The organism is Actinotignum sp. UMB0459 (assembly GCF_051905915.1).
Classification (GTDB): Bacteria; Actinomycetota; Actinomycetes; order Actinomycetales; family Actinomycetaceae; genus Actinotignum; species Actinotignum sanguinis.
Genome location: NZ_JBQAIK010000017.1, coordinates 17,101 through 73,978, shown reverse-complemented (window position 1 = coordinate 73,978; position 56,878 = coordinate 17,101). Strand labels below are relative to the sequence as shown.

53 protein-coding genes, 1 tRNA gene, 1 pseudogene and 1 riboswitch are annotated in these 56,878 nt (G+C 59.4%); of the genes and pseudogenes, 43 read left to right on the top strand and 12 right to left on the bottom strand.

All coding sequences use genetic code 11. The features are described from left to right. The first annotated feature begins 2 nt into the window (after nucleotides 1–2). Genes ACTFPK_RS06525 through ACTFPK_RS06480 form a run of 10 tightly spaced genes read left to right on the top strand, consistent with a single transcriptional unit; the run spans nucleotide 3 to nucleotide 6,113 of the window. Nucleotides 3–1,307, top strand: a complete 1,305-nt coding sequence (locus tag ACTFPK_RS06525) for a phage portal protein (RefSeq protein ID WP_439911341.1) — start codon at nucleotides 3–5, stop codon at nucleotides 1,305–1,307. Then, entirely contained in the window at nucleotides 1,304–2,173 is an 870-nt protein-coding gene (locus ACTFPK_RS06520; RefSeq protein ID WP_285470753.1) for a head maturation protease, ClpP-related, read from the top strand. Before ACTFPK_RS06525 ends, ACTFPK_RS06520 begins: the two co-directional genes overlap by 4 nt. A 14-nt stretch (nucleotides 2,174–2,187) precedes the next feature. Beyond that, nucleotides 2,188–3,414: a phage major capsid protein gene (locus ACTFPK_RS06515; protein WP_439911339.1), complete on the top strand. Its 1,227-nt coding sequence runs from the start codon at nucleotides 2,188–2,190 to the stop codon at nucleotides 3,412–3,414. Between the two features lie 35 nt (nucleotides 3,415–3,449). Further along, nucleotides 3,450–3,767: a head-tail connector protein gene (locus ACTFPK_RS06510; protein ID WP_278620412.1), complete on the top strand. Its 318-nt coding sequence runs from the start codon at nucleotides 3,450–3,452 to the stop codon at nucleotides 3,765–3,767. A 3-nt stretch (nucleotides 3,768–3,770) separates the two neighbouring features. Then, complete coding sequence (locus tag ACTFPK_RS06505) at nucleotides 3,771–4,109, top strand: head-tail adaptor protein (RefSeq protein WP_439911337.1); 339 nt, start codon at nucleotides 3,771–3,773, stop codon at nucleotides 4,107–4,109. Then, nucleotides 4,102–4,539 (top strand): HK97-gp10 family putative phage morphogenesis protein, encoded by a 438-nt coding sequence (locus ACTFPK_RS06500; RefSeq protein ID WP_004012028.1) that lies wholly within the window; start codon nucleotides 4,102–4,104, stop codon nucleotides 4,537–4,539. The genes ACTFPK_RS06505 and ACTFPK_RS06500 overlap by 8 nt, the downstream gene beginning before the upstream one ends. Further along, on the top strand, nucleotides 4,536–4,880 hold the full coding sequence (locus tag ACTFPK_RS06495) for a hypothetical protein (protein WP_004012027.1): 345 nt from the start codon (nucleotides 4,536–4,538) through the stop codon (nucleotides 4,878–4,880). Before ACTFPK_RS06500 ends, ACTFPK_RS06495 begins: the two co-directional genes overlap by 4 nt. A gap of 13 nt (nucleotides 4,881–4,893) precedes the next feature. Further along, nucleotides 4,894–5,490 (top strand): major tail protein, encoded by a 597-nt coding sequence (locus ACTFPK_RS06490; RefSeq protein WP_251769604.1) that lies wholly within the window; start codon nucleotides 4,894–4,896, stop codon nucleotides 5,488–5,490. Nucleotides 5,491–5,502: 12 nt separating this feature from the next. Next, nucleotides 5,503–5,919 (top strand): hypothetical protein, encoded by a 417-nt coding sequence (locus ACTFPK_RS06485; protein WP_251769603.1) that lies wholly within the window; start codon nucleotides 5,503–5,505, stop codon nucleotides 5,917–5,919. A gap of 44 nt (nucleotides 5,920–5,963) precedes the next feature. Further along, entirely contained in the window at nucleotides 5,964–6,113 is a 150-nt protein-coding gene (locus ACTFPK_RS06480; RefSeq protein ID WP_004008482.1) for a hypothetical protein, read from the top strand. Here the strand turns inward: ACTFPK_RS06480 and ACTFPK_RS06475 are convergent. Further along, complete coding sequence (locus ACTFPK_RS06475; protein WP_236585807.1) at nucleotides 6,110–6,568, bottom strand: hypothetical protein; 459 nt, start codon at nucleotides 6,566–6,568, stop codon at nucleotides 6,110–6,112. The genes ACTFPK_RS06480 and ACTFPK_RS06475 overlap by 4 nt on opposite strands. 70 nt (nucleotides 6,569–6,638) lie before the next feature. Between ACTFPK_RS06475 and ACTFPK_RS06470 the strand changes: the two genes are divergently transcribed. The 12 genes from ACTFPK_RS06470 (at nucleotide 6,639) to ACTFPK_RS06415 (ending at nucleotide 21,663) form a co-directional block, all read left to right on the top strand. Then, nucleotides 6,639–9,314, top strand: a complete 2,676-nt coding sequence (locus tag ACTFPK_RS06470) for a tape measure protein (RefSeq protein WP_004012025.1) — start codon at nucleotides 6,639–6,641, stop codon at nucleotides 9,312–9,314. Nucleotides 9,315–9,316: 2 nt separating this feature from the next. Next, nucleotides 9,317–10,009, top strand: coding sequence for a hypothetical protein (locus ACTFPK_RS06465; RefSeq protein WP_004007603.1), 693 nt, complete (start codon nucleotides 9,317–9,319; stop codon nucleotides 10,007–10,009). Between the two features lie 72 nt (nucleotides 10,010–10,081). After that, nucleotides 10,082–12,913 (top strand): phage tail spike protein, encoded by a 2,832-nt coding sequence (locus tag ACTFPK_RS06460; protein ID WP_004012024.1) that lies wholly within the window; start codon nucleotides 10,082–10,084, stop codon nucleotides 12,911–12,913. 16 nt (nucleotides 12,914–12,929) lie between these two features. Then, nucleotides 12,930–13,352 (top strand): DUF1617 family protein, encoded by a 423-nt coding sequence (locus ACTFPK_RS06455; RefSeq protein ID WP_004007601.1) that lies wholly within the window; start codon nucleotides 12,930–12,932, stop codon nucleotides 13,350–13,352. Further along, entirely contained in the window at nucleotides 13,349–13,570 is a 222-nt protein-coding gene (locus ACTFPK_RS06450) for a hypothetical protein (RefSeq protein ID WP_004007600.1), read from the top strand. Before ACTFPK_RS06455 ends, ACTFPK_RS06450 begins: the two co-directional genes overlap by 4 nt. Nucleotides 13,571–13,652: 82 nt before the next feature. Then, on the top strand, nucleotides 13,653–14,114 hold the full coding sequence (locus ACTFPK_RS06445) for a phage holin family protein (RefSeq protein ID WP_036324911.1): 462 nt from the start codon (nucleotides 13,653–13,655) through the stop codon (nucleotides 14,112–14,114). After that, nucleotides 14,111–14,923: an N-acetylmuramoyl-L-alanine amidase gene (locus tag ACTFPK_RS06440; RefSeq protein WP_004007598.1), complete on the top strand. Its 813-nt coding sequence runs from the start codon at nucleotides 14,111–14,113 to the stop codon at nucleotides 14,921–14,923. The genes ACTFPK_RS06445 and ACTFPK_RS06440 overlap by 4 nt, the downstream gene beginning before the upstream one ends. A gap of 83 nt (nucleotides 14,924–15,006) precedes the next feature. After that, nucleotides 15,007–15,381 carry a TnpV protein gene (locus ACTFPK_RS06435; protein ID WP_001129922.1) on the top strand — a complete coding sequence of 125 codons (375 nt, stop codon included), beginning with the start codon at nucleotides 15,007–15,009 and terminating at the stop codon, nucleotides 15,379–15,381. Between the two features lie 351 nt (nucleotides 15,382–15,732). Next, the gene (gene tet(O), locus ACTFPK_RS06430; RefSeq protein ID WP_004007597.1) at nucleotides 15,733–17,652 is read left to right on the top strand and encodes a tetracycline resistance ribosomal protection protein Tet(O); all 1,920 of its coding nucleotides are present in this window, start codon (nucleotides 15,733–15,735) and stop codon (nucleotides 17,650–17,652) included. A gap of 51 nt (nucleotides 17,653–17,703) precedes the next feature. After that, on the top strand, nucleotides 17,704–17,877 hold the full coding sequence (locus ACTFPK_RS06425) for a cysteine-rich KTR domain-containing protein (protein ID WP_002779755.1): 174 nt from the start codon (nucleotides 17,704–17,706) through the stop codon (nucleotides 17,875–17,877). Between the two features lie 967 nt (nucleotides 17,878–18,844). Further along, complete coding sequence (locus ACTFPK_RS06420; protein ID WP_004007594.1) at nucleotides 18,845–20,095, top strand: recombinase family protein; 1,251 nt, start codon at nucleotides 18,845–18,847, stop codon at nucleotides 20,093–20,095. Then, nucleotides 20,092–21,663 carry a recombinase family protein gene (locus ACTFPK_RS06415; RefSeq protein ID WP_004007593.1) on the top strand — a complete coding sequence of 524 codons (1,572 nt, stop codon included), beginning with the start codon at nucleotides 20,092–20,094 and terminating at the stop codon, nucleotides 21,661–21,663. The genes ACTFPK_RS06420 and ACTFPK_RS06415 overlap by 4 nt, the downstream gene beginning before the upstream one ends. A gap of 216 nt (nucleotides 21,664–21,879) precedes the next feature. Here the strand turns inward: ACTFPK_RS06415 and ACTFPK_RS06410 are convergent. Further along, a tRNA-Gly gene (locus ACTFPK_RS06410) sits at nucleotides 21,880–21,953 on the bottom strand. A gap of 251 nt (nucleotides 21,954–22,204) precedes the next feature. On the opposite strand from ACTFPK_RS06410, the gene dcd reads away from it, so the two are divergent. The 11 genes from dcd (at nucleotide 22,205) to ACTFPK_RS06355 (ending at nucleotide 33,898) form a co-directional block, all read left to right on the top strand. Next, nucleotides 22,205–22,804 (top strand): dCTP deaminase, encoded by a 600-nt coding sequence (gene dcd / locus ACTFPK_RS06405; RefSeq protein ID WP_126135814.1) that lies wholly within the window; start codon nucleotides 22,205–22,207, stop codon nucleotides 22,802–22,804. 265 nt (nucleotides 22,805–23,069) lie between these two features. Then, nucleotides 23,070–26,165 carry a Na+/H+ antiporter subunit A gene (locus tag ACTFPK_RS06400; RefSeq protein WP_439911327.1) on the top strand — a complete coding sequence of 1,032 codons (3,096 nt, stop codon included), beginning with the start codon at nucleotides 23,070–23,072 and terminating at the stop codon, nucleotides 26,163–26,165. Continuing rightward, nucleotides 26,162–26,773 carry a Na(+)/H(+) antiporter subunit C gene (locus ACTFPK_RS06395; protein WP_126135813.1) on the top strand — a complete coding sequence of 204 codons (612 nt, stop codon included), beginning with the start codon at nucleotides 26,162–26,164 and terminating at the stop codon, nucleotides 26,771–26,773. The genes ACTFPK_RS06400 and ACTFPK_RS06395 overlap by 4 nt, the downstream gene beginning before the upstream one ends. Continuing rightward, a complete protein-coding gene (locus ACTFPK_RS06390; protein WP_274734283.1) occupies nucleotides 26,770–28,524 on the top strand; it encodes a Na+/H+ antiporter subunit D in 1,755 nt (584 codons plus the stop codon). Before ACTFPK_RS06395 ends, ACTFPK_RS06390 begins: the two co-directional genes overlap by 4 nt. Further along, nucleotides 28,521–29,156 (top strand): Na+/H+ antiporter subunit E, encoded by a 636-nt coding sequence (locus ACTFPK_RS06385; protein ID WP_126135811.1) that lies wholly within the window; start codon nucleotides 28,521–28,523, stop codon nucleotides 29,154–29,156. Before ACTFPK_RS06390 ends, ACTFPK_RS06385 begins: the two co-directional genes overlap by 4 nt. Continuing rightward, entirely contained in the window at nucleotides 29,153–29,536 is a 384-nt protein-coding gene (locus ACTFPK_RS06380; protein ID WP_016441872.1) for a monovalent cation/H+ antiporter complex subunit F, read from the top strand. The genes ACTFPK_RS06385 and ACTFPK_RS06380 overlap by 4 nt, the downstream gene beginning before the upstream one ends. After that, nucleotides 29,533–29,937 carry a monovalent cation/H(+) antiporter subunit G gene (mnhG, locus tag ACTFPK_RS06375; RefSeq protein WP_284898918.1) on the top strand — a complete coding sequence of 135 codons (405 nt, stop codon included), beginning with the start codon at nucleotides 29,533–29,535 and terminating at the stop codon, nucleotides 29,935–29,937. Before ACTFPK_RS06380 ends, mnhG begins: the two co-directional genes overlap by 4 nt. A 70-nt stretch (nucleotides 29,938–30,007) precedes the next feature. Further along, nucleotides 30,008–30,277, top strand: a complete 270-nt coding sequence (locus ACTFPK_RS06370) for a DUF4235 domain-containing protein (RefSeq protein ID WP_284890085.1) — start codon at nucleotides 30,008–30,010, stop codon at nucleotides 30,275–30,277. A gap of 118 nt (nucleotides 30,278–30,395) precedes the next feature. Then, a riboswitch (TPP riboswitch) is annotated at nucleotides 30,396–30,506 on the top strand. A 38-nt stretch (nucleotides 30,507–30,544) separates the two neighbouring features. Next, the gene (locus tag ACTFPK_RS06365; RefSeq protein ID WP_284898917.1) at nucleotides 30,545–31,591 is read left to right on the top strand and encodes a thiamine ABC transporter substrate-binding protein; all 1,047 of its coding nucleotides are present in this window, start codon (nucleotides 30,545–30,547) and stop codon (nucleotides 31,589–31,591) included. Next, nucleotides 31,588–33,273, top strand: a complete 1,686-nt coding sequence (locus tag ACTFPK_RS06360; protein WP_284898916.1) for an ABC transporter permease — start codon at nucleotides 31,588–31,590, stop codon at nucleotides 33,271–33,273. Before ACTFPK_RS06365 ends, ACTFPK_RS06360 begins: the two co-directional genes overlap by 4 nt. Further along, a complete protein-coding gene (locus tag ACTFPK_RS06355) occupies nucleotides 33,257–33,898 on the top strand; it encodes an ABC transporter ATP-binding protein (protein ID WP_284898914.1) in 642 nt (213 codons plus the stop codon). Before ACTFPK_RS06360 ends, ACTFPK_RS06355 begins: the two co-directional genes overlap by 17 nt. 22 nt (nucleotides 33,899–33,920) lie before the next feature. On the opposite strand, the gene ACTFPK_RS06350 is transcribed toward ACTFPK_RS06355, so the two are convergent. The 4 genes from ACTFPK_RS06350 to ACTFPK_RS06335 form a co-directional block, all read right to left on the bottom strand. Next, the gene (locus ACTFPK_RS06350; RefSeq protein ID WP_284898912.1) at nucleotides 33,921–34,802 is read right to left on the bottom strand and encodes a patatin-like phospholipase family protein; all 882 of its coding nucleotides are present in this window, start codon (nucleotides 34,800–34,802) and stop codon (nucleotides 33,921–33,923) included. 73 nt (nucleotides 34,803–34,875) lie between these two features. Continuing rightward, nucleotides 34,876–36,228 carry a DUF4921 family protein gene (locus tag ACTFPK_RS06345; RefSeq protein ID WP_284898911.1) on the bottom strand — a complete coding sequence of 451 codons (1,353 nt, stop codon included), beginning with the start codon at nucleotides 36,226–36,228 and terminating at the stop codon, nucleotides 34,876–34,878. Nucleotides 36,229–36,308: 80 nt separating this feature from the next. Continuing rightward, complete coding sequence (locus tag ACTFPK_RS06340; protein ID WP_087069990.1) at nucleotides 36,309–36,818, bottom strand: general stress protein; 510 nt, start codon at nucleotides 36,816–36,818, stop codon at nucleotides 36,309–36,311. Nucleotides 36,819–37,001: 183 nt separating this feature from the next. Continuing rightward, nucleotides 37,002–37,934 (bottom strand): ROK family glucokinase, encoded by a 933-nt coding sequence (locus ACTFPK_RS06335; RefSeq protein WP_439911326.1) that lies wholly within the window; start codon nucleotides 37,932–37,934, stop codon nucleotides 37,002–37,004. A gap of 277 nt (nucleotides 37,935–38,211) precedes the next feature. Between ACTFPK_RS06335 and dnaK the strand changes: the two genes are divergently transcribed. The 7 genes and pseudogenes from dnaK to ACTFPK_RS06300 all read left to right on the top strand — a co-directional run bounded on the left by dnaK (nucleotide 38,212) and on the right by ACTFPK_RS06300 (nucleotide 46,130). Next, the gene (gene dnaK / locus ACTFPK_RS06330) at nucleotides 38,212–40,089 is read left to right on the top strand and encodes a molecular chaperone DnaK (RefSeq protein ID WP_284898905.1); all 1,878 of its coding nucleotides are present in this window, start codon (nucleotides 38,212–38,214) and stop codon (nucleotides 40,087–40,089) included. Further along, nucleotides 40,089–40,757, top strand: coding sequence for a nucleotide exchange factor GrpE (locus ACTFPK_RS06325; RefSeq protein ID WP_284898903.1), 669 nt, complete (start codon nucleotides 40,089–40,091; stop codon nucleotides 40,755–40,757). The genes dnaK and ACTFPK_RS06325 overlap by 1 nt, the downstream gene beginning before the upstream one ends. 146 nt (nucleotides 40,758–40,903) lie before the next feature. Further along, on the top strand, nucleotides 40,904–41,920 hold the full coding sequence (locus ACTFPK_RS06320) for a DnaJ C-terminal domain-containing protein (RefSeq protein ID WP_016441860.1): 1,017 nt from the start codon (nucleotides 40,904–40,906) through the stop codon (nucleotides 41,918–41,920). A 143-nt stretch (nucleotides 41,921–42,063) separates the two neighbouring features. Then, nucleotides 42,064–42,762, top strand: a complete 699-nt coding sequence (locus ACTFPK_RS06315; RefSeq protein WP_348967316.1) for a heat shock protein transcriptional repressor HspR — start codon at nucleotides 42,064–42,066, stop codon at nucleotides 42,760–42,762. 78 nt (nucleotides 42,763–42,840) lie between these two features. Next, nucleotides 42,841–44,730, top strand: a complete 1,890-nt coding sequence (locus ACTFPK_RS06310; RefSeq protein ID WP_284898900.1) for an ABC transporter ATP-binding protein — start codon at nucleotides 42,841–42,843, stop codon at nucleotides 44,728–44,730. A gap of 198 nt (nucleotides 44,731–44,928) precedes the next feature. Next, nucleotides 44,929–45,287 (top strand): annotated as a pseudogene (locus ACTFPK_RS06305) (AAA family ATPase); the annotation flags it as partial. Nucleotides 45,288–45,311: 24 nt separating this feature from the next. After that, nucleotides 45,312–46,130 (top strand): ATP-binding protein, encoded by an 819-nt coding sequence (locus tag ACTFPK_RS06300; RefSeq protein ID WP_439911361.1) that lies wholly within the window; start codon nucleotides 45,312–45,314, stop codon nucleotides 46,128–46,130. Nucleotides 46,131–46,238: 108 nt separating this feature from the next. On the opposite strand, the gene ACTFPK_RS06295 is transcribed toward ACTFPK_RS06300, so the two are convergent. From ACTFPK_RS06295 to ACTFPK_RS06270, 6 genes are all read right to left on the bottom strand, one after another. Further along, the gene (locus tag ACTFPK_RS06295) at nucleotides 46,239–46,847 is read right to left on the bottom strand and encodes a MerR family transcriptional regulator (RefSeq protein ID WP_284898928.1); all 609 of its coding nucleotides are present in this window, start codon (nucleotides 46,845–46,847) and stop codon (nucleotides 46,239–46,241) included. 124 nt (nucleotides 46,848–46,971) lie between these two features. Continuing rightward, the gene (locus ACTFPK_RS06290) at nucleotides 46,972–47,313 is read right to left on the bottom strand and encodes a type II toxin-antitoxin system RelB/DinJ family antitoxin (RefSeq protein WP_284898897.1); all 342 of its coding nucleotides are present in this window, start codon (nucleotides 47,311–47,313) and stop codon (nucleotides 46,972–46,974) included. Between the two features lie 126 nt (nucleotides 47,314–47,439). Then, a complete protein-coding gene (locus ACTFPK_RS06285) occupies nucleotides 47,440–48,513 on the bottom strand; it encodes a methyltransferase domain-containing protein (protein WP_284898895.1) in 1,074 nt (357 codons plus the stop codon). Between the two features lie 57 nt (nucleotides 48,514–48,570). Then, the gene (locus tag ACTFPK_RS06280) at nucleotides 48,571–49,368 is read right to left on the bottom strand and encodes a YaaA family protein (protein ID WP_284898893.1); all 798 of its coding nucleotides are present in this window, start codon (nucleotides 49,366–49,368) and stop codon (nucleotides 48,571–48,573) included. Between the two features lie 3 nt (nucleotides 49,369–49,371). Beyond that, on the bottom strand, nucleotides 49,372–50,685 hold the full coding sequence (locus ACTFPK_RS06275) for an alpha-amylase family glycosyl hydrolase (protein WP_284898891.1): 1,314 nt from the start codon (nucleotides 50,683–50,685) through the stop codon (nucleotides 49,372–49,374). A gap of 159 nt (nucleotides 50,686–50,844) precedes the next feature. Further along, nucleotides 50,845–51,513, bottom strand: coding sequence for a DUF4352 domain-containing protein (locus tag ACTFPK_RS06270; protein ID WP_284898889.1), 669 nt, complete (start codon nucleotides 51,511–51,513; stop codon nucleotides 50,845–50,847). A gap of 210 nt (nucleotides 51,514–51,723) precedes the next feature. Here ACTFPK_RS06270 and ACTFPK_RS06265 point away from each other — a divergent pair, with 210 nt between their 5' ends. The 3 genes from ACTFPK_RS06265 to ACTFPK_RS06255 all read left to right on the top strand — a co-directional run. Next, the gene (locus ACTFPK_RS06265) at nucleotides 51,724–53,082 is read left to right on the top strand and encodes a sensor histidine kinase (protein ID WP_394532486.1); all 1,359 of its coding nucleotides are present in this window, start codon (nucleotides 51,724–51,726) and stop codon (nucleotides 53,080–53,082) included. Between the two features lie 4 nt (nucleotides 53,083–53,086). Continuing rightward, nucleotides 53,087–53,776, top strand: a complete 690-nt coding sequence (locus ACTFPK_RS06260) for a response regulator (protein ID WP_284898886.1) — start codon at nucleotides 53,087–53,089, stop codon at nucleotides 53,774–53,776. Nucleotides 53,777–53,954: 178 nt separating this feature from the next. Continuing rightward, the coding region (locus tag ACTFPK_RS06255) for an ExeM/NucH family extracellular endonuclease (RefSeq protein WP_435730948.1) at nucleotides 53,955–56,878 on the top strand (2,924 nt) is incomplete at its 3' end.

The following is a 56,878-nucleotide window of genomic DNA, read 5'->3' as shown; positions in this document are numbered from 1 at the left end:
ATATGAAAGGACACCGCATGGGTTTATTTAATTGGCTGCGCGGCGACACCGTCCACCCTGCTACTGATCACGCCGTCGGCTCTGGTTATAGCTTCTTTTTCGGGGCGACGTCGTCTGGGCGTCCGGTGACAGAACGCTCGGCGATGCAGATGACTGCCGTTTACAGTTGCGTGCGGATCTTGGCCGAGGCGATCGCCGGACTGCCGTTGCATGTTTACCGGCAGGGCGCGGACGGGTCGAAGGTGAAGGCGCTCGACCATCCGTTGTATCGCCTGTTGCATGATGAGCCGAACCCGGAGATGACATCCTTCGTATTCCGAGAAACCCTCATGACCCACCTTCTCCTGTGGGGTAATGCGTTTGCTCAGGTGGTCCGTAACGGCCGCGACGAGGTTATCGGGTTGTATCCGTTGATGCCGAACCGGATGACGGTCGGCCGCGACGAAGCCGGGCGTTTGTATTACGAGTATCAGCGCACGTGGGACGAACCAGCAGGAAGATACGAGACCGTCACGTTGGCCGCGCGCGATGTGCTCCATATTCCAGGGCTCGGCTTTGACGGCTTGGTTGGTTATAGCCCGATTGCGATGGCGAAGAACGCCATCGGCTTGGCGCAGGCTACCGAAGACTACGGCGCATCGTTTTTTGCTAACGGCGCGGCTCCTGGTGGTGTGTTGGAACATCCGGGAACGATCAAAGACCCCGCCAGAGTCAGGGATTCCTGGCAGGCTACGTTCGGTGGCGCGCGGAACTCCAACAAGATCGCGGTGTTGGAGGAGGGCATGAAGTACACGCCGATCAGTGTGTCGCCTGATCAGGCGCAGTTTTTGGAGACGCGGAAGTTTCAGATCAACGAGATCGCCCGGATCTTCCGTATCCCGCCGCACATGATCGGCGACTTGGAAAAGTCCTCGTTTTCAAATATTGAGCAGCAGTCGTTGGAGTTTGTGAAGTACACGTTGGACCCGTGGGTGATCCGCTTCGAACAAGCCATCACCAAAACCCTCCTCAGCTCGCGTGAGAAGCCGCAGATCTATGTGAAGTTCAACCTCGAAGGACTCTTGCGTGGTGATTACAAGTCGCGGATGGATGGGTATGCGGTGGCACGGCAGAACGGGTGGATGAGTGCCAACGATATCCGCGAGCTAGAAAACCTCGACAAGATCCCTGCCGAGGCTGGCGGGGATCTCTACCTCGTCAATGGGAATATGCTCCCGCTCGGCCTCGCAGGGGCATACGCGCAGACAACCGAGTCTGAATCGGCTGTGGAATCTACAAGTGAATCTTCTGTAAGGAGGAGGATATGAGACGTTTTTGGAACTGGCTCACACCCGAGCCACACAACACTGGCCCGGACGCAGATGCAGTCCGGGTTTTGCGTATCAGCGGCACGATCGCTGAAGAATCCTGGTTCGATGACGACATCACACCCAGTATCTTCGCAGCCGAACTCAACGCGGGTAGCGGGCCGGTGACGATCTGGCTCAATTCGCCTGGTGGTGATGTTGTGGCTGCGGCGCAGATCTACAACATGCTCATCGACTACCCAGGCACAGTCACGGTCAATATCGACGGCATCGCAGCATCGGCCGCATCTGTGATCGCGATGGCCGCCACGAAGGTCGCCATGAGCCCGGTATCGATGTTGATGATTCATAACCCGGCCACGATGGCGGTCGGTGACAAGGACGAACTCGCACGTGCGATGAGCATGCTTGATTCGGTTAAAGAATCGATCCTGAATGCATATCAGGATAAGACGGGCATGAGTCGGGCGAAGCTGTCCAAGCTCATGGACGCTGAGACCTGGATGGATGCGAGGGCTGCGATCGACATGGGTTTCGCCGACGAACTCCTCACCGGCCAACGTGACCCAATGTTTGCGATTAAGCCGGACGAAGAACCTGACGGTGACGAACCCGATGAAGTTGAGTCGCCAGATGGTTCCGATGAGGACGATGAGTCGAAGTTCCCGCCATTCCCACCCAGAAAGAACGCACACCTTGGTGTGGTGTTTTCCCGCCGTGCAGCCGAGCAAAAGCTTGTCGCACACCTGACCGCCACATCACCTCCGAAGCCGGTGCGTCCACCACGCCCCACCATTCAACCCGCCGTGCCTGTTGGTCGGCGGGTTTGTGATTTGTACGCCGAACTAGCTAACCAACCCCACTGAAAGGACCAACACCCATGACAACCTCTATGACTGTTTCTGACCTTCGTACCAAGCGCGCAGATGTGTGGGAGAAGGCGAAGGCCTTTCTCGATGAGCGCCGTGATGCTACATCTGGCTGCTTGTCGGCTGAAGATGATCAGGCTTACGCGAAGATGGAAGCCGAAATCGATCGTCTCACCAATGAGATCGCCCGTTCCGAACGAGCCCTGCGCCGCGACGCCGACCTCGCCAAGGCAACCAACATGCCGCTGACCTCAATGCCTGGCATGAATCCTGATGATGAAGCCAAGCCGACTGCACCTCGAGCAACCGTCTCGTACAAACGGGCGTTTTGGGATGCGATGCGGCTCAATGTTTCACCGATGGAAGTGCGCAACGCCCTGTCCGAGGGCGTGGACACCGAGGGCGGCTACTTGGTGCCTGACGAGTTCGAACGTACCCTGATCTCCTCACTGGAAGATCAGAACATCATGCGCTCCTTGGCGAAGGTCATCCAAACCACTTCAGGGGATCGCAAGATCCCGGTCGTCTCTACCCACGGCACCGCAGGCTGGCTCGATGAAGGCAAGCCGTACACCGAGTCGGACGAAGCCTTCACCCAGGTCACGCTGTCGGCATTTAAGCTCGGCACCTTCCTCAAAATTTCTGAGGAACTTTTGAACGATAGCGCGTTTAATGTCGAGCAGTACTTGGCGGTGGAGTTTGCTCGCCGTATTGGAGCTGCTGAAGAAGAAGCCTTCCTCACCGGAGACGGAAAGGGCAAACCCACCGGCATCTTCGCAGCCTCTGGCGGTGGCGAGAAGGCGGTGACCACGGGCAAGGCCACCGACATTACCGCTGATGAGCTCATCGACCTGCACTACGCCCTGCGCGGCCCGTACCGCAAGAACGCAGTGTGGCTCATGAACGACTCCACCGTGAAAACCATCCGCAAGCTCAAGGACGGCAACGGTCAATATCTGTGGCAACCTGCCCTGACCGCAGGAACACCAGACCTGGTTCTCGGCCGCCCCGTCCACACGAGCACGTTCGTTCCGGAGATCAAGGCAGGTGCATCAACGGTGGCCTTCGGTGATGTGTCGTACTACTGGATCGCCGACCGGCAGGGCCGCTCCTTTAAGCGGCTCAACGAACTGTTCGCCACCACCGGACAGGTCGGATTCCTCGCATCCCAGCGACTGGACGGCAAGCTCGTCCTGCCTGAAGCAGTCAAGCTGCTCACCCAAAAGGCATCCGCATAACCAGCGGTTCTACACACGAATAGGAGGTGGCCGCAATGACCACGGTTGATTTGGTTGCGCAGGTGAAGGCGAACCTGCTCATCACCTTCGATGATGACGATCAATTGATCGGTGCGCTGATCAACTCGGCCACCTCCTACGCCTGCTCCTACCAACACCTTGATGAGGGCTACTACGAGACCCACGACATGTCTGGGGCAACCAGGCAGGGCATTGTCATGCTCGCCTCCCATTTTTATGAGTCTCGTGATGGTTCCACGGCAGGCTTCTGGGCAGATAAGCCGGATGCGGCTCGGGCGGTATGGAACGCCGTCAACAACCTGCTGCGTCTGGACCGCGAATGGAAGGTGTAGGCGATGGCATCTCTTGGATCCATGCGCACCACCATCGATCTCCTCACCCCAGTTACGGTGCGTGATAAGGCGGGGTTCACCACCACGCGCGATGAAGTGAAGGCGACGGTGCGGGCGCAGATCGAGGTGCGGCACGCATCGAGCGCGTGGGTGAACCGGGCAGCGTACTCAAAGGCCGACGTCCTCTTCCGCATCAGATCTTTTCCCGGACTGTCCGTGACCACTGATATGGAGATCAGTGGCCCGGATGGGCGGTATGTGATTGACGCAGTTGAGGTGATCGGCAGGTATGTTGAGATTCTTGCCCACCAGACCACGCCCGAAGGAGACGCCCATGGCTAGAGTTCAGATTCGTCTGCCGAACGCGTTTATTGATTCTCTTGATGCTGCCAGCCGTGTGCTAGAAACATCGGCGGATGAGGTGCTTGAGGCGGGAGCCGCGGTGGTTGAGCCGCGTATGCGAGCCAACCTCACGGGCGTGATCGGACGTGCCACCAATCAGCCCTCGCGGTCAACAGGGCAACTACTCAGCGCGCTTGGTACGACCTCGGTGAAAGTCAATAGCCGAGGCGATCACAACATTAAGGTCGGCTTCGCTGAGAACCGCCGCGACGGCAGAGCGAATGCGTTGATCGCCAACGTCCTCGAACATGGCCGGTCCAACCAGCCCGCACGCCCGTTCCTTGCACCCACACGGTCGCAAACACGGCGTGGTGCAATCGAGGCCATGAAGGCGGCGCTGACGGCGCGGATTGAGCAGGTGGGGCCATGACACCGCTACTCGAACAACTCATGGAGATTGCTGACAAGCTCGGATTGCCGTTCGAGGTCGGTCTCTACACGGCTACGCCTGCGCCGCAGACGTATCTGGTGGCAACCCCGCTGACGGACGTGTTGGACGTGTTCGCCGATAACCAACCCAGCGTTGAGGTTGAGGAAGTCCGCCTCGCACTCTTCACTCGCGGAAACTATCTCGACCTGCGTAGCCGCATTACCCGCGCCCTGCTCGACACTGGACTGACGATCACTGCCCGTACCTATGTCGGCTTCGAAGCGGATACCGGATTTCATCATTACGCGATAGATGTCGCAACCCACCACACCTACACATGAAGGAGCATTACTCATGGCGACTATTGGTTTAGACAAGCTCTACTACGCCACCATCACTGAAAACCCCGACACGGGTGAGGAAACCTACGCCAAACCCAAACCCCTCGCCAAAGCCATCTCCGCAGAACTCAGTGTTGAGGTCGCTGAAGCGATTCTGTATGCCGATGACGGGCCGAGTGAGATCGTCAAGGAATTCAAATCCGGCACCCTGACTTTGGGTATCGACGACCTGGGTGGTGAAGCAACCGCAGCCTTGACGGGTGCGACCGTGGATTCCAACGGGGTGCTCATTTCAGCTTCCGAGGACGGCGGGGCTCCGGTGGCGATCGGTTTCCGAGCCGCACGCTCTACGGGGAAGTATCAGTATTTCTGGCTGTACCGGGTCAAGTTCGCCCTGCCCACCGAAACCCTGGCAACTAAAGCCGACTCCATCACGTTCTCCACCCCTTCAATTGAGGGCACGATTTTGCGGCGTAACAAACCCGATAGTAAGGGGCGGCATCCGTGGAAGGCCGAAGTCACCGAAGGCACAACCGGCGTCAAGCCCGAGACGATCACGAACTGGTATGCCCAAGTCTACGAACCCGCCAGCACCACATCTGAAGCCTAAGGAGCATGAGCCATGACAACCAAGAAGAAGACTGAATCAGTTGTTGACCCAGGGCGCTCCGCCACTGTCAGCATCGGCGGTACCGACTGCGAGCTTGTCTTGACGACGAAAGCCACGCGTCTGATAGCTGAGCGTTACGGCGGGCTCGAACATCTGGGTAACGCCCTGGAAATCTCCGACGATCTGGGCAAGACGCTCGGTGAGGTGATTTGGCTAATCACGCTGCTGGTCAACCAGTCCATCCAGATCCACAACCTGCGCCACCCAGACGACAAGCGCCCAGAGTTGACCGAGGACGAGGTTGAACTACTCACTGTGCCTGCTGATCTGGCGGATTATCGCGGCGCGATCGCCGAAGCCCTCCAGCGCGGAACACGACGAGACATCCTTACCGAGCCAGCCCCAAAAGCACCACCGACGGACGAATAGTCGAGACCGATCAGGCTGTGTTCACGCGGCTGACCTACATTGGAATGGCCCACCTTCACCTATCACGCGTGGAGGTGGGTCTGACTGTCTTCGGAGAACTCCTCGACCTCGTGGACTGCTGGCGCATCGAAACCGGACGAGCTGAGCCGCTGCGTCAATGGTTCATCGACGACGTCATCCCGCCAGGGATTTAGTAATTTCGATGAGTCATGGGTGATTCGTTCACGAGACGATGGAATTCCTTACGTGCTGCATCTTCGATTTCGTCCCAAGTAAACAAATCCTTGAGGTACGTGCAGCGAGAAGTATTCGTCTCCATCTCAAGCATGGTTTTCAATACTTCCTTGTCGTTTTTTAGGAGTCCCAACGCTTCGAGGATCCATAGGCGAAGCTCAGGTCGACGAGTGAACGAATGGCTTTCCCAAACCTTTCGAGCCAAGAGTTCCTTATAGCTTCGCTTTACTTTGTTTCTCCTTGCAGTTTCAAAATCAAAGTATTCCTTCGATAGAAAAACTGACGTAGCGTGAGTCCGGATCGAGAACCACCAGCGGTTGTCGTCTTGTTGAGGGAAACACGTCTCGAAAGCATCAGCAAGCGGCGTAGGTCCATTTAGCTCAGCAAGCACAGCTCCGAAATCTTCTGCACTCATTCCCATAGGTTTCCCCTTCGTTTAGCAATTTGATCCCTTTTCATTATCCCTTCGAGGAGGTGACTTTGCCATGGCCGACTCCAGTTTTGGTTTGAAGATTGGGCTTGAGGGCGAGCGGGAGTTTAAGCGCGCGATTACGGATATTAACCGTGAGATGCGTGTGCTTGGCAGTGAGATGAAGCTCGTGGCGTCCTCGTTTGATAAGAACGACAAGTCTGCCGAAGCCTTCACGGCCCGTAACCAAGTGCTGGGCAAAGAGATTGAGGTGCAGAAAGCCAAGATCGAGACCCTACGCGCCGCACTCGAAAACTCCGCTACGAGCTTTGGTGAGAACGATAGTCGGACGAAGAACTGGCAGATCCAGCTCAACAACGCAGGCGCGGAGCTCAACCGGCTCGAAGGCGAACTCAAAGCCAACAACGACGCCCTCTCTGATTTCGGGAACGAGGCAGACGGTGCGGGCGACGATGCTAAAGACGCCGCCAAGGACGCAGGACGTCTTGAGGGCGCGGTGGATGATCTCGGTGACGAGATGGACACCACCAGTTCCAAGACCCGCATTTTCGGCGACGTGTTGAAAGCCAACCTCGCCTCCGAAGCCATCATCGCCGGAGTCAAAGGCATCGGGCATGCGATCGCCAGTATTGGTCGCGGCATGGTAGGCGCGTTGAAAGAGGGCGTGGAGTACAACGCTCGCATGGAGCAATACTCCACAAGCTTCACGACGATGCTCAGCGACCAAGCAAAAGCCCAACAGCTCGTCAACGATCTGAAAGTTCAAGCGGCGAAGACTCCGTTTGGTATGGAAGAACTCGCGGGCAACATGCAAACCCTCCTGAGCTTTGGCATGAGCCTTGAGGATGCGAAAAAGCACCTGAACGAAATCGGCGACATCTCCCAAGGTGATGCGGTGAAGATGGAATCGCTCACGCTCGCCTTCGCCCAAATGTCTTCGACCGGCAAGCTCACGGGTCAGGACTTGCTGCAGATGATCAACGCCGGATTCAACCCGCTCGAAGAGATCAGCCGCAAGACCGGCAAAAGCATTGGTGAGCTCAAGGAGGATATGGCCAAGGGTGCTATTTCGGCTGACATGGTCGCTGACGCATTCGCCAGTGCTACTGCTGAAGGCGGGCGTTTCTACGGGGCCATGGACGCCCAATCCCAAACCTTTTCGGGCCAGTTGGCGACGATGCAGGATGGGGTTGAAAATCTCAAGGGGTTGTTGGCTGGTGGTCTGTCGGAGGCGTTGGCGGGTTCGGTGTTGCCGATGCTGAACGGGTGGATCGACGAACTCACGGCAGCGTTCGAAGAAGGCGGAACACCCGCCCTCATCGACACCCTCGGCACCGTCTTACAGGAAGCTCTCGCATTTATTGCCGAGCAGCTACCGATGGTGGTCGAGACCGGCATGAGCATTTTGACCGCGCTCCTTGAAGGCATTATCAAGGTGTTGCCACAAGTAGCAGAAACAGCCGTGACGTTGATTATCGCTCTGGTCGAGACAATCATCGAAGCGTTGCCGTCCCTGTTGGAGGCGGCGATACAGATCATCGCCACACTGGTCTCTGGTATCGGCGAAGCACTACCGGAACTGGTTCCTGCGGCGGTGGAGATGCTCATGGCTTTGGTACAGGGTCTGGTCGACAACCTCCCGTTGCTTCTTGATGCGGCGTTGCAGCTCATCACCGGACTTACCGAAGGCTTGATCGCTGCCATTCCCGTGATCATCGAAGCCCTCCCACAGATCATCACCGGGATTGTCACGTTCCTTGTGGGGGCGATCCCGCAGATCATCGAAGCAGGAATCCAACTACTCACCGCCTTGATCGGGGCGCTGCCTCAGATCATCACAGCGATTGTCGCAGCACTCCCGCAGATTATTACTGCAATCGTGGACGGCGTGGTTGGTGCTATCCCACAACTGATCCAAGCAGGCATTCAGTTGTTGACGGCTTTGATTGGGGCGTTGCCGCAAATCATTACAACTATCGTGGCCGCGCTCCCGCAGATTATCGGAGCTATTGTGTCGGCGATTGGTGGGGCGATCCCGCAACTCGTCCAAGCAGGCATCCAACTCTTGACCGCGTTGGTACGAAACCTGCCGCAGATTATTTCCACAATCGTCGCAGCAATCCCATCGATTATTTCTGGGATTGTGTCTGCTGTTGGTCAGGGCGTCTCAGCGATGGCCCAGGCGGGCAAAAACCTCGTCTACGGCCTGTGGAACGGTATCCAATCCTTAGCGGGGTGGCTGTGGAATTCGGTCTCGAACTGGGCATCAGGTATTTGGGACTCCATCACTGGCTTCTTCGGCATCCACTCACCGTCACGCAAGATGGCCTGGGCAGGACGGATGCTTGTCGAAGGCCTCGCAGGCTCCATCCGCACGGACGGCAACAAGGCTGTCACCGCAGCTTCAGGGCTCGCGCGCAACACGATAGACGCCTTCGCCGACCTTGAGGACGGGCTGGCCGTGCCGATCGAGGCGGTGGCAGACCTGCAAGTGCCGAGCGTTGACCTCACCCCACAACCCGTGACTGTATCTCAGCGAAGTACTGATGAAGCGGCAGAGCGTGTGGATGTCGCTGGGATCGTGGATGCGACTGCAAAGCGTATCCTCGGGTCTTTGGATATTTCGGTGACGTTGTCGGATGGGACGCTGGTGGGCAAACTCGCACCCGCCCTCGATAAACAACTTGCCCGCCTTGATCGGCGGCAGACCGTGATGGCAGGAGGATACTAACCATGTTCGGCTTCACCCTCAATAACCAGGTGTCTTCTGCTTCGCTGGGTCTGCGACTCACGGCACCCGTTGCGATCCCAGCGTCGGTGCGCAGGGCTGATGATATTGAGGTCAAAGGACGCGCCGGAACCCTCACGCGCTTCACGGGCTGGGAGGACACCGAGATCGATCTCGACCTCGCGGTGCCTGTTCGTGACGGGCTCGACCAGTATCGGCAGGCTGCTCACGAGCTGACGGGCTCTTCGACGATTGCGTTGACTGCCGAGCCTGGTGTTTACCGCAAGGTTAAGCACTGCGAAGTGAGCGAACTGCGCCGGGAGCTGTCGGGGTGGGGGTTCTTCACCGCGCGCCTGACCTGCCAGCCCTTCACGTACCTGACCGAGGGATTGAATCCGGTAACGCTCACTGCATCTGGGACGATCACGAACCCCGGCCTACTGGAAGCTGATCCGATCATCACAGTCACCGGCACCGGGGCGCTCTCGCTGACGATCAATACGAGCATTTATCACGTGAATTCGCCAGCAGGTTCCGTCACGCTCGACAGCGAACGTCTCGTCGCTCACGCCCACGGGAAAGTCCAGACCGATGCGCTCACCGACGCCTTCCCGACCTTCAAGCCTGGGATCAATCGCCTCACGCTCGGCGCGGGTATTTCGAAGATCGTGATCACGCCGAACTGGCGCAACCCCTAACACCCAACTCACTACATTCTCTGACGGCCATCCCTTCGTGGGGTGGCCACTGTTGTCTTTGGAAGGCTCCTCATGATTACGGTTCACGACCGCACCGCCACGACATTCACCACCACCGGGCTAGGAGTCTTGGATCGGGAGATCATCAATCCGATCGTGGTCGAGGAACTAGGTGGCGAATTCTCACTAACCTTCACCTACCCGGCAGACGGTCCAGCAGCCACGCACCTGACGCTTGAGAACATTGTGGCAGCGCCCGTGCCAGGGCTGGAGCAACGTCAGGGGTTCCGCATCAGCGAGGTTGTCACCACGCTTGACGGCATGCTCGAAGTGACGGCGTTTCACGTGTTCTATGATCTGGCGGGGAATCTCATCGCCGACACCTACGTGGTCAACAAAACCGCGAAAGGCGCACTGACCCAGATCCTTGGGGCGGCGAACACGAGCCACGGGTTTACTGCTACCTCGTCGGATACGGTGACGCGCTCGTCGGCGCGGATGGTGCGCATGCCCATCACCGCTGCGCTCATGGACGCGGGCGAGGACAACACGCTCATCTCGCGTTGGGGCGGCGAACTGGCCCGCGATAATTTCCATATCCATCACGCGCCCATGCGCGGAGCCAACCATGGGGTGGTCATTCGTGATCGGAAGAACCTCACTGGCTTCGAATCATCCATTGATTTTTCGACGGTGGTGACGCGGATTCTGCCAGTCGGATACGACGGCCTACTCCTGCCTGAACTGTATGTCGATAGTCCGAAGTTGGGTGATTATGTGGTGCCGCGTATCCGCGTCATCCGCTACGGACAAGTCAAAGCCATCACCGACAAAGACAACCCGCGTGAGGGTGAACTCCCACTCGACCAAGCCCACTCTGAGCTGCGCCGACTAGCTGCAGCAGAATTCAGCGCAAGACATGTCGATGAGCCGTCGGGCTCGTATAAGGTGCGGTTCGTCGATCTCGCCACCACCCGTGAATACGCTGATCTTGCACGCCTGGAAACCGTCGAAATTGGCGACACCGTGACCGTCCGTCACGCTGATCTTGGGATTGCGCTCACGGCACGGGTGGTCGCTTACGAATACAACCCGCTCACGCTCCAGTACATCTCCGTTGAGCTGGGTTCTACTGCTCGGAAGTTCACGTCTGTCACCCGGCAGGTCAAAACCGCCGTCAATACGGCGGTGGCTGCGTCGGATGCGGCAGGATTCGCACTCGCTTCAGCGGATGGGAAGAACACCAACCACTACGGCAGCATCCAGCCCGCCAAGGCCAAGCTGGGTGACACGTGGTTCCGGCAAAATGGCGAACAGGTCGAGATCTGGATCTACCAGCTCACTGATACCGGGCAGCCCGGCTGGGTGGCACTCGCTACTGATCTGAATCATGCCCAGCTCGGTGCGGAACTCGATGCCGTCCGCACACAAGTCGGCCACGCCCTGCTTGCGGCCCAGGATGCACAAACCGCCGCCGATGCTGTCGCCACTCAGATGGCGTCGGCGCAGGTGGAGATTGACCAGGCCAAGACCGCAGCCGCTGGTGCTACCCAGTTGGCGCAGGATGCCCACGACATCGCGGTAACCTCGGATGGGCGGCTCACGGTTGCCGTTGTTGATCCTAGCGTAGCGGATGCGGCTGGCCGACCGGAGGGTGCGCTGTGGCAAGTGCGCGTAGACGGAGTGATCGCCCGCCAATATCTCCTCACCAACAACCAATGGGAACAAACACCGGTCGGTGCCGCGATGATCGGGCCGAAAGCGATCAGCCAAGCACACATCGCAGATGCCGCCATCGGCACCGCACACATCGCTGATGCCGCTATCACCGACGCGAAAATCAGTTCACTGTCGGCAGCCAAAATCACGGCTGGGTTCTTGGCGGCTGACCGTATCGCCACGGGAAGTATTACCTCCGACAAGCTGACCATCGCGAGTGGGTTCATCACCACCGCAATGATTGCCAACGCCGCGATCACGGACGCAAAGGTTGGCAGTCTATCGGCGTCGAAGATTACGACCGGTACCTTGTCGGCGGCACGGATCGCTGCCGGTTCGATTACCTCGGACAAGTTGACGATCGCTAACGGTTTTATCCAGTCCACGATGATCAAGGACGCTGCGGTCACATCGGCCAAGATTGCTTCGCTGGATGCTGGGAAGATCACCACCGGGTATCTGAACGCCGCTCGGATTGGGGCGCGGTCGATTACGGCCGACAAGCTCGCGACCAACGCCATCCAAGTAGGCCTGGCAGACTGGACGCAATCGATCCGCATTACGCCCACGCAGATCGCCTGGTATGACGGGACCACCCTGGAAGGCAAGATCACGAGCGCTGGGATGCAGTTTTGGTACGGAACCCGCTATATCGGTGAGTTTGCTCGGCGGGCTCATAAGGACAAGCCGAATGTGCAAGGCATCGTCAACCAACTTGCTTACAAAGGCGACTACGTCGCCTGGACCTACCAGAAGGCAGACGGCGGCACCTACTACACCTGTCTCACCCTTGACCCGAAAGGCCTGTTTTACGGGCAGGCAGGTATCCACCTCGGCTCCGATCTGCGAACAGGTGGCTACAAGTTCTACACGACGGGCTCACGATATGTGACCTTGCAGGACTGCACGCTGACGGGCAAGGGAACCTATTCGGGCTGGGTGGGGCAAAGCGGGCTGTCGAAGATCGTGTTTCACACCTACGACCTGATGGTGGTCACCAATGGGTCGTATTACAACATGACCCGCCTATTCGACCGCACCAAGGATTTGATGTCGCGAATGAACGCAATCCTGAGCTTACTCAATCAAGGCTGGATCACATCCATCTCCGGAACCGGGTCGAACATCACCTGGCGGTACTTCTCCAACACTGGCCTGTCGGCCATGTCCACCAACCTCGCATAAGTAAAAGGAAACACTGATGAAGATCATGCTCGCAAACCAGTATTTGCAACCCATCGCAGACCTACTCACCAATATGCCGCTCAAGGCGGCGCAGTCCCGTGCCCGCTCGAAACTCCTCACGCTAGTGAAGGAAGCGATTGCGCGATTCGGGGAAGATGAATACGACCTCGTCGCCCAATTCGCAACACTTGACGATCAGGGTCGCCCAGTGTTCGCCGACGATGGCACGTTCGTCCTCGCCGACCCTGACAAGGCCAGTGAATTCCTCGAAGCCCGTCAAGCCCTGCTCGCGTCGATCGCTGAAGTATCGGGGCCAACCTACGACGGCCACGACAAGGACGTGAAAGCATTTCTTGATGGCTATGAGGGTGAGCTTTCTGGCGAAGCGGCCGAGGCCTATGACGTCCTTTACGACGCGATCACCAAGGGTGGCCAATGACCACCGAGGAAGAAACGAACACGGAGCTGATTGAGCCCAACGGCAATGAGTCAACGCCTAGCGAAGAAGTGCAGCTACCCATCGTCCCGGTCGAATCCGATGCCACGCCCTCACCACCAGCAGAGACCATCGAAGCCCAAGAACTCCCAGCGCCCAAGGCGGCGTCCTTCGACTTGAGCCTGCCAATTCTCGAGGTCCTCACCGACCCGACCATGTAGCCCAGTACTACACCAATTTTTAGATGCCTTCACCCCAGATGGGTGTGGGCAATTTTTTATGCCCACGAAAGGAATCATTCCCATGTCTCTTCACGCCATCTGGCACGCCATCCAAACCGGGATCGCTGGTATTGGTGCCTGGCTCGCCGCTTATCTTGGAGGCCTCGACGGCCTCGTCTATGCGCTGATCGTCTTCGCTATCGCCGACTACATCACCGGGGTGCTGGCCGCCATCAACGAGCGCCGCCTCAGCTCATCCGTCGGTTTTAGGGGTATCAGCCGAAAGATCCTCATCTTCACTCTCGTCGGCCTGGCCCACCTCATCGACGTCCATATTCTCGGAGCACCCGGCGTGCTACGCGCGGCGGTCATTTTCTTCTACCTGTCCAACGAAGGCATCTCGCTGGTGGAGAACGCCACCCGCTTGGGACTGCCTGTCCCATCCCAGATGCGTGGGGCGCTTGATGCGATCGCCAACCGCGCCGAAACCAGGCCCTCACTGACCGAAACGACCACTGAAAACACAAAGGAGAACCAGTCATGAAGAATTGGAACACGCTTGAGGCCGACATCGACCTCATCATGAACACACACTACACACCCGGCCGCAACGGCAGGCGGATCGATAAGGTCATCATTCACCACAACGCCGGAAACCTCACCATTAGGGGCTGTTACGACGTGTGGCAAACCCGTCCTGCATCGGCCCACTACCAAGTCCAAACCGACGGCACAATTGGCCAGCTCGTATGGGATCGCGATACCGCCTGGCATGCAGGCAACTTTGCAGCCAACACCACCAGTATCGGCATCGAACACGCCGACGTGAGCTCCAGCCCGTGGGCTGTGTCGGAGGCGTGCCTCGATAACGGAGCACACCTCGTCGCCGCGATCTGCAAGTTCTACGGCCTTGGCCGACCCCAGTGGGGCAAGAACGTGTTCGGGCACAAAGACTTCTCTGCCACGGCTTGCCCGGCTTCTCTTGCTGGTTCCCAGCATGCCGCCTACATGTCCCGCGCACAGTCTTGGTATGACCAGATGAGCGGTAGCGCACCAGCACCCGCTCCTGCAGCACCGAACATCGACGCATTGGCTGACGCTGTCATTCGCGGTGATTACGGGAACGGGGAGGAGCGTAAGCTCCGCCTCGGAGCCAACTACGCGGCTGTCCAGCAGCGAGTGAACGAGAAGCTCTCTGGCAACACGCCGACGAAGCCAGCAGGGCCCAACATCGACGCGCTTGCCGACGCCGTGATCCGTGGCGACTATGGCAATGGTGAGGAGCGTAAGCGCCGCTTGGGCAACCTCTACGCCGCTGTTCAGGCGCGCGTGAATGCCAAGCTCGGCTACTAAACATCCGCGCCACGTCGGAGCGACTGATGTAGGACGGATTTTGCGGACATTCAAAATAAAAAAGAATGTGGAGGTAACAGACAATGGCAAAATCATTATTTGAGGAACTGGGCGGCAAATACGAAAGGCAAGGGGATTATTTGATACCGTGCTTAACTGTACCCGCCGAAGAAGAACAGGCAATAGGCATCTGGGGGCAACGGCATTTAGATTATCTAAAACAGTACCGTAAAGTTACATACACCAATCTTCTTACAAGCGGCAGGCTAAACGCCTACCTTGCCGACATCAACAGACAGGCACAGGAACGCTTTGAAAGGCTCATAGAGGGTATGAAACAGGCACAGGGCATAACGGAACAGCTAAAGGCAGAAAACGCCTTAGAATGGACAGGATGCCTCAATAACATAAGGGCTTGTGCGAGGGAGATTGTGGAAAAGGAAATTATTTTTGCATAAACAGATGATTAGTGGCAGGGGGAAATCCTGCCGCTTTTTCTGCTTTAGTTTGTCAGCTTGACAAATAAAGGGTTAAGGAATATAATTAGATTCAGTATTATACAAGGAGTTAATAAATATGCGGCAAGGTATTCTTAAATAAACTGTCAATTTGATAGTGGGAACAAAAAGTAGCAGTCCCGTTTCACTTTTAATATGGGGCTTAGTTTTTTGTACCCAGTTTAAGAATACTTTTATCATGTAATTTTATATGCCCGAAAACATATAAGTGTTTTGGGGCTATTGGAGTTATTTACCCAGTGATAGGAGTATTTATCGCCCTTTTTTGGGTGTTGATAGGAGGAAAATCACATGAAAATAATTAACTTAGGCATTCTGGCTCACGTTGACGCAGGAAAGACAACATTAACGGAAAGTTTATTGTATACCAGTGGTGCAATTGCAGAACTAGGGAGCGTAGATGAAGGCACAACAAGGACAGATACAATGAATTTGGAGCGTCAAAGGGGAATCACTATCCAGACAGCAGTGACATCTTTTCAGTGGGAGGATGTAAAAGTCAACATTATAGATACGCCAGGCCATATGGATTTTTTGGCGGAAGTATACCGTTCTTTATCCGTATTAGACGGAGCAGTATTATTAGTTTCTGCAAAGGATGGCATACAGGCACAGACCCGTATACTGTTTCATGCACTACAGATAATGAAGATTCCGACAATTTTTTTCATCAATAAAATTGACCAAGAGGGGATTGATTTGCCAATGGTATATCGGGAAATGAAAGCAAAGCTTTCTTCGGAAATTATAGTGAAGCAAAAGGTTGGGCAGCATCCCCATATAAATGTAACGGACAATGACGATATGGAACAGTGGGATGCGGTAATTATGGGAAACGATGAACTATTAGAGAAATATATGTCAGGGAAACCGTTTAAAATGTCAGAACTGGAACAGGAAGAAAACAGGAGATTCCAAAACGGAACGTTATTTCCCGTTTATCACGGAAGCGCTAAAAACAATCTGGGGATTCGGCAGCTTATAGAAGTAATTGCCAGTAAATTTTATTCATCAACGCCTGAAGGTCAATCTGAACTATGCGGGCAGGTTTTTAAGATTGAATATTCAGAGAAAAGGCGGCGTTTTGTTTATGTGCGTATATATAGCGGAACATTGCATTTGAGGGATGTTATTAGAATATCTGAAAAAGAGAAAATAAAAATCACAGAGATGTGTGTTCCGACAAACGGTGAATTATATTCATCCGATACAGCCTGCTCTGGTGATATTGTAATTTTACCAAATGATGTTTTGCAGCTAAACAGTATTTTGGGGAACGAAATACTGTTGCCGCAGAGAAAATTTATTGAAAATCCTCTCCCTATGCTCCAAACAACGATTGCAGTAAAGAAATCTGAACAGCGGGAAATATTGCTTGGGGCACTTACAGAAATTTCAGATGGCGACCCTCTTTTAAAATATTATGTGGATACTACAACGCATGAGATTATACTTTCTTTTTTGGGGAATGTGCAGATGGAAGTCATTTGTGCCATCCTTGAGGAAAAATATCATGTGGAGGCAGAAATAAAAGAGCCTACTGTTATATATATGGAAAGACCGCTTAGAAAAGCAGAATATACCATCCACATAGAAGTCCCGCCAAATCCTTTCTGGGCTTCTGTCGGGTTGTCCATAGAGCCGCTCCCTATTGGAAGCGGAGTGCAGTATGAAAGCAGAGTTTCACTTGGATATTTAAATCAATCGTTCCAAAATGCGGTTATGGAGGGGGTTCTTTATGGCTGCGAGCAGGGGCTGTATGGATGGAAAGTGACAGACTGTAAAATCTGTTTTGAATATGGATTGTATTATAGTCCTGTAAGTACCCCCGCAGACTTTCGGCTGCTTTCCCCTATCGTATTGGAGCAGGCTTTAAAAAAAGCAGGGACAGAACTATTAGAGCCATATCTCCACTTTGAAATTTATGCACCGCAGGAATATCTCTCACGGGCGTATCATGATGCTCCAAGGTATTGTGCAGATATTGTAAGTACTCAGATAAAGAATGACGAGGTCATTCTGAAAGGAGAAATCCCTGCTAGATGTATTCAAGAATACAGGAACGATTTAACTTATTTCACAAATGGGCAGGGAGTCTGCTTGACAGAGTTAAAAGGATACCATCCAGCTATTGGTAAATTTATTTGCCAACCCCGCCGCCCGAATAGCCGTATAGATAAGGTTCGGCATATGTTCCACAAGTTAGCTTAACAGCTTGCAAAAGTCATATAAAATGAGATTTGAAAGGATTAGAGACTAATTATGATGAAATGCGAATGGATATTGTGTCCTGTTTGTGGGAGCAAAACCCGTAATAAAATTAGGAAGGACACTGTTTTGGAGAATTATCCCCTTTATTGTCCAAAATGCAGACAAGAAAGATTGATTAAAGTTGACAACTTGAAGATAACTGTCATCAAAGAGCCAGACGCTTAAGACGCAGAGCCGATGAAATTGTGGAACAATTCACGAATCATCGGCTCTTTTTGTTTCGTATTTGAAAGAACAAACTCACCAAATAAAAAAACGATATTCGGGTGGGTTATTTTGTTATACCCTAAATTACCCTCTGAATTTGTTTTTAAATTTGGAGGGATTTTTTTATGTCCTTTTTTCGGGCAGTTATCTATCTGCTCATACGAGCCCCGTCACCACTGTGACTTCCCAATCCTCGGGGAGCCGGTGGTGGCGGGGCTTTTCGTCGTTTCATGGATGGATTTAACAAACGGGGGTTCGTCGGCAGTGGGGTGAAGGGAGTGACCCCACTGTGAATGATCTTGATGAACAACGTATCCGTAACCTGCGCACGGCGGGCTGGGGGTATAAAGCGATTGCCGAGTTTTGCGCCCTGACTCGTGACCAGATCCGCTCGTACTGCACAACCCGAAACCTTGACGCTGCTCCGGTGATGGTCGAGCACGTGTGCCAGTGGTGTGCCAACCCTATACAGGGAGCAGCTCGGGCTCGGTTTTGCTCGCCCGCCTGCAGGCATAAAGCTTGGCGGCATCGACAGAAAACTGAGCCTATGCGCGAGCAGACCTGTACGCACTGCGGACGCTGCTTCGCGATCGTGGACAAGCCAGGTCAAAAGTTTTGCTGTCACGCCTGCTATGTACGTGCTCGCTTCGGCACCAGGGGCGGACGACCATGAACACGCTCGCCGCTCCTGTTGATCAACTGGCCCAACCTGACGTGTTCGCCCGAGAACTCGCCTTCATCACGGACGCTCACATCTTGAGCATGCTGGCAGGTCGGGGCGTGCTCACACCCGCAGAGCATCAGCGTGCTCACCGGTTGTTGTTCCAGGCGTGGAGCCCGATCTATCAACCACAGATTGTGGGCAAAACGACTGGATAAACACCGCCTTTAGAGCGTGTATAGACCTAACGCGAAAGGAGAAAACGTGGCACACATCAGTGTGGTGACACCAGTTCGGCCGCCGACCCCAAAACTGGTCAACGTGGCGGCATACGCGAGGGTCTCAACGAACGGCACAGAGCAGTTAGCATCCCTATCGGCGCAAGTGTCGTATTACTCGCGCCTGATCCAGTCCACACCCGGATGGGCCTATGTCGGGGTGTTTACCGACGAGGGTATCACCGGCACGTCAACAAAATCCCGACAAGGCCTGGCAGACCTGATGGACGCAGCCAGGCGCGGGGGTGTCGATATTGTGTTGTGTAAATCAATCTCACGCCTGGCCCGCAACACTGTCGATCTACTGGCTACGGTCCGTGAGCTCAAAGACCTTGGCGTGGCCGTACGGTTCGAACGCGAACGCATCGACACCCTTAGCGCTGACGGGGAACTGTTGCTGACTTTGTTGGCGTCGTTCGCCCAGGAAGAATCCCGCTCGCTATCCCACAACGTGAAATGGGCGATCCGCAACCGATACAAGAACGGGGGCACGAACTCCTTCGTTGTCTATGGCTACCACTGGACAGACGGCGAGTTCACCATCATTGACGAAGAAGCCAAGATTGTGCGCTTACTGTTTGCCAATTATCTCGATGGGATTAGCCCGGAGAAAACCGCGACGATGCTCAATGCTGAAGGTAAACGCTCTCGGGGAGGGGGACGGTTCTACGGGTCAGTGTTTCGTCGCATGCTCGAAAACGAGCGCTACAAGGGCTGCCAAATGCTACAGAAAATGTACCGCCCCACAATCCAAGCACCCACATGCTCCCTCAACAACGGGGAGCTGCCACGCTACTGGGTCGAGCAAGCCCTCCCGCCAATCATTGACGAGGCGATGTTTGACGCGGTGCAAGCAGAAATCGCGTACAGGCGTGAGGTGGGCCCGGCTGCGACCCCGTCGAAGAACACGGGCGTATTCACCGGGCGGATCTGCTGCGCGGCGTGCGGGAAGAACTATCAACGCAAAACCCGCACCTACAAGTCTGGAACCTCGTATAAGTTTTGGCGGTGCTGGAGTGCCTGCACCGGGAATGGCAACCCCTGTAGGGGGCACAACCTGCGCGAAACACTCCTCGAACAAGCCTGCGCAGACATGCTCGGCACCCAAAGTTTCGACCCCGCTGCGGTTGCTGAGCAGGTCGTGATGATTGAGGCCTTCGAGCATCAGCTCACCTTCCACCTCGCGGATGGAACCATTGCACCAGTGGGGTTAACCAGTGAGGGGAGGCTGGCATGAGCCGCACCGTCACAGCGATACCCGCAACAAAGAAGCTTCGATCTGCCACAGCCTCATCTGGCGCACCGGCACGCAGACGGGTCGCTGCCTACGCTCGCGTCTCTACCGAGATGGAAGAACAAACCTCCTCGTATGAGGCTCAGATCGACTACTACACCACCTACATTCATTCCCGTAATGATTGGCAGTTCGCGGGCATGTACTGCGACGAAGGTATCTCTGGCACCTCTATGAAGCACCGTGAGGGATTCCAAACCATGATCGATGACGCCCTGGCAGGCAAAATCGATCTCATCCTCACCAAAAGCGTCTCCCGGTTCGCACGCAACACCGTCGACTCCTTGACCACCGTGCGCAAGCTCAAAGACGCAGGCGTCGAGGTCTATTTTCAGAAGGAAAATATTTACACCTTTGACACCAAAGGCGAATTACTCATCACGATCATGTCGAGTCTGGCGCAAGAAGAATCCCGCTCGATCTCCGAAAACGTCACCTGGGGACACAGGAAACGTTTTGCCGATGGGAAGATTATGGTTCCCTACGCATCACTACTCGGATATAAGAAAGGAGCGGACGGCAGTCTCGTCATCGACGAAACCCAGGCACCGACCGTCAGGCTGATCTACCAGCTGTTCCTTGACGGGATGGCGATCAGTGAGATTAAAACCGAACTCGCTGCCCGCAAGATTCTCACCCCGCGCGGGAAAGAAGTATGGTCAACATCGACAGTGCGCTCCATTCTATCCAACGAAAAATACAAAGGCGACGCTCTTCTCCAAAAGACGTTCACCACCGATTTCCTTACTAAAAAGATGAAGGTCAACGAAGGCGAAGTACCCCAATACTACGTAACAGGCAATCACGAGCCGATTATTGCTCCGCATATCTGGGATCAGGTGCAATACGAACTCTCCACCAGACATGGCAACATATCATCAGCGAAAGTCGGGTTGTTCTCCACCCGGCTCAAATGCTTTCAGTGTGGTGCGTGGTATGGGCGTAAAACGTGGGCATCGAACACGAAATACAAGTACACAGTCTGGCAATGCAACCACAAATACGCAGGGCAGCACCCTTGCAGCAGCGCGACAGTGAAAGACGAGCAGATCAAGGATTCTTTCGTGCAAGCGCTCAACCAACTGATCGCCCGCCACCGGTACGAAAGCCACCTACCGCAGGTGCTTGGCGACATGTTCGATACGAGCCGTTTGGAAGAACAAGCCGCCGCCTGCCAGGCGAAAATCGTGGAGCTGACCGAGCAGATCGAAGCACTGATTGCGGAAAACCAGCAACGCGCGCTCGACCAAGACGCCTACCAAGCCCACTACACAGAGCTCGATACTGCCTACCGTAAGACGCTCGCACGCAAAGCGAGCCTAGAGGCAGATATCGCAGCGAACACCGCCAAGCACGCCGCCATCACCACAACCCTGAATGATCTGACAGGGGAACCGGTGAGCGAGTTTCACCCCGCACAATGGAGCGCACTCATCGACCACGCCATCGTAGGCGAAGATACGATCCGGTTCGTATTCCGAGTTGGTGAGGTAGTGAGGGTTCAGCTTTAGATTTGAGATGAAGATTCTGGCCCGTTCGTGCATGAGCGCGGACGGGCTTTTCTCATGCCCAGAAATCATGGCAACAGGGGAAGCGATAGTGCTCAGGAAGCATTTCCGCAGGTCAGGGCAAACGCGCTACACACTCGCTAACGCAAGCGATTTTCTTGACCCCCTTGGGGCGTACGCGCTAACGCAAACGCCTACTTATCATTTTCGACGTCCAAGTGGAGCGGGCGACGGGAATCGAACCCGCCTCTGCAGCTTGGGAAGCTGCCATTCTACCGATGAACTACGCCCGCGAAAGCGGTGAAACTTCACGCGAGCGGCCGAACCGCGAACGCGAAAGAATCACTAGGTGATTATCCTAGCGTGCCATCCCCGCCAGCGCAAAGCGCGCCCGCGGCTTAGTGCTTGCGGCGCCTGCAAACCAGTGCGTCCGGCACGCACGGTCCAGCACTCGCGGCGTGGAAGCGCGCCCGAATTGCTCAAATTGCTCCATATACCGCCGCACGGGTAGCGCCCACCCGCGCGGGCGTGTCAGAATCTAGGCGTGTTACTTTCCGATGTTGATATTTTGCGTTCCGTGAGCGAGGGCCGCATCGCCCTGCACCCCTGGGATCCGGCAATGGTGCAGCCCTCCTCCATCGATATTCACCTCGACCGCTTCTTCCGACTTTTTGATAACCACAAATACCCGGTCATCGACCCGGCCGCGGACCAATCCGACCTCACCCGCCTGGTAGAAGTCCCGGCCGACGGCGAATTCGTGCTCCACCCGGGAGAATTCGTGCTCGGCTCCACTTTTGAGCAGGTCACCTTGGGGAACGACGTCGCAGCCCGCCTGGAAGGGAAATCCTCCCTCGGGCGCCTGGGACTCCTCACCCATTCCACCGCCGGATTCATCGACCCGGGCTTCTCGGGGCACGTAACCCTCGAGCTTTCCAATACGGCAACGATGCCTATCAAGCTCTACCCGGGCATGAAAGTAGGCCAGTTCTGCTTCTTCCAGCTCTCCTCGGCGGCCACCAACCCCTACGGAGCCGGAGCGAGCGGCTCACGCTACCAGGGCCAGCGCGGCCCCACGGCCTCGCGCTCCCATCTCAATTTCCACCGTATTGATGTAACCCACTACCCGGAAGCCGGTAACTAAACTAGGGCCTTAGCAAGCCTCGCGCTCCCAAGGCAAGCACCGGCCGCGCGGTCTCATCGAGAGCGGAAACGCGGGACACTCTCGCATATTTTCGCTACTGTAGTGATGTTCCATGCGTTAACAATGAGCTCCACCGCCTAAAAATCCGGTGCCCGCACCTACCGGGTGCATCGTGCCCGGTTCACCGCGGAGGAGCTTAGCGGCGCATGCTCAGCACGCAGCACCCGCAGCGTGCATCGCAAAGCTCGAAGGGACGGAGGCTGCCGTGGCATATGTGCTCCTGCTATTTGTGGTGGGGGCGCTGTGTGCACCGCTCGTTATGCAGCGCGGCCGATTCGGCTTCGCGATCCTTGCCCTGATCCCGGCCGGTACTTTCCTATGGCTCCTCACCCTCATTCCCCGCATCCTCCGCGGTGATATCTACCAGCATTCGCTCACCTGGGTGCCCCAGCTGGGCATGGATCTCGATATCCGCATGGATGCCCTTGGCCTCCTCCTCGCCCTCATCGCCACCGGGGTGGGCGCGGCCGTGCTTTTCTATTCGGCGCGGTATTTCAAACGCGATGCCTCCTACCTGGGCCGTTTCGGCGCGATTTTCGTGGCTTTTGCTGGCGCGATGCTCGGCCTGGTCACCACGGACAACACCATCGCCCTCTACATTTACTGGGAACTCACCACCGTCTTTTCTTTCCTCCTCATCGGCCACTATTCCGACCGTCAGTCCTCGCGGCGCGCGGCGTTCCAGGCCATTATTGTGACAACGGCGGGCGGGCTGGCCATGCTGGGCGGGATCACCATGCTGGGCGTCATGCCCGGGGGATCCTTCTCGCTGCACGAACTCGTGGTGGCTTCTCACGAAGCAACACTTTCGCCGGGGAATTCCGCGCTGCTAACAAGCGCCGTCGTACTTGTGCTTATCGGGGCTTTTTCCAAATCAGCCCTGGTGCCCTTCCATTTCTGGCTGCCGGCCGCGATGGCCGCGCCTACGCCGGTCTCCGCTTACCTGCACGCCGCGGCGATGGTCAAAGCCGGGGTGTACCTGGTGGCGCGCCTGGCCCCCGGTTTCGCGCATAATCCCGCCTGGCACTGGATGGTGATTATCCTCGCCTCCTACACGGTGCTGCTGGGTGGCTACCGGGCCCTCAAACAAACCGATATCAAGCTGGTCACCGCCTTCGGCACTGTCTCCCAGCTCGGGCTCATTATTCTTTTCGTCGGCTACGGGGATTCGGCAATGCTGCTGGCCGGGCTCATGCTGCTGCTGGCCCACTCCCTCTTCAAATCCGCGCTTTTCCTTTCCGTGGGCATCGTGGACGTGTGTACCGGCACCCGTGACCTGCGTGAACTATCGAACGTGGGCCGCAATATGCCCGCCGTCGCCACCTTCGCCGGGATGGCGGATGCCTCGATGATGGGTTTCCCGCCCTTCGCCGCTTTCGTGGCGAAAGAAGGCGCCCTCGGTGCGCTATGGGGCGGCAGCGCCACAGATATTGCGGTGCTGATACTCATCGCGGTGGGTTCAGCGCTCACGGTCGCCTACGGTCTGCGTTTCTGGTGGGGCGCTTTCATGCGCAAACCGCGCGTGGAAGATACCGAGGTGCGCGACGTTTCCGCGGTGATGATCTGGCCGGTGGGAATTTTGGCGACGGCGGGCCTGGTGGCCGGGCTCGCAACCGTACCCATCAGCACCTTCCTGGAGCAGTACCTGGCCCAATACCCCGTACTGGCCCCCTACCAGGGCCACCTGCACCTCTGGTCCGGCTTCAACGGCCCCTTCCTGGTGACCCTCGCCATCCTCACGGCCGGATGTCTCCTCTTCTGGCAGCGCCACCGCATCTCCGCCTTCACCCAGCGCCACGCCATCCGGCTCAGCGCCGAGGAAGCCTACCAGCGCATTGTTTCGGGCACCGAACGTTTCTCCATGACCGTCACCGCTCGCACCCAATCCGGTTCGCTTCCCACCTACCTCCTCACCATTTTCTGGTTCTTGCTCATGACCGTGGGAATCGCCCTGCTCACTAACCCGGTGGGCACCCTGGTGGTGCCGCGACTCTTCGATAGTTGGGCGCAGGCTGCGGTGGCTATTGTCGGATGCCTCGGGGTGTTGCTCGCCGCGGCCTCCCGCCACCGCCTCAAAGCGGTGATCCTCATGGGAATTGGCGGCTACGCCGTCGCCCTCACCTACGAGATGTACGGGGCACCGGACCTCGCGCTCACCCAGGTACTCTCCGAAACTCTCACCCTCGTGGTCTTCGTGCTGGTGCTGCGGCGCCTGCCTTCCTACTTCTCCTCCCGGCGCACCAAAGGAACCCAGCGTTTCCGCATTGTTTTCGCGGCCATCATGGGGGTGCTTTTCGCGGGGCTGGCGTACCTGGCGGCCGGGGTGCGCACCCACGCGCCTATTTCAGAACTTTTCGCGGATGAAGGTTTCCGTTTCGGGTACGGGCGCAATATCGTCAATGTGACCCTCGTGGATATCCGGGCCTGGGACACCCTGGGGGAGACCTCCGTGCTGGTGGTATGCGCCGTCGGCATTGCCTCCCTCCTCTTCGTGCGCGACCGCCTCGGCGGCACGGATAGGCTGCGCAATATCCTGGGCGCGAAAAGCGAACGGGTGCAACGCTTGCACCGCCTCGGTGACGACCCGGTGGCATATGTGCGCAACTCGCTGCGCGCCGAAGAAGAAGCGAAACGTTCGGGGCGTAACCGCGCCTGGCTCGCCTCCGCGAACCGCCCCGGGGTGGCCTCCCGCCCGATTATGTTGCAAATCGGCACCCGCCTGGTCTTCCATACCATCCTCATTATTTCGCTCTTCTTCCTTTTCGCCGGGCACAATATGCCGGGCGGAGGTTTCGCCGGCGGGCTGCTGGCCGGCATCGCGCTAACATTACGCTACCTGGCCGGCGGCCGTTTCGAACTGGGCGCCACCCTCCCTATCCTTCCCGCACACCTACTGGGAACCGGGCTGGGCTTGGCTACCCTCTCCTCGCTCGCCCCCATTATGTTGGGCGGTAACCCGCTACAAACCGCGAAAATCGACATGGTGCTTCCGATCTTTGGGGACGTTCATTTTACGACGGCGCTCATTTTTGACACCGGCGTCTATATCGCGGTTGTTGGCCTGGTGGCCGAAATTCTGCGCTCCCTCGGCGGGGAAATTGACCGGCACGGAGAGATCGAAGAAGGCGTCTGGGATGCTGATATTCGCATCGAACCTTCCCATGACGCCCGCCAGAACCTGCGTGAAGAAATGGAATCCCAGGCGGAGCTCAGCGAACGCGCTTCCCCGAAACAAGAAGCCGAGCGCCTGGCTCTGGCTGCCGAACAACGCGATGCGGCAACGGAAGGAGAGCAAGAATGAGCGTATCTCTCGCCCTCATCCTCATGTGCGGGGTTTTCGTTGCCGTAGGGGTCTATCTTATTTTGGAGCGCTCCCTGTCCCGGGTGATTCTCGGGCTGGGCTGCCTCTCCAACGGCGTCAATATTCTTTTCCTTATCGCGGGTGGCCGCACCGGCAATCCGCCCTTTATCGGTAACGGTTCGCCGGATCTGTGGGCGGACCCGCTGGTCATGGCCATGATGCTCACCGCGATCGTTATTACCCTGGCCACCACCGGTTTCCTGCTGGCCATGGCCTATCGCACCTGGCAGCTGCGCGATGATGACGAAGTACGCGACGACGTCGAGGATCGCGCCGTCGCCGTTCGCCAACAACTGGAAGAAAGCAGCCAGCGATCCGAAGTGGGAACAGACTTGCAGGAAACCTCCGCGGAATTCCGCGACGAAACCGATACCCCGGCCCCGCGCTTCGGGCGTTTGGGCCGCTGGAACCGCAAGCATCCGCAGCGCCGCCGGCACCGCTACGTCGCTAACCCGAATGCCACCCACGGCGTGGACGGCTCGCTCGCGAACGGCGGAAAACCGCGGAATAGTGGACGCGGCGGAAACGCGGGAGGTACGCGGCGATGATTTCCTGGCTACTTCCCGTTCCCATTGTGCTGCCCCTGCTGGCCGCCGGGGTGCTCCTGGCGGTTCCGCGCCGGCGCCGCGTGCAAGCCTGGACTGCGGTAGGGATGCTTTCCATCGTCCTCGTGGTCGCGGTGATTCTGCTCTTCGTTTCCGCGCGCGGCCCCATCACCCTGGACGTGGGGAACTGGGCGGCACCCGTGGGTATTTCCCTGGTGGCCGACAGGCTCTCCACCATCATGCTCACCACCTCGGTCACGGTGACCCTCATCGTGCTGGTGTACTCGGTATTTCAGGGCGTGGCCGACGGGGAACGCGGCGCCCCCACCTCGGTGTACTACCCGGCTTTCATGATTCTTTCCGCCGGGGTATCCGATGCTTTCCTCACCGGCGATCTTTTCAATATGTACGTGGGCTTTGAGATTCTCCTGGCCGCGTCTTTCGTGCTCCTCACCATGGGTGGCACGGCCGAACGCATGCGCTCCGGCTCGGTCTACGTGATCGTCTCGATGGTTTCCTCCCTCATCTTCCTCACCGCGCTCGGCCTCACCTATGCCGCGGTAGGTAGCGTCAATCTGGCCGACCTCGCCGTGAAACTCCCGCAGGTAGATCCGGGAATGCGCATGGTCCTCCAGATCCTGTTCCTCGTGGCCTTCGGCCTCAAAGCCGCGATCTTCCCGCTGGCCGCCTGGCTACCGGACTCTTATCCCACCGCCTCCGGCCCGGTCACGGCCGTTTTTGCGGGCCTGCTCACCAAAGTGGGCGTCTACGCGATTATCCGCACCCAGGTGCTGCTCTTCCCGGGCGGGCGCCTGGACGATATCCTCGCCGGCTTCGCGGTGGCCACCATGCTCATCGGTATCCTCGGCGCGATCGCGCAGGAAAACATTAAGCGCCTGCTCTCCTTCACCCTGGTGAGCCATATCGGCTACCTTATCTGGGGCATCGCTATCTCCACCGAAGCGGGACTCTCCTCCACAATTTTCTACGCCGTGCATCATATCGTGGTGCAGACCGCGCTGTTTTTGGTGGTGGGCCTGATTGGCTGGGTGGCAGGAACGACGTCGCTCGTGCGGCTCGGCTCCATTATGCGCGCGGCACCCATGGTTGCGGTGTTGTATTTCCTCCCCGCGCTTTCCCTGGGCGGTATTCCGCCGCTCTCCGGTTTCCTCGGCAAAGTGGGCTTGCTGGAAGCGAGCGCTGCGCGCGGCACCCCGATTGACTGGGTGCTGATAGCGGCCGGCCTGGTTACCTCACTCCTTACTCTCTACGCCGTGATCCGTGCCTGGAATATGGCTTTCTGGCAGGAAGCCCCGGCGGAGCTGCCCTCCACCACCTACCCGAGCGGCATGGTGATCTCCGCCTCCGGACTCATCGCGGTGATGCTCGGTATTACTTTTGCGGCCGCGCCGCTGCGTTCTTTTACCGACGGCGCAGCTGCCGAGCTGGAAGCCCGCACCCCCTATATCAGCGCGGTGCTTCCCGATTGGGATCGCGGTACCGGGATCTCCCCGGAAGTGGATGAAGAAACCGTGGTACCCCACGAAGATTCCACCCCGGATACCGGCACCTTCACCCACACTCCCGCACCGCAGGAAAGCCCGCGCCTGCTGCGCTCCCCGAGCCCCACGCCCGCGGCGTCGCTGCCGGCTGGTGCGCCGGTGCCGGGCGGTGCGCCGTCGTTCAACACACCTACGCCCACGCCCGCGGCGGTTCCCACGCCCGTTCCCACAGTCTCCGGAGGTGAGCAATGAGTCGCGATAGCGAAGCAATCCGCCTGGTCACCCGGCGCGAAGGTCGTTTCCCGAGCGCCTCCCTGGGGGTGCTGATGTGGCTGACCATCGTGTGGGTGCTGCTCTGGGGGCAGGTCAGCGCCGCCAATATCGTGGCCGGTTTTTCCCTCGCGCTCCTCGTCACCGAACTGGCGCCGTTCCCTACCGCCTCCTTCGACGGGCGTTTCCGAATCTGGGGAGTGATCCGCCTCGTCGCGATTTTCGTACGCGACCTCGTGCATGCCTCCTGGCAGCAAGCCTGGTTTATCCTGCGGCGCGCTACTCCGCGCGGCGCGGTGATCCGCGTGCGGCTGCGCTCCCACTCGGATGCCTACCTGGCGATTACCGCCGGGATGTCCACGCTGGTGCCCGGCTCGCTCGTTATCGATACCGATGCTGCTTCGGGCACCTTGTACGTGCATGTATTCGATGTGGGCATGGCCGGGGGAGTGAGCGCCGCGCACCAATCGGTGCTCGATTTGGAGGAACGGGTGCTGCGTGCTTTTGCCTCGCGCAGTGAGCTGGTGCAGGCCGGCTTCGTGCCAGGTTCCAGTCCCAAGGCCGGGCGCCTGCCCGTTCCCTTCGCTCCCGATAGCTCCGGAGGTGAACGATGATTATCGTGATGGTGATCTGCGGGGTGCTCTTGACCATCTCCGCGCTGCTGGTCACGGTCCGCATCGTCAAAGGCCCCACGGTTCTCGACCGGGTAGGGGCACTCGATGTCATCACTTCGATTATGGTGGGTGCGCTCTGCCTGCTCGCAGCGGTGACCCGGCGAGCGGATTTGCTGGCGGTTTTCGTCGTCGTCGCCATTGTTGGTTTCCTCGGATCCGTGGCCGTGGCGCGCTTCATCCGGCCCGTGGACCAAAACGACCCGAAGGAGATGCGGCGCCTCGAAAAGGCGAACGAACACGAAACAACCGACGAAGAAGAAGACGAAAGCCCCGCCCACGATCCGGACCGCGATACCGAGCAGGAAGGAGTCCGGCCGTGAGCCCCTGGGATATTATCGGCGCCGCGCTCATGCTGGCCAGCGCCGCACTCACCTTCGTGGCCGCCATCGGCATGTTCCGCTACCCGGACCTTATGACGCGCCTGCACGTGGCCACCAAACCGCAGGTCCTCTCCCTGATCATGGGTTGCCTGGGCGCGGCCTGCCTGGTGCGTGACCCCTCAATGACGTGGACGCTGCTGCTCGTGATCGGCTGCCAGCTCATCACCTCGCCCATCTCCGCGCATATGCTGTCCCGCGCCGGATACCGTACCGGCCGTATCGATTCGGATGCCATGGTCGTGGACGAATTGCGCGAGGACCTGCGCTTCGGGCGTGGGCTGAGTCATAATAGTTCTGGACAGGACAAGAATTCAGCGCGGGGGAGCACCTCTACGCAATAAATATTGAGGGCGGTGCCGGGCTTCCTGGCCGCATCTGGCCGGGGCCGCGCCGCGCGAAGAAAGGGACGCTATGGATATCGGGTGGAAAGTTGTGAGCGCGGGCGTTGGGGTGCTCTCGGGGATCGTCGCCAATAAAATCGTGGACGTGGTGTGGAAGGGTATTTCCGGGCGGGAGATTCCCGATTCGGAGGACCCGAACGCGCCGCTCGTGGACGCGATGATTTTCGCCGTGGTTTCCGCCGGGGTGGCGGCGGCAGTTTCCCAGCTCACCCAGCGCCAGGCCGCGAAATGGTACGGCAAGGGCGAAGTGATCGATTCGCAGGCGCGCGCCCGGGCCTAAGGTTCGCGCGGCGCCGATCCGGTTCCGACCCGGCGCCGATCCGGTTCCGACCCGGCGCCGATCCGGTTTCGGCTCGGGACCGCAGGTGTGAAAATCTGGGACCTCCGTACTAGACTGGACGGCACGACAGGGGAGCGCAGCAGCGCTGAGAGTGCGGCCGGCACGCGGCACGCAGACCCTCGAACCTGCTCCGGTTAGTACCGGCGAAGGGAGTCGAGATCTCTCCTCCGCACCGCGGAGACCCTCCTTATATCCTGAGGAGGATGCATGGTCCAGAAAAATAGGCACGGCGCCCGCGCACTTACGGCCGCCGCGATGGTTGCGGCACTGGCCCTGGCCGGCTGCTCAAAGAACGACGACGCCGCCTCTCCGGCAGCGAGCGATCATCCCACCACAGTTCGCGTGGTCAGCCACGAATCATTCAACCTACCCGATGAACTCATTGCCCGCTTCGAGAAAGAATCCGGGTACACCATCGTGAAATCGGCACCCGGGGATACCGGCCAGGTTGTAAACCAATTGGTGCTGGCGGATGGCAAACCCGGCGCGGATATGGTGTTCGGGGTGGATACCTACACCGCCTACCAGGCGCTGGACGGTAACACCATCGCCGATTATTCTTCCCCGAAGCTTCCCGCGGGGGTGACCGCCCTCGAAGGGAAACTCAATCCCATCGATCAGGGCGAAGTCTGCGTGAATTACGATCGCGAGTGGTTCACCCAGAAAAATATGATTCCGCCCCTGAGTTTCGCGGATCTTTCCCGCCCCGAATACGCCGGGCTGCTCGCGGTGGAAAACCCAGCTCTTTCCTCTCCCGGCCTGGCTTTCCTGGCTGCTACCGCGCACGTTGCCGGGGGAACGGAGGGGCTCTCCCAGCTGTGGGGTCAGCTACTGGGGGCCGGAACCCGCATTTCTGGCTCGTGGACGGATGCTTACTACACTGATTTTTCCGGTTCGGAAGGCAAGGGAAACTACCCGCTGGTGGTTTCCTATTCTTCCTCCCCTGCTGCTGAAAACGGGCGCACCGGCGTGATTGAATCGACCTGCGTACGCCAGGTGGAATACTCCGGGGTGCTGCGCGGGGCAGAGAACCCGGAAGGCGCGCAGGCTTTTATCGACTTCCTGCTTTCCGAGGATGTGCAGAAAGCTATCCCGGAGTCGATGTACGTGTACCCGGTGGCCGATGTGGAGCTGCCCGCGAGCTGGCAGCAGCACGCCCCGCGTGTCAAGGACCCCATCGTGCTGGACGCCAAAGAAGTGGGGGCCCAGCGCGCCGAATGGATCCGCGCCTGGCGTGACACCGCGGGAATGTGAGTAACGCATTCCGTATCCCGCGCCCGCGCGGAGCTTCCCTGGTGGTTGCCCTCGCGCTCGCGGTCCCGCTATTTTTCCTCGCGGTATTTTTCCTGTGGCCGGTGGTGGCGATGCTCGCGCGCGGGCTCGTCACCCCGGCCGGGGTGGATACCGCGGGTTTCGCCGCCGAGCTCACCCGCCCGCGCACCTGGAAAGTCGCCGGGCAAACCCTGTGGATGGCGGCGGCCAGCACCGCCTGCTCGGTCGTGCTGGGGCTTCCCCTCGCCTATGTGCTCTACCGCCTGCGACTGCCCGGGGTGCGGGTGGTGCGGGCCTTCGTGGTGGTGCCTTTCGTGCTCCCCACCATCGTGGTGGGTACCGCGTTCCGGGCGCTGCTGCGCGCCGACGGCCCCTACGGTTTCCTAGGCTGGGATTCCAGCCCGTGGGCGGTGGTCGCGGCCATGGTTTTCTTCAATACCGCGGTGATTTCCCGGACGGTAGGGCCCCTGTGGGCGGCGCTGCCCCCGCACGCGGAGGCCGCTCGCACCCTCGGTGCCTCCCCGTGGCGGGCTTTCCGTACCGTCACCCTTCTGGAACTGGCCCCGGCTATTACCTCCGGCGCGGCTATTGTCTTTTTATTTTGTTCGACGTCGTTCGGAATCGTCCAAACCTTAGGCGCACCCGGCTACGGTACCCTCGAAACTGAAATCTGGGTGCAGACCACCACCTTCCTTGATTTACGGGCCGCGGCGGTGCTTTCGCTGCTGCAAGTGGTGATCGTTGGGATTGCCACCGCGGTGGCGGCCCGGGCCACCCGGCGCACCTCAGCGGCGCTGCGCCTGCGCCCGGCCGCCCGCAGGAAAGTGGGCCCGAGTGATATTCCGGCGCTGCTCATCAGCTCGGCTACCGTTATTTTCCTGATCGGGGCTCCGCTCCTCACCCTGGTGGCGCGATCCTTCCAGCGTTCGGGCACCTGGACGCTGGAGAACTACCGAAACCTCATCGGTTCTTCTGGATTTGCGGGGGTGTCGGCTTCCGATGCACTCCGGAATTCTTTGACGACGGGACTGAGCGCTGCCGCACTTGCCCTACTCCTCGGGGCGCTGTTGGCTTTCGCGTTGGCCTCCCCGTGGGCCCCGCCGCGGCCGGTGAGCACGGCCGCGGAAGGGATCGCCCTGCTGCCGCTGGGTGTTTCCGCGGTGACGGTCGGTTTCGGATTATTCCTCACCATCCGGATGCTTGTACCTTCCGCGCAATTACTCGTGCCGGTAGCCCAAGCGGTGGTGGCCCTTCCCCTCGTGGCCCGGGTGATTCTCCCGGTGGTGCGGGCCATCGACCCGCGCCTGCGCGAGGCTGCCGCCACCCTGGGGGCCGGGCCGGGGCGGGTCTGGAGAAGTATTGATCTGCCGCTGGCCGCCCGGGCGCTCGCGGTGGCCGCCGGTTTCGGCCTGGCCATTTCCTTAGGGGAATACGGTGCCACATCCTTCCTGGCCACCAGTGATTCCACCACGCTTCCGGTGCTGATCGGCCAGCTCTTGGGGAGGCCCGGGGCGGAAAATTACGGGACCGCGATGGCCGGGGCGGTAGTGCTCGGTACGGTCACCGGGGGGCTGATGGCGCTGAGTGAAATGGCGGCGCCTGCCGGGGCTGCGTCGTCGTTATTAACGCAGCAGAAAGGAAAGCTTCGTGTTAGAACTTTGTGACGTGTCGGTGCGTTACCCGGACGGTTTCGAGGCGGTGCGCGGCGTGAATCTTAGCGTGGAGTCGGGCACGACCGTGGCGCTGCTGGGGGCCTCCGGTTCGGGGAAATCCTCGCTGCTGCGCGGGATCGCCGGGCTGGAGGCAGTACGCGGGCAGGTGCTGATCGACGGCGCTGATATGACGGCGGTTCCCACCCATCGGCGCGGGGTGGGCATGGTTTTTCAGGACGGGCAGCTTTTCCCGAATCGCAGCGTGGGTGGAAATATTGCCTACGGAATTGAGAAGGGCCGTCCGCGCGCCGAGGTAGAGGCGGAGGTTGAGCGCTGGCTGGAGCTGGTGGAACTGAGCGGTTATGCCAAGCGGGCGGTCACGACTCTTTCGGGTGGGCAAGCCCAGCGGGTGGCTCTGGCCCGTTCCCTGGCGGCGCGCCCGCGGGTGCTGCTCCTGGACGAACCGCTTTCCGCCCTCGATACCCGCCTGCGGGAGGACCTGGCGGTATTCCTGCGCCGGGTGCTGCAAAAGGCCGGCACGACGGCGGTCTACGTGACCCACAATGATGCCGAAGCGGCGACCGTTGCCGACCGGGTAGTGCACATGGATAGCGGGCGGCTGGTTGCCGCAGGTTAACTAATCTTCCTGAACAGTGCAGCTAGAGCCCGAGGAAGCGCAGGATTGCGGGGAAGTCCTCGTTGATCTGCGCGGTGCCGGCCGCGAAAGAGGCTTCCAGCTTTGCCACATTGGTTTCCCTATTCGAAGTCAGCTGGTGGCGCGGGAAGTAGAGGTAGGCTCGCCCCCGCGCTTCCAGATTGAAAAGATGAGCCCGGGTGGCGTTGTACTTCGCGGCACGTTCCTCCAGTGCGGTAATGAGGTGAGGATATTTGCGGAACGCCGCCCGGATCAGCGCACTTGCCTTTCGGGAAGGTGCCGGGCGCACGTAATCGCGCGGTTTCGTCATAATAACGACGGCGCGCTCGAAGCCAGCAGCCTCAGCAGCATCAATAGGTATACCCCCGGATGGCCCGAGCGCGCCGTCGGCGTAAAGCTCACCGTCGAGCGTTACGAAAGGCATAATGCCGGGCATCGTTGAGGACGCCTGCACCCGCACCAACAGGTCGTCAAGAACCCTAATATCGCTGCGGTGCCAGTGCGCGGCGGCGCCGTCGCTCAAACGAAAAGCACTGATATCGAAATCACCGGGCGTGGACTGGAAAGTCTCGAAATCAAAGGGAAGGGCTTGGCCCGGGCGCGACGTGTGAAGGTAAATATAATCCGAGTTGAAGGCGCCCTTGCCGCTGAGGAAGGTCCGCCAGTTTCCGATATTCGGATCTGCCCCAAATTCCACGAAAGAATGCCGGGCCCGCAGCGGGTCGCGGCTGAGGTAATTCGCCACGTGGCTGGAACCCGCCGAAATTCCCGAAACATGCGGGAATTCCAGGCCTGCCTCGATGAGCTTGATAACCACCGGGGCGGTGGCGCTCGCGCGCATACCGCCGCCCTCAAAAACGAGGGCGGTTTCAGCAATCCGAGACATGGGGTTTCCTTTCTACGTGCCAGGCCGGGGCGGGTGCGGCCGCGAGCGAAGCTGACTCCGGCCGCGGCCCGAACTACCTGCCGCGCACTCCTGATTCGCCCATTCCGTAACGCAGCGAATTGACTTCGCAGCTGCATTCGGTGGCGATATTGATAGTGGAAGCAATCGCACCTTCGGCACGCAGCTCCAGCAGGCGGGGAACAACCCGATCCCGCAAGGACCACGGGTCAATGGTATTGACGTAGATCTTGGTGCCGCCTTCAAAACCGGCGAGGGTGGAGGTGCGCCATTTGAGGAGCACCCGCCACGGGGTTGCTACTTCCATATCCCGCGAAGGTGCGTACCATTCTTCATTCGTGGGAATATCTGGGCCGGTGGCCGCGTGCATGGCATGCACCAGATCCGAAACGGCGCGCAATTCATGGCGGGTGTGCTCGAAGGGTTGGGAGGCTTCCGAACGCGACCATACTTCGAGGGTGGGGTAGCGATGCCCGAAACCGGCGTAGGCCACCGCGTACTTATTCTCCGCAATAACGAGATTGTGGTAGCCGGCGTAATCCACCCCGTACTCGTTGAAGATATTGGGGTTATCGCGCACCCGGTCCACTTCGTAGCGGTGATTGACGGTGCGCTCATCAATCGAGACCAGCTGCTTATGGAGGTGTTCGAAGGAGGCACCGGCCGGCCGCAACCAATTCTGGAAGACCTGCACGTATTTGACGTAGCGGTTCTGCTCGTACAGATCGCGCATGGCATCCGCGGTAAGCAGGAAGTACCAGTAGTGCTCAGCCGGGGTGAGGGTACCCGAGCCAGCCCGATTCGCGGTGGAATCGGAACCGGGCACATAGTGGTGGCGCCCGATAATGAGGTCATGCCCGCCCCCGTAGAACGGTAGCGCGCTCAAGAGGCGCTCCCGCTCCGGAAGTGCATTCCAGGCATCCTCATCCATGCCCGAGGCAATGGCCTTGTTATGCGCCACGGAAAGCACGTGGGCCCGCCCGGCCGCATCCGAGGTGTAGCGCTCAAAAGCATCCTGGCGGCGGGTGGTGAGTTCGTACTGGTAGTTGGTGGTCCAGTACTGGAAAGGAACAATCTCAAAAAGATTGGGAACCCGCCGGAAATCCCACGGGTCCGCCAGGGAATCCACCGGGGCATCATAGGTGATCCGAGCTTCACCCGTGGCGGGATTGCCAACGATGCGCGCCTTTTCCGGCGGTGTTTCCAGCACCCGATCCGCGCAGAAAGAACAGAAGTTTTCCGGGTGATTCGCGCTCAGCGGTTCCGCGATAGGAACTTCCGCCTTGAGGGGCCGGTTAGCGCGGCCCGGCTGGGTCCACACTTCGGTACCGGAAAACGGGTTGATCTGTTTGATGGTCCCATCCGGAAGCCGGGTAATAGGCGGGCGAATTTCGTGGCGTACAACCATAAGTTTCCCTCACGTTCGGCAGCAGAGCCACCCACCATAGTAGTGGGTAGCCCCGCTGCGAGCACGGTGAAGCTGAATTCTTAGCTCACCGAATACCCGGCCTGCGCCAAAGTTGCATAAGCCTCATTGACGAAGGCTCTGCGTACCTGCACCTCATAAGAATTGGCGGTGGTGGCCCGCACCGAAGCGAAGTCACGCCGCCCACCGGTGAAGCCGTGCGAGATCGCGCCCATAATGGCACCGAGCACCGCCCCGCAAGCAAGCCCGAAGAGGAGCACCTGCCAGAGCACCACGGCCGGCGCGAAAAGAATAAAGAAGAAGGAGAAGAAGAGACCCCAGGAAGCCCCGCCTGCCGCGCCGTAGAGCGCGGCCTTTCCGGTAGTCAGGCGCCCGGTCACCTGCTCCACGCTTTCCAGATTCACGCCGACGATACGCACATTTTCCACCGGGAACCCGGCATCCGAGAGCGCATCTACCAGGCGTTCGGCCTGCCGATAATCAGAAACTTCCGTAATGGTGCGGTAATCCGCGGCACTTTGTTCAGCGGCGCGCGCGGTGGCGGACGCGCCAGTAGTTATGTTTTCATTCATAGGCTCATCCTAAAGGTGGCCTATGACAGAAAAATCGCCCTCGAAACAAAAATCAGCTGCGCGCCGGAAATGCTCGCTAGCGGTGGAAACCGGGAAGCGTATTCCGGCGCGCAGCCTGGATGGTGTCAGTGCGCGCCAAATCATACGGGCGCGCAGCTCACGCACACTGGCTAGCCAGCCACGTTAATCAATCGTGGATAGGTCCGCGGCGCCAATAATCCCGGCGTCATTCCCGAGCCGCGCGAGGCGAATTTCCGGCAGCGTCCGGTATTTCGCCACGGGGAGAACTTCGGGGAATTCGCGTACCAGCGGATCGAGCACGAGCGAACCTGCTTCGCTCACCCCGCCGGCGATCACGAAGATTTCCGGATCGAAAATGGTGGCCATATCCGCCAGGCCGATGGCGTTCCAATGGGCGAGCTCGTTGAAAACATCGAGGGCCATCTCATCGCCTTCCTGGGCGGCCGCGGTCACGGCCGGGCCGGTCACGCGCCCCTCACCCAGTTCCAGGATGCGAGCGGCACCGCTGGGATAATCCGCGGCCCGCTCGGTGGCGAAACGTACCAGCGCACTACCCGAGCCCATCACTTCCCAGCACCCGCGCGAGCCGCATCCGCACAGCGGCCCGTTCGGAACCATGTGGATATGCCCGATTTCAGCCCCGAAACCGAAAGCTCCGCGCAGCAGATTCCCGTTCATAATGACGCCGCCACCCAGCCCGGTGCCGAGCGTTACTACAACGGCAGATTCCGCATCCGCGGCCGCGCCGAAACGGTATTCGGCCCAGGCGGCCGCGTTGGCGTCATTTTCAACGACGACGGGCATACCGGTAAGCTCAGCGATACGTGAACCGAGCCGTCCGTTCTGGAGGGGCACATTCGTGCCGTAGATCAACGTATCGCGATCCGCGGCGATATAGCCGGCCTGCCCGATTCCAACGGTGGTAGCCCCCGAGGATTTGAGGTCATTGACGCAGGCGGCGATGGTTGCGATAAAGGCCTCGGAATCCTGGCGCGGCGTGGGGCGCCGGACCCGCTGCAAAATTTCACCTTGTTCATTGACGACGCCGGCGGCCACCTTCGTGCCGCCAACATCCACACCGATGCTCAGAGTCATGGTGCAAGTCTACCCGGCAAAGACCGCCATATTGCGGGATGGCACAGCGGCGTCGTCGTACCGAAGAAGGGGTGTGCGCGGACGTGACACAGCTCGCGAAAAGCAAGCGGGAATAAAAATCGACACCCTAAGGTTGAGTTAGGTGGACTCAAGAAAGGGCGAGCCGATTGGACATAGGTTCTCGGATCGTTCAGACTTGGAAGGAAACTTTGTCGAAGGGTCCGCGGCCGGTACCGCCGGCGTGCGGATCTGCGGCACGAATGCAGAAGGAGCAATCATGGCACGTGCAGTAGGTATTGACTTGGGAACAACTAACTCCGTGGTGGCCGTCCTCGAAGGCGGGGAACCCACGGTTATCGCGAATGCGGAAGGTGCGCGCACCACCCCGTCCGTCGTGGGCTTCTCTAAGAGCGGAGAAGTGCTCGTGGGTGAAGTGGCCAAGCGCCAGGCTGTCACCAATGTTGATCGCACGATTTCTTCCGTCAAGCGCCATATGGGTGATGACTGGAAGGTTGATATTGACGGTAAGGATTACAACGCGCAGCAGATCTCCGCGTTTATCCTCCAGAAGCTGAAGAAGGATGCGGAAGCCTACCTGGGCGATACCGTGACGGACGCGGTTATTACCGTGCCGGCCTACTTCAATGACGCGCAGCGCCAGGCCACCAAGGATGCCGGCACTATCGCCGGCCTGAATGTGCAGCGCATCGTCAACGAACCCACGGCCGCGGCGCTGGCCTACGGCCTGGAAAAGGGCAAGGAAGATGAAACGATTCTGGTCTTCGACCTGGGCGGCGGCACCTTTGACGTCTCCCTCCTGGAAGTGGGTAAGGATGAGGATGATTTCTCCTTCATCCAGGTGAAGGCCACCTCCGGGGATAACAAACTCGGCGGGGATGATTGGGATCAGCGCATCGTCAACTGGCTGGTTGAGCAGGTGAAGAACGCCTCCGGTGTGGATCTGTCCAAGGATAAGATCGCGCTGCAGCGCCTCAAGGAAGCCGCGGAAAAGGCGAAGATTGAGCTGTCTGCCGCAACCTCCACCCAGATTTCGCTGCCCTACATCTCGATGAGTGAATCCGGGCCGATCCACGTGGATGAAACCCTCAGCCGCGCCAAGTTTGAGGATATGACCAAGGATCTGCTGGATCGCACCAAGACCCCGTTCATGAACGTGATTCGCGATGCGGGCATCCAGATTTCCGATATTGATCACGTGGTGCTGGTGGGCGGATCCACCCGTATGCCGGCCGTGACCGAAGTGGTCAAGGAGCTCACCAACGGGCGTGAACCCAATAAGGGCGTCAACCCTGATGAGGTTGTGGCCGTGGGCGCGGCGCTGCAATCCGGTGTGATTACCGGGGACCGCAAGGATGTTTTGCTTATCGACGTCACCCCGCTCTCCCTCGGTATTGAAACCAAGGGCGGCGTGATGACCAAGCTCATCCAGCGCAATACCGCTATCCCCACCAAGCACTCGGAAACCTTCTCCACCGCGGAAGATAACCAGCCTTCGGTATCCATTCAGGTGTTCCAGGGTGAACGTGAGTTCACGCGCGATAACAAGCCGCTGGGAACCTTCGATCTGACCGGGATCGCGCCGGCTCCGTCCGGGGTGCCGCAGATTGAGGTCACTTTCGATATCGACGCCAACGGCATCGTGCACGTGTCCGCGCGCGATAAGTCCACCGGCAAGGAACAGTCCATGACCATTACCGGCGGTTCAGCCCTTTCCGAAGAGGAAATCAACCGCATGGTCAAGGAAGCTGAGGAACACGCCGCGGAAGACGCCAAGGCCAAGGAAGAAACCGATACCCGCAACCAGGCTGAGCAGACCGCGTACTCCATTGAGCGTTTGATCAAGGACAATAAGGACAAGCTCACCGATGCCACCGTCACCGAAGTGGAGGAGGCTATCGCCAAGGTACGCGAAACCCTCAAAGGCACCGGCAATGTGGAGGACGTCAAGAGCGCCCTGGCCGAACTCAACGAGAAATCGCAGAAGATCGGGCAGGAAATTTACGCGCAGGCCCAGGCCGCTGAACAGAATGGCGGCGCGAATGCTTCCGGTGCCGCAGGTGGTTCCGGCGCGGCCGGTTCTTCTGAGGACAATATCGTCGACGCCGAAGTCGTGGACGATGAGGAGAATAAGTAATGAGTGAGGACGATCTGAATCGCAACGGTCCGGAAAACGCGGGGGAGCCTGGCGTCGGGGAAAGTGCAGGTGCCGGTAACGGTGCGGGTGCTGTTTCCGGGAACGACGACGCAGCTGCGGCCGCGGCCTCACCGGGCAACGCGGGTGAAGCTGGCGCGGGCACGGCTCAGGAATCCGAGGCGGGCGCGGGCGATGCCGAGGCAGTCGCGGCTGATCCGCTCAGTGAAGCAATGTCTACTATCAGCACCTTGGAGGATCAGCTCAAACGAGCCCAAGCCTCGCTCTACAACACCGAGACGGAGTACACGAATTACGTGCGCCGCTCCAAGCAGGAAGCTGGAGCGCACCGTGATTCGGGCACTCTCAAGGTGATTGAGGCCTTGCTTCCGGTTCTTGATGATGTGGAGCTGGCACGCCAGCACGGGGACCTGGAAGGGCCCACCGGCCTCATCGCGGAGAAAGTGGAGCAGATCCTCTTCTCCACTTTCAAGGTGGCCCGCTTCGGGGCGGTTGGTGATGAATTCGATCCGGAGTACCACGAGGCACTCATGAATCGCTCCTCGGCTGACGCTACCTCGCAAACTATCGAGACGCTTATCCAACCCGGATACACCGTGGCGGATAAGGTGCTCCGCCCGGCCCGGGTAGGAGTGGTCTCGCCGGAATAACACGGGTTGGTTGGCGCGGGTCGGCTCCGCATATGCGGCCGGCCCGCGCGGCACCTACCCGCGCTTAGGAATCAACAAGGCAAGTACGGAGTACACACTAATTTCACCGAGCATACTCAGCACGATAAGAAAGGGGAGGTGAGCATATGGCAGGGGCAAGCCAAGATTGGCTCGATAAGGATTTCTACCAGGAACTCGGCGTGAAAAAAGACGCCACCCAGGAGGATATTAAAAAGGCTTACCGGAAGCTATCCCGCCGTTACCACCCCGATCGGAATGGCGGTTCGAAGGACGCCGAAGAAAAGTTCAAGAGAGTGGGGGAGGCCTACCAGGTTCTCTCTAACCCCGAGGATCGTAAACAATACGATGCGATCCGGGCGCTCGGGGCCGGCGGGCCCCGCTTCCGGGCCGGCGGGCAAGGCAGCGGCGGTTTTGAGGACATCTTCTCGATGTTCTCCGGCGGCCGCGGCGGAACCTACCACGCCTCATCCTCCACGGGCGGTGCCCGCGGGGGTAGCTTCGGTGGTAATTTCGAGGATGTCCTAGGCGGACTTTTCGGGGGCGGCCAGGGAGGCGGCGGCTTTTCCGGCTTCGGCTCCCAGCGTCGGCCCCAGAAGGGTGCGGATATGACCGCCACGGTCTCGCTCCCGCTTCGGCAGGCTGTGGACGGTGCTACCGTGAAAATCCAGACCGCCTCCGGCAAGTCCGTGACCGCGAAAGTCCCGGCCGGGGTGGGCGACGGCCAGAAAATTCGGATCGCCGGGAAAGGCCATCCGGGCCTCAACGGCGGGCCGGCCGGCGATATTATTGTCACCGTCCACGTGGAACCCCACCCGGTTTTCGAGATGCAGGGCAAGGACGTGTACGTCAATGTCCCGATATCTTTCCCGGAAGCAGCTCTCGGGGCTACCGTAGAAGTACCAACGCTGGCAGGTAAGACCGTTCGGGTGAAAATTCCGGCCGGTTCCTCCACGGATAAAATTCTGCGGGTACGCGGCAAAGGCCTCACGGTCAAGGGATCAGCCGGGGATATGTACGTGCGTCTCAAGGTCGTGGTTCCTACCCGGCTCTCGGATGATGCCCGTAAAACCGTGGAACTGTTCGCCAAAGCCACGGATGATGCCGATCCGCGGGCGGATTTCATCCGCATGGCGAAGGTCTAGGCGAGCTGCTAGCGAAGCTCATGTGAACGGAAAACCAAGCTAGCGCGAAGCGCTAACGAAGTGGCACGAGGAACGAAAAACCCGGTTAGCCCGGCCCTGCGCGGGGCCGGGCCCGGAACCCCAACAAAGGAGGTTGAGGAGGTATGGCGAATCGACGCGCACCGTTACTCACGGTGTCAGTAGCGGCCGAACTAGCGGGCATGCACGCCCAGACGCTGCGCCAATATGACCGCCTGGGGCTGGTGTCCGCCCGGCGCACCCGCGGAGGCGGGCGGCGCTATTCCCTGGAGGATGTGGAACGCCTCCAAGAAATTCAACGCATGTCCCAGGAGGACGGCATCAACCTGGCCGGCATCGCCCGCATCCTCCAGATGCAAGAGCGCATTGACCAGCTCACCCGCTCCCTCCAGCACGCCGAACAAGAACTCGCGGCAGAACGGGAACGCGCCAACGAACGGCGCGCCCATGCTCGCCGGATTTTTGCTGCCGGAGCGGATGGCGACGTCGTTCTTACCCGCGGTCATAAAGACCTACGCGAATATCTGCGCCACCAGGCCGCGCAGCGCCTCGCGCAATTACGCGCCCAAGAAGGTGCCGGGCCTTCCCGCGCGGGTGGTGCAGGAAGTTCGGCGGCAAGTGCCGCAACAGGCGCCGCAGCCGGTGCCGCGCGCCACCCCGGCTCCGAACTGACGCGCTACCAACCCCACACCCTGGATCTACTCCTCGCCGCGCTCGCGGTGCAGATGGATTGGGACCGCAATCGCGAGCACAACCGCTCCCTCAACCACGAACGCAGTAGCAACCGCAACCACGCACGTGACCGCGAGCTTGACCGCGCCTAGGAACGCGACTATGACTTCCAGCGCGGCGCGGCACGCGAACAGCCCGGGAACAGCGCGCAGTACTGCTAGGGTCACTATGTGCACGCACTGCTAAGAATTTTTCGTTTCACCTCCGCGCTGTCCCGCTACTACGTGGCGGTGGCCCTCGCATCCATCCTCGTGACCGCCGGAACCATTATTGTTCCCTTTGTGCTCGGCACCGCCACCGATACCGCGGTCGCAGCCGTGAGCGGCAGTCTCGACGTTGATGTGGCAGTGCGGCGGGTCATCCTACTGGCCGGCGCCTTCCTCGCCATCGATTTTTTCTCCACCACCATCGACTCGCTGGGCGGATACGCCGGCGACCTCATGAGCCAAAAAATGCGCTCCATCCTCTCCGTGCGCTACTTCGATAAACTCCTCACCCTCCCGCAAGATTATTTCGACCGCGAACTCACCGGCACCATCACCTCACGCCTCAACCGCTCCATTATGGAGGTCACGAATTTCGTCAAGAACTTCGCAAACTCCTTCTTCACCACGCTGCTCACGATTATTGCCGTCCTGATTATTTCCTTTATTTATTCCCCGCTGCTCTGCCTCCTCCTGCTTATTATTTTCCCGATCTACATGTGGCTGACCGCTCTCACCTCGCGGCGCTGGCAAGGTCTGGAAGTGCAGAAAAACGAAGATATCGACGTGGCCGGCGGGCGTTTCAACGAAGTAATCGGCCAGATCCGCGTGGTCAAATCCTTCACCCGCGAACGCGGCGAACTCGCGCATTTTGCCCGCCACTACGAGCACGCCGAGCACCTCACCGCCAACCAATCCCGCCACTGGCACACCATGGACTTCCTGCGCCGCATGGTTATGGCCATTATTTTCTTCGCGATTTACGCCATTATTTTCCTGCGCACCGCCCGCGGCCAATTCTCCGTGGGCGACATGGTTATCCTGGTGCAGCTCGTGGGGATGGCACGCCGTCCGGTCATGTCCATGAGCTGGATCGTGGACACCACCCAGCACGCCATCGCCGGCTCGCGCGATTACTTCGAGGTCATGGAACTCACCGAAACCGAACGCGGCCAGCGCCCCGTATTGACCGGCGGCACGACTCTTCCCGGTGGCACTGCCGTTACTCCTAACGACGACGCCGCACCGGCCCGCCCACTTACGGCCCGCGCGCCCCACCAGAGCGTGGTGGAGATTGAGCCTGATGTACCGGCGATTCGTTTCGAGAACGTTACTTTTGGATACGGAACAGATCCGGATGTTTTGCGCGATGTTAGTTTCGCTATCGAGCCGGGGGAACGGGTCGCTTTCGTCTCTGAATCCGGGGGTGGGAAAACCACGCTGACCTCGCTTCTCCTGGGGCTATACGAACCACGAGCCGGGCATATTGAGCTTTTCGGCAACGAAATCGCGGATTTGCCACTTCAGCAGGTTCGGGCCGCCATCGGGGTAGTTTTCCAGGATCCAGCGCTTTTCTCCGGAACAATTCGGGAAAATATTGCTTATGGGCGCCCGGATGCTACTGAGGAAGAAATCCTCGATGCCGCGACCCGCGCCCACGCGGATCGTTTTATTCGCCGTTTTGCCCAGGGGTATGACACCGTCATCGGGGAGCGCGGACTCAAGCTTTCCGGTGGGCAACGCCAGCGCATCGCGGTGGCTCGCGCGATGCTCAAAGCTGCCCCGGTTTTGGTGCTGGACGAAGCTACTTCCGCGCTGGATACTCGCTCCGAGCGGTGGGTGCAGGCTGGGCTGGAAGAACTCATGAAAGATCGCACCTCGATTATTATCGCGCACCGGCTCTCAACCATCGCCAGCGTGGACCGCATTATTACTCTGAGAGCCGGGCGTATTGATGAGGTAGGTAGCCCGGCCGAGCTTGCCGAGTCCGGCGGTATCTACGCCGAGCTGCTCGCTTTGCAGAATGACAACTCCGCGCGCGCCCAGCGTCACCTCAAGCGCTACGGCTTGCGGTAGGGGGGTAAGCCGGGGGTGAGCCATGTGTAACCGCGCCGGTCTCCGATAGTGGCGCGGTTGGGGTTTTCCGTTGCTATCGTGCCGATTTGCGAGTTCCTACTGCAATGATTTGGACGATTCTACTGCAATGATCTGGTCGGTCCTACTGCAATGATCTGGTGAGGTCTGGTGCAGATATGCGGTGGCTCTACTATCGCAATGAGGGGAGAGGGTGGCACGGTGATTCCTCGCAGCGCGAGTGGTTATATTGCACAATTGGCGCAATGGTTTCCGGTGGTTTTCGTTACTGGCCCGCGCCAGAGCGGGAAATCAACCCTGGTTCGGACGGCTTTTCCCACGTATGAATACGTCAACCTCGAAAATCCGAATCTCCGTGCGGCAGCTACCCAGGATCCAGTTGGTTTTCTTGCCGCGCACCCCGCGCCGCTTATCGTTGATGAGGCGCAATATGCTCCGGATCTTTTTCTACCATTCAGGTGCGATCAGACGAGCGTGGTGAGGCGGGGCAGTACATTTTGACCGGTTCACAAAACTTTTCGCTGCTGCGGAGCATTCGCCAATCCTTGGCCGGCAGGGTTGGAATGCTTCAGCTGCTCCCCTTGAGCTGGCAAGAACTTCAAGCACTTGATCCTGTGCCCACACTCGGTGAAGCGCAAGTTGCCGGAGGATATCCGCGTATTTATGGCGCTGGTATTCCGGCCCACGTTTTTATGCCTAATTACGTGCGGACTTACCTTGAAAGAGATGTCGCGGATTATCTCGGTGTCCGAAATATTGACGCATTCCGTGCTTTCCTGCGATTGTGTGCAGAGTCGAGCGGAAGCCTCATTAACTACAGTGGCTTGGCGCGCGATATCAGCTCCACCTATCGGACCGTCAAAGAGTGGGCATCGATTCTCAACTCCTCTTACATCACGTTCACGCTGCAGCCGTATATGTCCAGCGGTGCGAAACGAGTGACGAAGGCTCCGAAGCTGTACTTTTACGATTCGGGTTTGCTGTGCCATCTTCTGGGGATCCGAAGTGCTGCTGAACTTCTCACCCATCCGAAACGCGGGGCGGTATTCGAGAATTTTGTGATCGCGGAGATGCGGAAACAATATCTCTACACGGGAACGGAACCGGAGCTCTATTTTTATCGTGATGACTCCAAGCGCGAGGTTGATCTCCTTGATCTCACTGTGCGCAGTAACCCGCGCATTTTCGAGATTAAATCATCGATGACGATGTGCGATAAATTCGGTCATCAGCTTTCCCAGATCGGTGACTTCCTGGGAATCCCGGCCGAAAATCGCGCGGTTATCTACCAGGGAGAGGAATCGTACCAAGGGAAGAACTTTGCAGTCCAGTCGGCCGCGCACTTGCTCGCTACCTATCCGCAACCTGTCCCGGGTGCTTAACCTCCGTAGGTGCGGTCCGTATTGTGCCCGGTGCCACTCTTCGACTACGGATGACGTAGTCGGGGAGGTGGCACCGGGCACAGTTATAAGGAAGTGGATGGGTATGGACTATACGCAGTAGTGCTTGATGGCTTCGTGAACGAATACCGCGGTTCCTTCGCCCGCAAAATCGTCAATATTGCGAGTGAATTCTCCACCATCGGCATACATTTCCCCGAGGCCGGCCAGGATCTCATCCGTGCACGTATAGAAATTATCCGTGATGAAGCCTTGCAGCTTTTCTACCAGCGCATGGGCCTCGGGAGAATCGGGAGCACCAGTTTTGATCTTTCCAAATTCCCCGAAAATTAACATGAGACTCTGGGTGATGGCCTGGTTTTCCGTAGCGCTCCGTCCTGCTTGCTTGGATTCATACTCCTGATATTCCGAGGTTGCGCCCCAGCGCTCTCGGGCCTGGCGGGCGTAATCATCGATTTTTCCGGTGTCAAAAACTGTGAAATCCATATAGGTACCTCCTGAAGATTTGATTTCTTTGAGCGGGAATTCCAACTCCCGAAAAAGCAAAATATATTGCAGCTGTTTCACGCCCGCGTCGCTGTACAGCCTGTATCCAGCATCCGAGTAATCGGTGGGCTTGAGAAGCCCGATTCGGTCGTAGTACTGCAATGTGCGAACGCTAATGCCGGCTATTTTGCTGACCTCATTGACGGTTTTCATCACTCATCCTCCTTCCGTGTTAACAACGGTAGAGTGTGACGTAACGTCAGGGTCAAGTGGAAGAAATCATGCCCGCCCACAGTCAAACGTAGACGGTCGCAGAGTCACAAGAGCTCTAAATGAATCAAAGCGGCTGGGCATCGGTGCCTATCGCGGAATCCCATTCGCCGAACTCTAAACTCAGTGATTTAAATACTTCTTCTGTGGGTTTGGTGTCGCCTGATTCGATGGACCGGAGGCCTTTGTCCAATTCGGCAATTAACTCATCTTTGGTCAGCGAGCTAATATCAACCGGCCTGGAATGAGGGAGCTTCACTTCAAAGGGGATGCCGCGGTGCAAGATCACTTGCTTATAAAGCAGGGTGATAAGAGTTGATGGGGAGACGCCTAATAAGCTCAAAATGCGTTCTGCCCGTTCCTTGAGTTCCGGATCGATGCGGACGTATACATTCGCTGTCTTTGCCACGGGTGCCTCCTTGCCTCCTGTTGAACAGTCTGCGCCAATGTAGTGGCATGCGCAAGCACTTATCCCTCGCGAAAGGCCCAGAATAAATATGGTGGCATGCCGCTTCCGAAATGCCGCAGCCGCCGCCTAATCCACCCGCTCGGCCAGCACCATGCATTCCATGTGCGCAGTTTGCGGGAACATGTCCATGAGGCGTGCTTCGTGCACGGCAAAGCCATCCAGTAGCTGCAAGTCCTTGGCCAGCGTGGTGGGATTGCACGATGAATAGATGAGCCAGCGCGGGGGATTCGCCGCAATCCACTCGGTGAGATCTGTCAGGCCGCGTCGCGGTGGATTGACGATGAGCAGATCGGGCGTGCCGCCGAGCTTGCCGGCGGCACGTGCGGCGTCGCCGGCAAAAAACTGCGCGGAACTGCCGGCGTTTGCGGCAGCGCGGCGCGCGGAATCCACCGCGGCCTCGGAAATCTCCACGCCGGTCACGCGCCGCCCCGGGCCGGCCACATGCAGTGCGAAACCACCCACCCCGCAATACAAGTCCCATACCGTGCGCACCCCGTCCAAACCGGCGGCCCACGCGCGCGCCTGTGCGTACATCGCCCGGGCAATCGTAGTATTTGTCTGGAAGAAGGAACGCGGGGTGAGGTAAAGCGTCACCGCGCCGAGCGGGAAAGGCAGCGTATCCTCCCCGGTCAGCACCATCTCCTCCTCACCCTCCACGAGGGCGGCACGCTGCGGCAGCAAATTAACAGAAATAACCCGAGCGTTCGGGAGCTGCGCGCGCAGCCAGGCCACATGCTTGCGAATCCGTACCACCGACTCGGTCGAGCGCAGCACAAAACGTAGCAGCAGCTCACCGCTCGGCGCCGCGGTGATGAGAATATTTTTGAGTTCCCCGCGCCCGCTTGGCACGTCGAAAGGCGTGAGCCGTGCCCGCCCGATGAACTCGGTTAGAACCGGGAGCGCCGCGGTAATGGGCTTTTCGTAGAGTCCGCATGCGCGCAGGTCCACCCCGCGCATGTCCCGATCTAAAATTCCCAGCGTCGGCGCCTGCGTGCTTCCACCCACGGCGAGCTTTGCTTTATTACGAAAATGCGATTCCGGGGAGAGTACAGGCGGCAGCCACGCCGGCGCGAAAGGCGCCAGTAATTCGGCGAGGCGTTCTTCCTTGTCCGCCACCTGAGCGGGGTAGGCCTCACCCATCCGGGTACACGAACGGCAGGTCCCCGCCTCAAAATACGAACAGCGCACGGTCCCAGCTTAGTGGGCGCGCCCCGTATCTACGGTCTCCACCACCGCGAGCTCGCGCACTCCGCGCCGCGCCGGCCCTAATTCCACCCCGGTGATCACCCCGGCCGCGGTTTCCTCGCCCACCAATTGCTGGCACAATTCCGCTAATTCTTCGGCTTCGTGCGGCGGGGTAGCGGCCAGGAGCGCCAGGCGCGCCACCCGCCCGCGGAAATATTTCGCGGCGTGTGAGATCGTGCGGGAGGTTGCGCCCGTGATGCGGGTCGCGGTTGTTTTTACGACGTCGCAGCTAGCCGGCACCTTCCACCCCGCGTAGGCACCGGATCTCGCGTCAATGACCAATCCGGAGGCCCGGCTATTGAGAACCGGCCACAGGGGTGCCCAGCGGGCCGAAATTTTCGCGCCACCCAGCTCCACGTTCATTCCCAATCGGTAGGAAGGGATGAGGTCAAGTGGCGAGGTGGCCCCGAAAAGTCCCGAGAAAATCAGAGTGTGCTCCCCGGCGCGGGTGAGCTGAGCGGCCGAGAAGCTTCCCATATCGAGGGCCTGGTAGAGCACCCCGGTATACACCTGCCAGGCCGGAGCACAGGGTTGCTCGCGCAGCGTGATCTGCGTGGCGACCTCATCGGCAATACTCGGACCCACCCCGAGGATATCGAGGGCATCCGGGTGGCGGGATACGTCTTCCAGCTCCGCCACCAGCTCGGTGCGCAAGGCCGTGAATTCCGGGATGCTCAGGGCGCTCAGGTCAAGTGCGGGGCCGCTGGCCGGCGCGGTTTTCCCTTCCGAAGGAGGTAGGAGGATAAGCACTGTTTACTCCCCGCTTTCTGCGCCCGCGTGCCAGGAAAAGAGTTCAACGTCGCCTCCGGTAGGATCAACGCCAATGACACGAGCGCTCGGGTGCGGCTCGAGTTCGAGGCGCACCCGCAGCTCAGCGGGCTTGCCAGAGTCCCCTTGCGCGGCAGAGTCCGCGCTGGCCGGGACTGCGTCGTCGTGCTCACGCTCCCAGACGCGGTACTCGATCCAGGTATTATCCTTGCCCGTGACCTCGAGGCGGGCGCGGGTGAGCCACGGGTGGGTGCGGCGCAGCGCGATGAGGGCGCGGTAGGCGTCGTACATCCCGGAACCGAGGTTGGAGAGCTGTTCGGGGCGTTCGGGTAGGGGCGGGCGCAATTGGTCGTCGGCAGAAAAGCCCTCGAGTTTGGTTCCGGTGAAGCCCTGTTCATCCCCGTAATAAATCGAAGGCATCCCGGGAACCGTGAAAAGCACCGCGGCGGCCAGCACCGCCCCGGCCGGGCCCACCGCCGTGGCGATGCGTTCCACGTCGTGATTGCCGATGAATGTATTGGGGATGAAATGTTCGCAGAATTGCGCGTGCCGCCCCAGATTCCAGTCCAACTCCCAGAAATTACGCGCGGCAATCGACTGGCGGATCGAGGCCCAGAGCTCGTACTGGGTGAGGGTATCCACGCTGGACCGCGCCACAAAATCGGGGTAATCGCCGTGGATAACTTCGCCTAGGAACAGCGCTTCGGGGAAGCGCTCGCGGACTTTCCCGAGGACCTCGGCCCAAAAATCGGTTGGGACCGCGTAGGCTACGTCCAGGCGCCAGCCGTCAATACCGCGCTCCAGCCAGAATTCCATGACCTCGCGGACCAGCTCACGCACCCGCGGCGAAGAATGATCGAGGGTAATGAGATCCCCGTGGCCTTCCCAGGTGTGGAAATCACCGCTCTCGGTGCGTAGGCCAAGCTCTTCGAGCTGCGGATGGGAGCGGGAAATATGGTTGAAGACGCCGTCGAAAAGCACCCGGATGCCGCGGCGGTGTGCTTCCTCAATAAGGTGGGTGATATCCGCGTTATCGCCCAGGCGCGGATCGAGGCGGAAATGATCGAGGGTGTCATAGCCGTGGGAAACAGAAGCGAAAATCGGGGTGAGGAGCAGGCCATTAGCGCCGAGCTCAATAAGATAATCCAGCCACGGATCCAAAGCCCGTAAGCGGTGTTCACGTGGATTGGCTGCGGAAAGCTCCCCGGACGCGGTCAGGGGTGTGTGTCCCTCGCGAATGGGCGCCCCGCAGGCTCCTAAGGCAAAAACCTGCCACCAGATAGTGTCGAGCTGTGCCATAGCTGAGAGCCGCCTTCCTTCGCTTGGTTGCTTGTTCGCTTGTTCGCCGCTACGAGCGCCGCCGCGGAGCCCACTCAGCTGGGTGAATGCGCCGCGGCCCCTCGCTCGATTCTAGAGCGAAGGGCCGCGAAGATAAACGCCAAGCGAAGTAAGCAGCGTTTACTGCAAGGTGATGGTGGCCTTATGTGTCCACCCGGTCGCCAGTTCCAGCTTGGCCGGAACCGCATCGGCCGGCACATCGTAGAGCAGCTTACCCGTCACGGTATTCCCCGGATTGACCTTCTCGTAAATCATCGACGCATCGCCCAGGTACAAGGAGTCCCCGGAAACCGAATGCTGGCGCCCCTCGGTATCCACGAGCTTCTGCTCCGATTCCGCGAAGCCGGCCGCTTCCTTCCCGGTATTCTTCACGGTCACATCCACGATGACGTACTGACCCGTGGCATCCTTGCCCAGCACATCATTGCCGATATGGCTCACGCCCTTTTCCACATTCGTCACGGTCACTTCAAAATCACCGAGAATGACCGGGGTGCCGATGCCCACGGTTGCGTCGTCGTTCTTATCTTTCTTATCGCCCTTATCGCCCTCAGCCTCGGCACCCGCCTTATCCACGCTTTCCGCAGCGTTCCCGGATGCCGCGCTATCGGCAGCCTGGGAGCTGGACGTGGCGGGCTTCCCATCGGATTGCTTGGACATCGCGGTGCCGACAATCGCGAGCACCACAATAACGAGGAGCGCGGTGAGAAGCTTATGGCGCGCGAACCAATTCTTCTTCTGTTCCGGAGCGGGTACTGCGCCGTACACCGGCGGCGTGGATGCTGACATGCGAGAACCTTTCTGTATCTATAGCGGTGGGCGCCGCTCCGGCCCAGCAATAAGACCGCGGCCGGAGTCGCTCACGTATCGTCTCCAGGGTAGAAGGGCCGCATGGCGGGCACATCCTCCACCTGGGCAGACCCTCCTCATCCCTTCGGGTGGCATCCGCGGGCCGAACGGCGGTTCTGGAGCGTGCGGATGCGCCGTACAATCACAGGCATGACAGATCACGCGCCGAAGAATCGCAGCGGTGCGGCGGCGCGTGCGGGCCAGAATCCGGCGCGCCGGCGCGGGCTCGCCGCCATTCCCTTCTACCTCAAAACGGCCGCCGTATATATCGTCATGGCGGTGGGCGTCGGCTACCAGATTGAACGCGCAAAGATTCGCGCGCTGCCCGGCTGGCTCGGCACCCTCGACGAAGTCGGGATCTTCGTATCCATGTGCTGCTGCATTATGGCGGGCGTGTGGGTGGCCCGCCGGGAACGTTATCCGCGCCGCGCGCTCGCGGTTGCGGCCGTGTGTTCCACGTTGGGCGCTATCGGACCGGTGGTCGGGTTTTTGCTGCCGCGCTATCTTGCGGGGGCCCGTGCCCAGGGGCGACGACGCCGCGCCCTGGGCGTTTGCGCCATGTACGCCCTCATTACCGCCTGGCAATTCGCCCGCGAACTGACCGGGAAAGATTACAACTCATCCTGGGTGATGGGTTTCCTCAACCACCAGAATCCACTCGATGATTTCCCGAATAATATCGTGCCGCTCCTGGTGCTCTACGCGGTGGCTGTGCTTCTCCCTATCGGCTGGGGGCTGTGGCGCAGTGCCGCCGCGGAACTCCAAGAAACCCATGATCGACTGGAATCCACCAGCGAGGAACTCGAAGCTTCGACCGCTGCCTCCGAAGAGCTAGAAACCCAGCTCACCCGCAAAGAGGAACGTGATGCCTTGGCTCGGGAAATTCACGATTCCATCGGATCCCAGCTGGCCATTATGAGCCTGCAGGCCGGCTCCTTGGAATTGCTCGCGCGCGGGGATGCCGATTTAGAAGAGGCGGCTCGGTCGCTGCGGGAGTCCTCTCGGCAGGCCACTGATGATTTGCGTTCTCTGGTCCGGGTCATGCGCGATCCGAGTTCGTCGGCCTACCGCCCGCCGCGTTCGCTGACCGAATTAGCCGATCATATTGATAAGGTGCTGGCGGCCGGGCACCCCGTCGTCGCCAATGTTTTTATTACGGATGCGGAACGTGCCCCGGCCGCGCTCACCACGGCCTGCTACCGCATCGTTCAAGAATTGCTCACTAACGCGGTGAAATATGCACCGGAGGAAACCACCCGGGTGCGGGTGAGCGGCGGGCCGGACCAGGGCCTCGATATTGCGGTGCGCAATGCCATGCCTGCCGCGCATGAAAGTGAGCCGGGCGAAAGCTCCCACGGTGCAGGTTCGGGATTACGCGGGGTGCAGGCGCGGGCCCAGGCCCTGGGGGGACGCGCCAGCTTCAGCACCGCGGGCGGTGTTTTCGCAGTTGATGTGCACCTTCCCTGGGACGGGAGTGCCCGGGGTGGCAATCCTGGAATGGTAAAATAGCGCGGTGCCGATTTCCTCACCTATTCGCGTTATGGTCGTGGATGACGATCCGATGGTTCGCCGTCTCCTGGTACAAATTATTAACCTGAGTCCGGAGCGGGATAGTGAGGTGGTGGCGCAGGCGGGCACGGCCCGCGAAGCTTTGGAAACTCTCACCGCGATGAAGGTCGACGTCGTGCTCATGGACGTGGCGATGCCCGGAGGGACGGACGGCATCGAAGCCACGCGCCAGCTGCGGAGTTTCCCGCATCCGCCCCAGGTTATTGTGGTGACCACCCTGGATGCCGATGATGAAGCGGTGCGCGCCGCGGAAGCCGGCGCCTCCGGTTTTATTCTCAAATCGGAAGACCCCCAGGTTCTCCTCCAGGCGATCCGTAATGTGGCGGCCGGGGATGGTGCGCTCTCTCCGCGGGCCGCCAAGCAGGTGTACGAATATCTGGCAGCGACCCGTACCGTGAGTGCGCGCCGGCGCGCCCAGGAAAAAATCGCGCGGCTCACCGCCCGCGAACTCGAGGTGGCCCGGCAGGTTTCCCTGGGGCTCTCGAATCGCGATATCGGGGAGAAACTGCACCTGTCCGAATCCACGGTGAAAACACACCTGGCCGCTATTGTGGCGAAAATGGGTGTAGAAGGGCGCATCGGGGTCGCGGTGGATATGACGCGCGCCGGATTGCTCGACGACGAACCTGTCTAGCCCAGCTAGCCCGTTAGCTCGGCGGGGGCACCGGCGCGGCTGTTGGCACGGCCGCGAGCCTTGAGTCACCGCCTGTTTACCCGGTGTTTAAGAGTTGGCGATGCGGCCCGGCTAGCGTGGAGGAGGCGTGAAGCACCCTCCGCGCCGCCACGCGCGGACCACACAGAAAGGTCGCAACGTGAAAAAACGTGCCCTCGGGGGCGTCGCGGTACTATCGGCCACGGCTTTGATGGTTCCCGGCGTCTGCCTCCTCCCGGCGTTCGCCGCGCCGGACGGTTCCGGAATTATTATTAACGAAATTTATACCCGGGGCGGGTCCTCCGGGGCCACCTACACTCATAAATACGTGGAGCTGTATAACCCGAGCTCTGCGGCCATTGACTTAAGCGATCTGACGCTGGGCTATTCAGCGAGCCACGGGAAGAGCATTTCTTCCAAGGTGGCCCTGAGCGGCAGCCTGGAGGCAGGTGCCTATCTGGTGGTGAGCGCCGGATCGAATGGTTCGAACGGTGTCCAGCTCCCGGAGGGGGTCACGTCCCCGATGAACCTTGGGGCCAAGGGTGGGATTGTGGTGCTGGCGCCGTCGTCCCGTATTGACGCGGCGCTGGCCGATCCCGCCACCGCGATTGACCTGGTCGGATACGGGAACGCGAGCGTGGCGGAAGGTGAGGCGGCGCGGGTGGGCTCCAATTCCCAGATGGCCGCGAACTCCGCCTCCCGCATTCCTAACGGCACGGATACGAATAATAATGCGGCCGATTTTAGTGTTGTTTCGGCTACGCCGGGACGTGCGAACGACGGCGCAACCCCGGGCCACCCGGATCCCGGCACCCAACCGCAACCCGGGCCGAGCACCGACCCCGGCACTGATCCAACAACGGAGCCGGGCACGGGAAGCACAAGCGATCCGGCCGCGCCCGTGACTATCGCGCAGATCCAGGGGAGTGGGCAGGCAAGTCCGCTCGCCGGGCAGGAGGTAACCACGCGCGGCGTCGTTACCGCCACCTACCCGGAAGGCGGACTCAACGGGGCCTATATCCAAACGCCCGGGGTGGAACATACCGATGCATCCAACGGTATTTTCGTTTACGGGGCAGCGGCCGCACAGCTGGCGGCCGGCGCGTATGTGGAAGTGCGCGGCACGGTCACCGAATTTCACGGGCTGACCGAAATTAATGCTGCTGCTATTACGGCACTGGAGGAAAAGCCGGCGGCAATTGAGCCGGTTGAGATTGCCTGCAATGCCACGGCGGCGCAGCGCGAAGCGGTGGAGGGCATGCTCGTGCGCGTGACCGGGCCGCTCACGGTGACGAATAACTATGCCACCAACCAGTACGGGGAGGTGGGCCTGGCCTGCGGCACCCAGCCGCTGTGGCAACCCAGCGAACGCTTCAACCCGAGTGAGAATCCCGAGCAAGTGCAGGCCCTGGATGCCTATAACGCGGCGAATGTACTGGTGTTGGATGACGGGCGCTCGCGGGCCTACTTCGGGCGCAATGCCCAAACGAATGTACCGGTGCCCTACCTTTTCGCGGATAATGCTGCCGGGGCCGCTGCTCAGGCGGCGCCGGTGCGCGTGGGGGCTGCCGCTACTCTCCACGGCGGGCTCATTATGGATTTCCGCAATAATTCCTGGAAGCTGCAACCGCGGTTCCCGGTGACGCTGGAAGATGGCACGGATCGCTCCACCGAGGTGGTCACTTTTGAGAATACCCGCGCGGCAGCCCCCGGGAATCTGGGCGGGGATATTTCCCTCGCCTCCTTCAATGTGCTCAACTACTTCAGCAGCCTCGGCGAAAATGAGAAGGGCTGCCGGGCTTATACCGACCGCGAAGGTAATCCCATCGCGGCGAATCGGTGCAAGGTGCGCGGGGCCTATAGCCCCGAGTCTTTCGCGCGCCAGCAAACCAAGATTGTGCGGGCTATTAACGAGCTGGATGCCAGCGTGCTGGGGCTGCAGGAAATTGAGAATACAGCCCGGGTATCCGGTGGGGACCGCGATACTGCGGTGCGGGCCCTGGTGGCGGCCCTCAATGCGGACGCGCAGGCGGAGCGCTGGGCTTATGTTCCGTCTCCGGCGAAGGTCGGGGAGAACGAGGACTATATTCGCCTTGCCTTTATCTACCAGAAAGATAAGGTCCGGGCGGTGGGCCCCTCGCAGATTCTCAATAGCGAGTGGTATACCGGGACCGCGCGCCAGCCGTTGGCGCAAAGCTTCCAGGCGGTTGTGGATGGTGAAGGCGTGGGCCCGGAGTTCGTGGTGATTACCAACCACTTCAAGTCCAAGGGTTCGCTATCCAAGAGGATCGCTAATGACGAGGATGTGTACCAGGGCAATAACAACCTCTTGCGCACCAAGCAGGCGGAGACGCTGCGCGATTGGATCGCGGCGGAGTTCGCCGATAAGCCGGTGTTTGTGGTGGGGGATCTTAACTCCTATTCGAAGGAGGACCCGATCAGGGTCTTTGAGAAGGCCGGCTACACCAATCTGCACCGGCATTTCCAGCCTGATTCCTACACCTACCAATTCTCCGGGCTGGTGGGCTCGCTCGATCACGTGCTGGCAAATCCCGCCGCCGCGAAGCTCGCCACCGGCGGGCAGGTGTGGAATATCAATTCCCCCGAGTCGGTGGCCTTGGAGTACTCCCGCTACAACTACAACGTCAAGGACCTGTGGGATGAGAGCGCTTTCCGCTCCTCGGATCACGACCCCTTCAAAGTCGGGCTTAAGGTGATTCCGGAGCAGGAAGACCCGGCTCCTGCGCCAGAGCCGACGCCCACGAAGCCGGAACCGACGGAGCCTGCGCCGACAACCGGCAATATGTTCTACCTATCCAATACCTGGCAAGCCACCGTGGCCGACCTCGTCTTCAGCTACGGCCGGGCCGACGATGAGGTCCTGGTCGGTGATTGGGATGGTGATGGTGTTGATACGTTTGCGGTGCGGCGTGGGAATGTCTTCTATGTGAAGAATTCCCTGGCCAGTGGCGAAGCGGATAGCGTGTTCTCTTATGGTCGGGTTGGTGATGAGGTCCTGGTCGGTGATTGGGATGGTGATGGTGTTGATACGTTTGCGGTGCGGCGTGGGAATGTCTTCTATGT

What these genes read in the sequence shown, in the direction of transcription:
- ACTFPK_RS06525 (WP_439911341.1), top strand. Translation starts at nt 3, where the DNA reads ATGAAAGGACACCGCATGGGTTTATTTAATTGGCTGCGCGGCGACACC.
- ACTFPK_RS06520 (WP_285470753.1), top strand. Translation starts at nt 1,304, where the DNA reads ATGAGACGTTTTTGGAACTGGCTCACACCCGAGCCACACAACACTGGC.
- ACTFPK_RS06515 (WP_439911339.1), top strand. Translation starts at nt 2,188, where the DNA reads ATGACAACCTCTATGACTGTTTCTGACCTTCGTACCAAGCGCGCAGAT.
- ACTFPK_RS06510 (WP_278620412.1), top strand. Translation starts at nt 3,450, where the DNA reads ATGACCACGGTTGATTTGGTTGCGCAGGTGAAGGCGAACCTGCTCATC.
- ACTFPK_RS06505 (WP_439911337.1), top strand. Translation starts at nt 3,771, where the DNA reads ATGGCATCTCTTGGATCCATGCGCACCACCATCGATCTCCTCACCCCA.
- ACTFPK_RS06500 (WP_004012028.1), top strand. Translation starts at nt 4,102, where the DNA reads ATGGCTAGAGTTCAGATTCGTCTGCCGAACGCGTTTATTGATTCTCTT.
- ACTFPK_RS06495 (WP_004012027.1), top strand. Translation starts at nt 4,536, where the DNA reads ATGACACCGCTACTCGAACAACTCATGGAGATTGCTGACAAGCTCGGA.
- ACTFPK_RS06490 (WP_251769604.1), top strand. Translation starts at nt 4,894, where the DNA reads ATGGCGACTATTGGTTTAGACAAGCTCTACTACGCCACCATCACTGAA.
- ACTFPK_RS06485 (WP_251769603.1), top strand. Translation starts at nt 5,503, where the DNA reads ATGACAACCAAGAAGAAGACTGAATCAGTTGTTGACCCAGGGCGCTCC.
- ACTFPK_RS06480 (WP_004008482.1), top strand. Translation starts at nt 5,964, where the DNA reads ATGGCCCACCTTCACCTATCACGCGTGGAGGTGGGTCTGACTGTCTTC.
- ACTFPK_RS06475 (WP_236585807.1), bottom strand. Translation starts at nt 6,568, where the DNA reads ATGAGTGCAGAAGATTTCGGAGCTGTGCTTGCTGAGCTAAATGGACCT.
- ACTFPK_RS06470 (WP_004012025.1), top strand. Translation starts at nt 6,639, where the DNA reads ATGGCCGACTCCAGTTTTGGTTTGAAGATTGGGCTTGAGGGCGAGCGG.
- ACTFPK_RS06465 (WP_004007603.1), top strand. Translation starts at nt 9,317, where the DNA reads ATGTTCGGCTTCACCCTCAATAACCAGGTGTCTTCTGCTTCGCTGGGT.
- ACTFPK_RS06460 (WP_004012024.1), top strand. Translation starts at nt 10,082, where the DNA reads ATGATTACGGTTCACGACCGCACCGCCACGACATTCACCACCACCGGG.
- ACTFPK_RS06455 (WP_004007601.1), top strand. Translation starts at nt 12,930, where the DNA reads ATGAAGATCATGCTCGCAAACCAGTATTTGCAACCCATCGCAGACCTA.
- ACTFPK_RS06450 (WP_004007600.1), top strand. Translation starts at nt 13,349, where the DNA reads ATGACCACCGAGGAAGAAACGAACACGGAGCTGATTGAGCCCAACGGC.
- ACTFPK_RS06445 (WP_036324911.1), top strand. Translation starts at nt 13,653, where the DNA reads ATGTCTCTTCACGCCATCTGGCACGCCATCCAAACCGGGATCGCTGGT.
- ACTFPK_RS06440 (WP_004007598.1), top strand. Translation starts at nt 14,111, where the DNA reads ATGAAGAATTGGAACACGCTTGAGGCCGACATCGACCTCATCATGAAC.
- ACTFPK_RS06435 (WP_001129922.1), top strand. Translation starts at nt 15,007, where the DNA reads ATGGCAAAATCATTATTTGAGGAACTGGGCGGCAAATACGAAAGGCAA.
- ACTFPK_RS06425 (WP_002779755.1), top strand. Translation starts at nt 17,704, where the DNA reads ATGATGAAATGCGAATGGATATTGTGTCCTGTTTGTGGGAGCAAAACC.
- ACTFPK_RS06415 (WP_004007593.1), top strand. Translation starts at nt 20,092, where the DNA reads ATGAGCCGCACCGTCACAGCGATACCCGCAACAAAGAAGCTTCGATCT.
- ACTFPK_RS06395 (WP_126135813.1), top strand. Translation starts at nt 26,162, where the DNA reads ATGAGCGTATCTCTCGCCCTCATCCTCATGTGCGGGGTTTTCGTTGCC.
- ACTFPK_RS06390 (WP_274734283.1), top strand. Translation starts at nt 26,770, where the DNA reads ATGATTTCCTGGCTACTTCCCGTTCCCATTGTGCTGCCCCTGCTGGCC.
- ACTFPK_RS06385 (WP_126135811.1), top strand. Translation starts at nt 28,521, where the DNA reads ATGAGTCGCGATAGCGAAGCAATCCGCCTGGTCACCCGGCGCGAAGGT.
- ACTFPK_RS06380 (WP_016441872.1), top strand. Translation starts at nt 29,153, where the DNA reads ATGATTATCGTGATGGTGATCTGCGGGGTGCTCTTGACCATCTCCGCG.
- ACTFPK_RS06370 (WP_284890085.1), top strand. Translation starts at nt 30,008, where the DNA reads ATGGATATCGGGTGGAAAGTTGTGAGCGCGGGCGTTGGGGTGCTCTCG.
- ACTFPK_RS06365 (WP_284898917.1), top strand. Translation starts at nt 30,545, where the DNA reads ATGGTCCAGAAAAATAGGCACGGCGCCCGCGCACTTACGGCCGCCGCG.
- ACTFPK_RS06350 (WP_284898912.1), bottom strand. Translation starts at nt 34,802, where the DNA reads ATGTCTCGGATTGCTGAAACCGCCCTCGTTTTTGAGGGCGGCGGTATG.
- ACTFPK_RS06345 (WP_284898911.1), bottom strand. Translation starts at nt 36,228, where the DNA reads ATGGTTGTACGCCACGAAATTCGCCCGCCTATTACCCGGCTTCCGGAT.
- ACTFPK_RS06340 (WP_087069990.1), bottom strand. Translation starts at nt 36,818, where the DNA reads ATGAATGAAAACATAACTACTGGCGCGTCCGCCACCGCGCGCGCCGCT.
- ACTFPK_RS06335 (WP_439911326.1), bottom strand. Translation starts at nt 37,934, where the DNA reads ATGACTCTGAGCATCGGTGTGGATGTTGGCGGCACGAAGGTGGCCGCC.
- dnaK (WP_284898905.1), top strand. Translation starts at nt 38,212, where the DNA reads ATGGCACGTGCAGTAGGTATTGACTTGGGAACAACTAACTCCGTGGTG.
- ACTFPK_RS06325 (WP_284898903.1), top strand. Translation starts at nt 40,089, where the DNA reads ATGAGTGAGGACGATCTGAATCGCAACGGTCCGGAAAACGCGGGGGAG.
- ACTFPK_RS06320 (WP_016441860.1), top strand. Translation starts at nt 40,904, where the DNA reads ATGGCAGGGGCAAGCCAAGATTGGCTCGATAAGGATTTCTACCAGGAA.
- ACTFPK_RS06315 (WP_348967316.1), top strand. Translation starts at nt 42,064, where the DNA reads ATGGCGAATCGACGCGCACCGTTACTCACGGTGTCAGTAGCGGCCGAA.
- ACTFPK_RS06300 (WP_439911361.1), top strand. Translation starts at nt 45,312, where the DNA reads ATGCTTCAGCTGCTCCCCTTGAGCTGGCAAGAACTTCAAGCACTTGAT.
- ACTFPK_RS06295 (WP_284898928.1), bottom strand. Translation starts at nt 46,847, where the DNA reads ATGAAAACCGTCAATGAGGTCAGCAAAATAGCCGGCATTAGCGTTCGC.
- ACTFPK_RS06285 (WP_284898895.1), bottom strand. Translation starts at nt 48,513, where the DNA reads ATGGGTGAGGCCTACCCCGCTCAGGTGGCGGACAAGGAAGAACGCCTC.
- ACTFPK_RS06275 (WP_284898891.1), bottom strand. Translation starts at nt 50,685, where the DNA reads ATGGCACAGCTCGACACTATCTGGTGGCAGGTTTTTGCCTTAGGAGCC.
- ACTFPK_RS06270 (WP_284898889.1), bottom strand. Translation starts at nt 51,513, where the DNA reads ATGTCAGCATCCACGCCGCCGGTGTACGGCGCAGTACCCGCTCCGGAA.
- ACTFPK_RS06265 (WP_394532486.1), top strand. Translation starts at nt 51,724, where the DNA reads ATGACAGATCACGCGCCGAAGAATCGCAGCGGTGCGGCGGCGCGTGCG.